Source organism: Agrobacterium pusense (assembly GCF_900102105.1).
In the GTDB taxonomy this organism is placed as follows: domain Bacteria; phylum Pseudomonadota; class Alphaproteobacteria; order Rhizobiales; family Rhizobiaceae; genus Agrobacterium; species Agrobacterium pusense.
The window spans coordinates 395,797-449,427 of record NZ_FNBB01000002.1; the positions used below are offsets into that span (position 1 = coordinate 395,797).

The following is a 53,631-nucleotide window of genomic DNA, read 5'->3' on the forward strand; positions in this document are numbered from 1 at the left end:
TTCCGTCGAACGTGGCGCAGGAAATCCAGGCAAAGTACTCCGGTCAGAAGTGATCGGGGTACGCCCCACCGAATTTTGAAGATTATTCCCGTCACGGGACAAGAATGGAGAGCCACTAATGGCAAAGAGCAAGTTTGAGCGGACGAAGCCGCACGTCAACATTGGCACGATCGGTCACGTTGACCATGGCAAGACGTCGCTGACGGCAGCAATCACGAAGTTCTTCGGCGAGTTCAAGGCGTATGACCAGATCGACGCGGCTCCTGAAGAGAAGGCTCGTGGTATCACGATCTCGACGGCACACGTTGAGTACGAGACGGCCAACCGTCACTACGCTCACGTTGACTGCCCCGGCCACGCCGACTACGTGAAGAACATGATCACCGGTGCTGCCCAGATGGACGGCGCGATCCTGGTTTGCTCCGCCGCTGACGGCCCGATGCCGCAGACGCGCGAGCACATCCTGCTTGCCCGTCAGGTTGGCGTTCCGGCCATCGTCGTGTTCCTCAACAAGGTCGACCAGGTTGACGACGCCGAGCTTCTCGAGCTCGTCGAGCTTGAAGTTCGCGAACTTCTGTCGTCCTACGACTTCCCGGGCGACGATATTCCGATCATCAAGGGTTCGGCGCTTGCTGCTCTTGAAGATTCCGACAAGAAGATCGGTGAAGACGCGATCCGCGAGCTGATGGCTGCGGTTGACGCCTACATTCCGACGCCTGAGCGTCCGATCGACCAGCCGTTCCTGATGCCGATCGAAGACGTGTTCTCGATCTCGGGCCGTGGTACGGTTGTGACGGGTCGCGTTGAGCGCGGTATCGTCAAGGTTGGTGAAGAAGTCGAAATCGTCGGCATCCGTCCGACCTCGAAGACGACTGTTACCGGCGTTGAAATGTTCCGCAAGCTGCTCGACCAGGGCCAGGCTGGCGACAACATCGGTGCACTTGTTCGCGGTGTTAACCGTGACGGCGTCGAGCGTGGTCAGATCCTGTGCAAGCCGGGTTCGGTAAAGCCGCACAAGAAGTTCAAGGCAGAAGCCTACATCCTGACGAAGGAAGAAGGCGGCCGTCATACGCCGTTCTTCACGAACTACCGTCCGCAGTTCTACTTCCGCACGACGGACGTTACGGGCATCGTTACGCTTCCGGAAGGCACGGAAATGGTTATGCCTGGCGACAACGTCACGGTTGACGTCGAGCTGATCGTTCCGATCGCGATGGAAGAAAAGCTGCGCTTCGCTATCCGCGAAGGCGGCCGGACCGTCGGCGCCGGCATCGTTGCCTCGATCGTCGAGTAATCTCGACCGTTGAAATTCAGGCTGGCGGCGGTGTGAACAGCACCGCCGCCGGACTTTTGGTAAAAAGCCTGGCGGCGTTGCATTTTTAGTGCTTGAAAAATTCGGTGAAAGCGCGTAAACGCGCACTCACATTCACCGCTGGATTCGCAAGCGATTGCGGAACGCGGTGTTTTTAGCAATACAGACTACTGAAATGATTGGGGTGCGACGCGCATTCCTCTCGATTTTTGAAAATCTGCGGCGCCACGATCAATAGAAGTTCATGTGTTTCCGCGTGCGGAAACGAATAACAAAGAACAAGGACAAGACGAATGAACGGCCAGAATATCCGTATCCGCCTCAAGGCGTTCGATCACCGGATCCTCGATGCCTCTACCCGTGAAATCGTGTCGACCGCAAAGCGCACCGGCGCCAGCGTTCGCGGCCCGGTTCCGCTCCCCACCCGCATCGAAAAGTTTACTGTCAACCGCTCTCCCCACGTTGACAAGAAGAGCCGTGAACAGTTCGAAATGCGGACGCACAAGCGTCTTCTCGATATCGTTGACCCCACCCCGCAGACTGTCGATGCTCTGATGAAGCTCGACCTCGCTGCTGGCGTTGACGTGGAAATCAAGCTCTAAGACCCGGCCCGAACCATTCAAGGTAAGGGCTGAAATAACAAGGAAGGTACGTGGAGCAATCCAACGACTTCCAAACCGGAGACCGGAAACATCGTGAGATGTCGAAGGGCACTCCTTAACAAAGGCCAGAGAGGGTTTTCCCTTCAAGGCTCGCAAGAGGATGAACCAATGCGTTCAGGTGTGATTGCACAGAAAGTGGGTATGACACGCGTCTATAACGACGCAGGTGAACATATCCCTGTAACAGTATTGCGACTGGATAACGTACAAGTCGTTGCCCAGCGCACGGAAGACAAGAATGGCTACACCGCAGTTCAGCTCGGTGCCGGCCAGTCCAAGGTCAAGAACACGACGAAGGCGCTTCGCGGTCACTTTGCCGCTGCCAATGTCGAACCGAAGGCAAAGCTCGTCGAGTTCCGGGTTTCCCCCGAGAACCTGATCGACATCGGTGCAACACTGACCGCAAATCATTTTCAGACCGGCCAGCTGGTCGATGTCACCGGAACCACGATCGGTAAGGGTTTCGCCGGTGCCATGAAGCGTCACAACTTCGGTGGTGGCCGCGCTTCGCACGGTAACTCGATCTCGCACCGTGCACACGGTTCGACTGGTTCCAACCAGGATCCGGGTCGCGTCTGGAAGGGCAAGCGCATGGCTGGTCATATGGGCCAGACCCGCGTTACGACCCAGAACCTCGAAGTCGTTTCGACTGATGAAGACCGTGGCCTCATCCTCGTGAAGGGTGCAGTTCCCGGCTCGAAGGGTTCCTGGATCATCGTCCGCGACGCCGTCAAGTCGGCTGCGAAGTAAGGGAGCCTTATCATGGAATTGAACGTCAAGACCCTCGAGGGAAAAGACGCCGGCAAGGTTTCTCTGTCGGATGAGATCTTCGGCCTCGACCCCCGCCAGGACATTCTGGCCCGCATGGTTCGCTGGCAGCTTGCAAAGAAGCAGCAGGGAACCCACAAGTCCAAGAACCGGTCGGAAGTTTCCCGCACCGGCGCGAAGATGTACAAGCAGAAGGGTACGGGCCGCGCTCGTCACCATTCGGCTCGCGCACCGCAGTTCCGCGGCGGCGGCAAGGCCCACGGCCCGGTTGTTCGCAGCCACGCCCATGACCTTCCGAAGAAGGTTCGTGCGCTCGCCCTGCGTCACGCCCTGTCTGCAAAGCTGAAGGCTGAAGAACTGATCATCGTCGATCAGCTCGTCGCGTCCGAAGCAAAGACCAAGGCTCTGCTGGGCAGCTTCGCTTCGCTTGGCCTGACCAACGCTCTCGTTATCGGCGGCGCCGAACTTGATGGCAACTTCAAGCTCGCTGCTCAGAACATCCCGAACGTGGACGTTCTGCCGGTACAGGGCATCAATGTTTACGACATCCTGCGCCGTGGCAAGCTGGTGCTTTCCAAGGCTGCTGTAGAGGCTCTGGAGGAGCGGTTCAAATGACGGATCTTCGCCACTACGATGTGATCGTATCTCCTTCGATCACGGAAAAGTCGACGCTGGTATCCGAACAGAACCAGGTCGTATTCAACGTCGCCAAGAATGCTTCCAAGCCTGAAATCAAGGCTGCCGTGGAAGCTCTCTTCGGCGTCAAAGTCACGGCTGTGAACACGCTTATCCGCAAGGGTAAGACCCGTCGTTTCCGTGGGTTCGCCGGTAAGCTGAAGGACGTCAAGAAAGCCGTCGTCACGCTCGCCGAAGGTCAATCCATCGACGTGTCCACCGGACTCTAAAGGTTAGGCCCAAGCGGGCAAAGACCCAAAAGGGAACAATAAAATGGCATTGAAAAGTTTCAATCCGACCACGCCGAGCCAGCGCCAGCTGGTTATCGTGGACCGCGCTTCGCTCTACAAGGGCAAGCCGGTAAAGGCTCTCACCCAGGGCCTCAGCTCCAAGGGTGGCCGTAACAACCAGGGCCGGATCACCGTCCGTTTCCAGGGTGGCGGTCACAAGCGGACCTACCGTCTGGTTGACTTCAAGCGTCGCAAGTTCGACGTTGAAGGCACCGTTGAACGTCTGGAATACGACCCCAACCGCACCGCGTTCATCGCGCTGGTTACGTATAGCGACGGCGAACAGGCTTACATTCTCGCGCCACAGCGTCTAGCTGCTGGTGACAAGGTGATCGCCTCCGACAAGGCAGTGGACGTGAAGCCCGGCAACACCATGCCGCTTCAGTACATTCCGGTCGGTTCGATCATCCACAACGTCGAGATGAAGCCGGGCAAGGGCGGTCAGATCGCTCGCTCCGCCGGTACGTATGTCCAGCTCGTCGGCCGCGATGCCGGCATGGCCATCCTGCGTCTCAACTCGGGCGAACAGCGTCTGGTGCACGGCTCCTGCCTCGCATCGATCGGCGCTGTTTCGAACTCTGACCACGCCAACATCAACGACGGCAAGGCCGGTCGTTCCCGTTGGCGCGGCAAGCGTCCGCACGTTCGCGGCGTCGTCATGAACCCGGTCGACCACCCGCACGGTGGTGGTGAAGGTCGCACGTCGGGTGGTCGCCACCCGGTTACTCCGTGGGGCAAGCCCACGAAGGGCAAGCGCACCCGTTCGAACAAGTCGACCGACAAGTTCATCATGCGCTCGCGCCATCAGCGTAAGAAGTAAGAGAGGTAGTCACTAATGGCTCGTTCAGTATGGAAAGGTCCGTTTGTTGACGGCTATCTTCTCACCAAGGCTGAGAAGGTGCGCGAGAGCGGACGTAACGAAGTAATCAAGATCTGGAGCCGTCGCTCCACGATCCTGCCGCAGTTCGTTGGTCTGACCTTCGGCGTCTACAACGGCAGCAAGCATGTGCCCGTCTCCGTTAACGAAGACATGGTCGGACACAAGTTCGGTGAATTCTCTCCGACCCGTACCTATTACGGTCACGGCGCGGACAAGAAGGCAAAGAGGAAGTAATCATGGCGAAGGCTAAGACCGAACGCCGGCTGAAGGACAACGAGGCTCAGGCCGTTGCCCGTACGCTCCGCGTCAGCCCCCAGAAACTGAACCTGGTTGCCGCTCTTATCCGTGGCAAGAAGGTTGATCGCGCTCTCGCCGAGCTCGAATTCTCCCGCAAGCGCATTGCAGGCACCGTCAAGAAGACGCTGGAATCTGCAATTGCCAATGCGGAAAACAACCACGACCTCGACGTCGACGCTCTCGTCGTCGCCGAGGCCTATGTTGGCAAGTCCATCACCATGAAGCGTTTCCACGCTCGTGGCCGTGGTCGTGCTTCCCGCATTGAAAAGCCGTTCGCTCACCTCACGATCGTTGTTCGTGAAGTCGAGGAAAAAGGGGAGGCCGCATAATGGGTCAGAAAATCAATCCGATCGGCTTCCGCCTCGGCATCAACCGTACCTGGGATAGCCGCTGGTACGCTGACACCGCAGAATACGGCAAGCTGCTGCATGAAGACCTGAAGATCCGGGCTTACCTGATCAAGGAACTCAAGCAGGCCGGTATCGCAAAGGTCGTCATCGAGCGTCCGCACAAGAAGTGCCGCGTCACGATCCACTCGGCTCGTCCGGGTCTGATCATCGGCAAGAAGGGTGCAGACATCGAGAAGCTTCGCAAGAAGCTTTCCGAGATGACCAACTCCGAAACGCACCTCAACATCGTTGAAGTGCGCAAGCCGGAAATCGACGCGACGCTGGTTGCCCAGTCGATCGCTCAGCAGCTCGAGCGCCGCGTGGCTTTCCGCCGTGCGATGAAGCGTGCTGTTCAGTCCGCAATGCGTCTTGGCGCCGAAGGCATCAAGATCACCTGCGGCGGCCGTCTTGGCGGTGCTGAAATCGCTCGTACCGAATGGTACCGCGAAGGTCGCGTTCCGTTGCACACGCTGCGTGCGGACATCGACTACGGCACGGCTGAAGCTGAAACCGCATTCGGCATCTGCGGCATCAAGGTCTGGATCTTCAAGGGCGAAATCCTTGAGCACGATCCGATGGCTTCTGAGCGTCGCGGTCTCGAAGGCGACGCACAGGGCCCTGCAAGCCGTGAGCGTGGCGATCGTGGCGATCGTCGTCGCGAAAACGCTTGATTGACGCTGGCGAAAGATAAGCTCGGAGAAGTAAGAAAATGTTGCAGCCAAAGCGTACTAAGTACCGTAAGCAGTTCAAGGGACGCATCAAGGGCGTCGCCAAGGGCGGCTTTGACCTGGCATTCGGTGAATTCGGCTTGAAGTCGCAGGAACCGAACCGCGTGAATGCACGCGAGATCGAAGCGGCCCGCCGCGCGATCACGCGTTACATGAAGCGCGCAGGTCGCGTGTGGATCCGCGTATTCCCCGACGTTCCGGTTACGGCCAAGCCGACCGAAGTTCGTATGGGTAAGGGCAAGGGTTCGGTCGATTACTGGGCATGCAAGGTCAAGCCCGGTCGTATGATGTTCGAGATCGACGGTGTGTCCGAGGAGATCGCCCGTGAGGCGCTTCGTCTCGGCGCTGCCAAGCTCTCGGTCAAGACGCGCTTCGTACAGCGCATCGCAGAGTAAGGAGCAAGGCACATGAAAGCCGATGAAGTTCGCGGCCTCAGCGCCGACCAGCTCAAGGACAAGCTCGCCGATCTGAAGAAGGAGCAGTTCAACCTGCGCTTCCAGAAGGCAACTGGTCAGCTGGAGAAGTCCTCGCGCATCAACGAAGTCCGCAAGGATATCGCCCGCGTTAAAACCATTGCCCGCCAGAAGGCGGCAGAAGCCAAGGCCTAAGGAAGAATAATATGCCGAAACGCATTCTGCAGGGCGTCGTTGTGTCCGACAAGAACGAGAAGACTGTCGTAGTTCGTGTTGAGCGTCGATTCGCTCACCCGCTGCTTCAGAAGACCGTTCGTCGTTCGAAGAAGTACAAGGCACACGACGAAAACAATCAGTATAAGGTCGGCGATGTCGTTTCCATCGAGGAATGCGCACCGATCTCCAAGGACAAGCGCTGGACGGTCGTTTCCGCCCAGGCTTAATTTCATCAGAATCGCGCCAGGTGTCTTGCACTTGGCGCGAATTCCTGTATGAAGCAGCGCAAGGACGCTCGTGACCCGGGCGTCTTTTGCTTTGATGCGCACGGAAGGTCCTTCGGGAAACCACCCTGTCACGATTTTTCCGCGCAAAAAAAGAGATATTCATAAGCTGGAGCAGGGGGCTCGCTCGGGAGAGTTTGCCCAACCGTTCCGGTAACAACAAGAAGGCGACCTGACATGATTCAGATGCAAACAAACCTCGACGTGGCGGATAATTCCGGCGCACGTCGTGTCATGTGCATCAAGGTGCTGGGCGGCTCGAAGCGCAAATATGCTTCTGTTGGCGACATTATTGTCGTTTCCATCAAGGAAGCTATTCCGCGCGGCCGCGTCAAGAAGGGCGACGTGATGAAGGCGGTTGTCGTGCGCACCGCCAAGGACATCCGCCGCGCTGACGGCAGCGTCATCCGTTTCGATAACAACGCAGCCGTTCTTATCGACAACAAGAAAGAGCCCATCGGCACCCGTATCTTCGGACCGGTTCCGCGCGAACTTCGCGCCAAGAACCACATGAAGATCATCTCGCTGGCTCCGGAAGTACTGTAAGGAGCGTATGCGATGCAGAAAATTCGTAAAGGCGACAAGGTTGTCGTATTGACCGGTAAGGACAAGGGCCGTACCGGCGAAGTAATCCAGGTTTTGCCGAAGGAAGACCGGGCCGTTGTGCGTGGCGTAAACATGGTGAAGCGTCACCAGCGCCAGACCCAGGCCCAGGAAGCCGGCATCATCAACAAGGAAGCATCCTTGCACATCTCCAACATCGCCATCGTCGACAAGGATGGCAAGCCGACCCGCGTTGGCTTCTCGGTTGTGGATGGCAAGAAGGTCCGCGTGGCCAAGCGTTCGGGAGAAGTGATCGATGGCTGATAAGTACGAGCCGCGTCTCAAGACGGAATACGTTTCCCGTATCCGTGGCGCCATGCAGGAGAAGTTCTCCTACGCAAACGTCATGATGATCCCGAAGCTTGAAAAGATCGTGATCAACATGGGCGTTGGCGAAGCGACTGCCGACTCCAAGAAGCCCACGATCGCTGCCGGTGACCTGGCTGCGATTGCCGGCCAGAAGCCGGTCGTTACCCGCGCTCGCAACTCGATCGCTGGTTTCAAGGTTCGCGAAGGCATGCCGATCGGTGCGAAGGTTACCCTTCGTGGCGCCCGCATGTACGAATTCCTTGATCGTCTGGTCAACATCGCGCTGCCGCGCGTTCGCGACTTCCGGGGCCTGAACCCGAAGAGCTTTGACGGCCGTGGCAACTTCGCCATGGGCATCAAGGAACACATTGTGTTCCCTGAGATCAACTACGATAAGGTTGATCAGATGTGGGGCATGGACATCATCGTTTGCACGACGGCGACGTCGGACGACGAAGCTCGGGCTCTGCTTACAGAGTTCAACTTCCCGTTCCGTCACTAACCGTAACGACGAGCGTAGAAAAGGAACTCCGATATGGCGAAAACAAGCGCAGTTGAAAAGAACAAGCGCCGCCGCAAGTCGGTCGCCCAGCAGGCCAGCAAGCGCGCGGCCCTCAAGGCGATCGTGATGAACCAGTCCCTTCCGATCGAAGAGCGGTTCAAGGCCACCCTGAAGCTCGCTTCGCTGCCGCGTGACGGCTCGAAGACGCGTATCCGCAACCGCTGCGAAGTAACGGGCCGTCCGCGCGCGTTCTATCGCAAGCTCAAGATGTCGCGTATCGCGCTTCGTGAGCTGGGCAATTCCGGCAAGGTGCCGGGCATTGTCAAGTCGAGCTGGTAAGGAGACGGGCACATGACCATGACTGATCCTTTGGGTGATATGCTCACCCGCATCCGCAATGGTGCTGCTCGCCGTAAGTCTTCGGTAAGCACGCCTGCTTCCAGCCTCCGCGCACGCGTTCTCGACGTGCTGCAGTCTGAAGGCTACATTCGCGGTTATTCCAAGGTCGATTTCGAAAACGGCAAGTCCGAATTCACCATCGAGCTGAAGTACTACGAAGGCGCGTCCGTGATCCGTGAGATCGGCCGCGTTTCCAAGCCGGGCCGCCGGGTTTATGTCTCGGTAAAGTCCATTCCGCAGGTCGCGAACGGCCTCGGCATCACCATCCTTTCGACCCCGAAGGGCGTGATGGCCGATCACCAGGCTCGCGAACAGAACGTTGGTGGCGAGGTTCTTTGCTCGGTCTTCTAAGACTCGAGCAAGGATCTCCATAACGAACAGACAGGATTGAATAATGTCTCGTATCGGTAAAAAGCCCGTTCCGGTTCCCGCAGGTGTGACGGCCAATGTCGACGGCCAGAAGGTTACTGCTAAGGGCCCGAAGGGTGAACTGTTTTTCGTCGCTAACGACGACATTCAGCTGAAGCTCGAAGATAACGGCGTTTCCGTAACGCCGGCTAACGGCACCAAGGAAGCTCGTTCGAAGTGGGGCATGTCCCGCACGATGATCGAGAACATCTTCAAGGGTGTTAAGGACGGCTATGAGCGCAAGCTCGAAATCAACGGCGTTGGTTACCGTGCCGCCATGCAGGGCAAGAACCTGCAGCTGGCTCTCGGTTTCAGCCACGACGTTGTGTACGAGCCTCCGGTCGGCATCACCATTGCCGTTCCGAAGCCGACGGAAATCATCGTTTCCGGCATCAACAAGCAGCAGGTTGGCCAGGTTGCCGCGGAAATCCGCGAATACCGCGGTCCCGAGCCCTACAAGGGCAAGGGCGTAAAGTACGCTGAAGAGCGTATTGTACGCAAAGAAGGCAAGAAGAAGTAAGGATCACGCGAAATGGCTAGCAGGAAAGAAGCACTTGCACGTCGCGCGAGCCGTGTGCGCCGCCAGATCAAGGCGGTTGCCAACGGCCGCCCGCGCCTGTCGGTTCATCGCTCGTCGAAGAACATCTACGCCCAGATCATCGATGACGTTGCTGGCAAGACGCTTGCGTCTGCCTCCACGCTCGAAGCCGATCTGCGCGGCTCGCTCAAGACTGGCGCCGACGTTGCAGCAGCAGCTGTTGTCGGCAAGCTGGTTGCCGAGCGCGGCGTCAAGGCTGGCGTCAAGGATGTTGTATTCGACCGTGGCGCGTTCATCTATCACGGCCGTATCAAGGCTCTGGCAGATGCAGCCCGCGAAAGCGGCCTGAACTTCTGATTTTTTTCCGCCCGGACATCGATCCGGGCGGAATTTCACCGGACCATGCGGATCTCGTCTTCGGGGCCGCTGGTCTTTTCGTTTGCCGTTCCACCCGTAAAAGAAAAAGGACAAGGACAATGGCACAGGATAAAAGAGGTTCCCGCGAAGAGCGTCAGAACCGCGAAGAGCGCGATAGCGAATTCGTCGACAAGCTGGTCGCGATCAACCGCGTTGCAAAGGTTGTTAAGGGTGGCCGTCGTTTCGGTTTCGCCGCTCTCGTCGTCGTTGGCGACCAGAAGGGCCGCGTTGGTTTCGGTCACGGCAAGGCTCGTGAAGTTCCGGAAGCGATCCGCAAGGCAACTGAAAGCGCAAAGCGCGATCTGATCTTCGTTCCGCTGCGCGATGGCCGCACGCTGCATCACGACGTCAATGGCCGTCACGGCGCAGGCAAGGTTCTGCTGCGTTCGGCCAAGGCCGGTACCGGTATCATCGCCGGTGGTCCGATGCGCGCCGTTTTCGAAACGCTCGGCGTTCATGACGTTGTTGCAAAGTCGACCGGTTCTTCGAACCCGTACAACATGGTTCGCGCGACGTTCGACGCTCTGAAGCATCAGGTTCATCCGAAGGACATCGCTGCACAGCGCGGTCTGAAGTATGCGACCCTTCAGGCTCGTCGTGCCGCTTCCGGCAACGCTTCTGAAGAATAAGGAGCTGGATCATGGCCAAGAAAACTACTGAAGCCAAGAAGACTGTTACGGTCGAACAGATCGGCAGCCCTATTCGCCGCCCGGCAATCCAGCGTCAGACGCTGGTGGGTCTGGGTCTCAACAAGATGCATCGTCAGCGTACCCTGGAAGACACTCCGGCGGTTCGCGGCATGATCCGTGCGGTCCAGCATCTCGTTCGCGTCGTTGACGAGAAGTGAGACGGAGTAACCTATCATGAAACTCAATGAAATCAGAGACAACGAAGGCGCCTCCAAGGATCGTATCCGCGTAGGTCGCGGTATCGGTTCCGGCAAGGGCAAGACCGGTGGTCGCGGTGTGAAGGGTCAGAAGGCTCGTTCGGGCGTCGCCATCAACGGCTTCGAAGGCGGTCAGATGCCCATCTACCGTCGTCTGCCGAAGCGCGGTTTCAACAACATCTTCGCTTCCGAATATGTTGTCGTATCGCTCGGCCGCATTCAGACCGCCATCGACGCCAAGAAGCTTGACGCTTCCGCAACGATCGATGCTGCTGCTCTCAAGGCTGCCGGCGTTATCCGCCGCGCCAAGGACGGCGTTCGTATTCTCGCCGACGGCGAGCTGAAGGCTAAGGTCGCTTTCGAAGTTGCCGGTGCTTCCAAGCCCGCAATCGAAAAGATCGAAAAGGCTGGCGGCTCGATCAAGCTTCTCGCAGTTGCAGCAGAAGCCGCCGAGTAATATATAGACTTCAGGCGCCCGGGGCTTGTCGCTCCGGGCGTTTGCGCTCCCTGGCCACTGTTGCTTTCGATCTAAATCGATTTATAGAGCATCAGGGAAATCTCTTCGCGGTGTGCTTCCTCGGCCCCGCTTGCGGCAGAAAGTGCTGCAGGGAGAGCCTCACAGTTCTTGAACTTCCATAGGGGAGGGGATAGGACATAAAAAACAGGGTGAGGCATGATGGCGGCGCAGAGCCGCGTTTGTCCGAAGCCCGGTTTTGACCAGTATCTTTTAGACCTTTCCGCATCGGCCGGTTGCGCTGGCTGGCAAGGGTCATTCGGAGAAATTTATGGCTTCAGCAGCGGAACAACTGGCTTCGAACCTGAATTTTTCGACCTTCGCTAAGGCGGAGGATCTGAAAAAGCGTCTCTGGTTTACTCTTGCCGCACTTCTCGTCTATCGTCTCGGCACCCATATTCCGCTTCCGGGCCTGAACCCTGAAGCCTATGCGCAGGCCTTCCGTGGCCAGGCCAACGGTATTCTCGGTCTTTTCAACATGTTTGCGGGTGGGGCTGTCGAGCGCATGGCGATTTTCGCCCTCGGCATCATGCCTTACATCTCCGCTTCGATCATCGTGCAGCTTATGACCTCGGTCGTGCCTTCGCTCGAAGCGTTGAAGAAGGAAGGCGAAGCCGGCCGCAAGATCATCAACCAGTACACCCGTTACGGCACGGTGCTGCTCGGCACGCTGCAGGCCTATGGCATTGCGGTCGGCCTCGAAAGCGGTAACGGCCTTGTCGTTGATCCGGGCTGGTTCTTCCGCATTTCCACCGTCATCACGCTGCTTGGCGGCACGATGTTCCTGATGTGGCTCGGCGAACAGATCACCTCGCGCGGTATCGGCAACGGTATTTCGCTGATCATCTTCGCGGGCATTGCCGCCGGTCTGCCCAAGGCCCTGGCCGGCACGCTGGAACTCGGCCGCACCGGTGCGCTTTCGACCCCGCTCATCCTGACGGTCGTCGTCGTTGCAATCGGCGTCATTGCCCTCATCGTCTTCGTGGAGCGTGCGCAGCGCCGTCTGTTGATCCAATATCCGAAGCGACAGGTCGGGAACCGCATGTTCCAAGGCGATACCTCGCACCTGCCGCTGAAGCTTAACACGGCCGGCGTCATTCCTGCGATCTTCGCATCGTCGCTGCTGCTTCTGCCGGCAACGGCTGCAGGCTTTGCGGGTAACACCAACCTGCCGACCTGGGCGACCTCGATCATCGCCTCGCTGCAGCATGGCCAGCCGCTGTTCATGGCGCTTTATGGCCTGCTGATTGCTTTCTTCGCCTTCTTCTACACGGCGATCGTATTCAATCCGAAGGATACGGCTGACAATCTCAAGAAGCATGGCGGCTTCATTCCGGGCATCCGTCCGGGCGAGCGCACTGCGGAGTACATTGATTACGTTCTGACCCGCATCACTGTGGTCGGCGCGATTTATCTGGTCTTCGTCTGTATCCTTCCTGAGACACTTATCGCACGTACGGGCATTCCATTAGCCCTTGGTGGTACTTCGCTTTTGATCGTTGTCAGTGTAACTCTGGATACGGTTGCGCAGATTCAGGGTCACCTGATCGCCCAGCAGTATGAAGGTCTGATCAAGAAGTCGAAGTTGCGTGGAGGAAAGAGGGGACGATGAGACTGATATTTTTGGGTCCGCCGGGTGCGGGCAAGGGAACCCAGGCCAAGCGGCTTACTGACAAGTACGGGATCCCCCAGCTTTCAACCGGTGACATGCTGCGCGCTGCGGTCAGCGCGGGCACCGAAATCGGCAAGCGCGCCAAGGCCGTCATGGACGCCGGCGGGCTGGTATCCGACGATATCGTCAATCAGATCGTTTCCGAACGTATCGAAGCTCCTGACTGTGCCAAGGGCTTCATTCTCGACGGTTATCCGCGCACCGTTCCGCAGGCGAAGGCGCTTGCCGACAACATGCGCAAGAAGAACCTGGTGCTCGACGCCGTCATCGAACTCAAGGTGGACGAAGAGGCTCTGATTCGCCGAATCGAAAATCGCGTGGCTGAAACCATTGCCGCCGGCGGTACTGTTCGCTCTGACGATAATCCGGAAGCTTTCCGCAAGCGCCTGACGGAATATCGCGAAAAGACTGCGCCGCTGTCCGCTTATTACAGCGAACAGGGCGAACTGGTGACGCTGGATGGCATGGCAGATGTCGATGCCGTCACCGAGGCCATCGAGCGCGTTCTCGAGAAAGCCTCTGCCTGATCGAAGGAATGAATGGGCGAGGACTGCGTTCTTGCCCATCTTCCTTTTCGAAAGGCGGCTGATCCCTTGGATCGCAAAAGAATCTTGGCGGAGCCGGTTGCTTTTTTGCGCTGATTCCGTTAAACACCGCGCCAACTCGCGACATCCCAAGCGACTGGCGCGGATTTCCCTTAGGGAAGGGAGATCCGGGTTCGGTCGTTTTGACTTGTCACGGACATCAATTTGAACTGGCGGTCTTGTCGGCCGCTCGAATGGAATCACCACTTGCCGGATGGCAACTGGAACCAAGGAGAAAAGACGTGGCACGTATCGCTGGCGTCAACATCCCGACTGCGAAGCGCGTTGTTATTGCGCTGACCTACATTCACGGGATTGGTCCGAAATTCGCGCAGGAAATCATGGACAAGGTCGGTCTTCCGGCTGACAAGCGCGTTCATCAGCTGACGGATGCTGAAGTTCTTCAGATCCGCGAAGCCATCGACCGCGACTACCAGGTCGAAGGCGACCTGCGTCGCGAAACGTCGATGAACATCAAGCGTCTGATGGACCTCGGTTGCTATCGCGGCCTGCGTCACCGTCGTGGCCTTCCGGTCCGCGGTCAGCGCACGCACACCAACGCCCGCACCCGCAAGGGTCCGGCGAAGGCTATCGCTGGTAAGAAGAAGTAATTTTCCGGTTCTCCGGAAAGGGGAGGCTGGTGCAGTCCGCGCCAGCCTTTCTGAGTTTGGCGAAAAGCTCGGTTACGGGCTGATTGCCGGTGTAGCCGCTGGTGTTACGGCGGTGAAGAGATCAATGAAAGGTATAAAATGGCCAAGGAAGCCGCACGCGTCCGTCGTCGCGAACGCAAAAATATCACGTCTGGCGTCGCGCACGTCAATTCGACCTTCAACAACACGATGATCACCATCACCGACGCGCAGGGCAATGCTATTGCCTGGTCGTCCGCTGGTGCCAAGGGCTTCAAGGGTTCGCGTAAGTCGACCCCGTTCGCTGCCCAGATCGCTGCTGAAGATTGCGCGAAGAAGGCTCAGGAACACGGCATGAAGTCGCTTGAAGTTGAAGTTTGCGGTCCGGGTTCCGGCCGTGAATCGGCACTTCGCGCCCTGCAGGCTGCCGGTTTCATGATCACTTCCATTCGCGACGTGACGCCGATCCCGCACAACGGTTGCCGTCCGCGCAAGAAGCGCCGCGTCTGACGCGACCGTGGTTCGGAAATTCCGCCTTACCTCAGGTCTGGCGGAATTTTCGTGTATCTGGCGTGTGCGCGTCGATTTCGATCGGCGGACTTGCGCTCAAGAACCCACCGATGAACCGCTGAATTTGGTTCCTCTCGGTGTTTTCATGCTCGGTCCGTCACGATTGGATGGTGGCGGCGAACGGAAGGTTTAAAGATGATTCAGAAGAACTGGCAGGAACTTATCAAGCCGAACAAGGTCGAGTTCACCTCGTCCAGCCGCACCAAGGCAACGCTCGTTGCCGAGCCGCTGGAGCGTGGTTTCGGTCTTACCCTCGGCAACGCGCTGCGTCGCGTTCTGTTGTCTTCTCTGCGCGGTGCCGCTGTTACGGCCGTGCAGATCGACGGTGTCCTGCACGAATTCTCCTCCATCCCCGGCGTTCGGGAAGATGTGACGGATATCGTGCTCAACATCAAGGAAATCGCCATCAAGATGGATGGCGACGATTCCAAGCGCATGGTCGTGCGCAAGCAGGGCCCGGGTGCCGTGACCGCTGGTGACATCCAGACGGTTGGTGACATCGAGATCCTGAACCCCGACCACGTGATCTGCACGCTCGACGATGGCGCTGAAATCCGCATGGAATTCACCGTCAACAACGGCAAGGGTTACGTACCGGCTGAGCGCAACCGCGCGGAAGATGCCCCGATTGGCCTCATTCCGGTGGACAGCCTCTATTCTCCGGTCAAGAAAGTGTCCTACAAGGTTGAAAACACCCGTGAAGGCCAGGTTCTCGACTATGACAAGCTGATCATGACGATCGAGACCAACGGTTCGGTTTCCGGCGAAGACGCCGTTGCCTTCGCCGCTCGCATTCTTCAGGACCAGCTGGGCGTCTTCGTCAACTTCGACGAGCCGCAGAAGGAAGCAGAAGAAGAATCGGTTACGGAACTCGCGTTCAACCCGGCGCTTCTCAAGAAGGTCGACGAGCTCGAGCTGTCGGTTCGTTCGGCAAACTGCCTGAAGAACGACAACATCGTTTACATCGGCGACCTGATCCAGAAGACCGAAGCCGAAATGCTCCGCACGCCGAACTTTGGTCGCAAGTCGCTGAACGAAATCAAGGAAGTTCTCGCTTCCATGGGTCTGCACCTCGGCATGGAAGTGCCGGCATGGCCGCCTGAGAACATCGAAGATCTCGCAAAGCGTTACGAAGACCAGTACTAACAAACAAGAAGGCAGACCTCAAAGACTGCCTTTCCCCGTCAAACAGCAGGTAAGTCACCTGCATGTGCCAGGAAACGGCAGGCCTTAAAGAAGGAACCTGCGTAGAAGGAGAATAGCAATGCGCCACGGTAATTCAGGCCGCAAGCTCAATAGAACCGCCAGCCACCGCAAGGCAATGTTTGCCAACATGGCTGCTTCGCTCATCACCCATGAGCAGATCGTCACCACCCTTCCGAAGGCGAAGGAAATTCGCCCGATCGTTGAGAAGCTCGTCACTCTCGGCAAGCGCGGCGACCTGCACGCTCGTCGTCAGGCGATTTCGCAGATCAAGGATCAGGACGCCGTTCGCAAGCTGTTCGACGCGATCGCAGCACGTTACGCAAACCGCAACGGCGGCTACCTGCGTATCATGAAGGCAGGCTTCCGCCAGGGCGACAATGCCGCTCTCGCTGTCATCGAATTCGTCGAGCGCGACGTTGACGCCAAGGGCGCAGCCGACAAGGCTCGCGTTGCCGCTGAAGCTGCTGCTGCCGAAGCTGCATAAGGTTTGACGCCGTTCAGGCGTCATGAGTTAAAAAGCCGGGCGAGTGATCGCCCGGCTTTTTTGTTTGCGTTGTTTTCTGTGTTTAAGGCTCTCGACCGGGCGAATATTGGCTGATTTGACGAATAAGATCGGCGAGTGGCGCCATCAGGGCGACACGGTCCGAAGCATGATGGGCCAGCCAAAGCTTTTGCAGGTCTTCTTCATTGATCTCGCCATTCTCAATGTGTTCGAGAAGCTTTGATAGTGCGTGCCGATGAGCGCTGTTCATCGTCCGGGCAATATCAGTGGGGGCGAGAGCCATCCCAATTGCCATGATGCTGAAAATCTCTGAAACAGCCGCTTGACTGGAGCCGGCAATTTTAGGGCGTTGCGAGGTTTTCGGGTTTCGGTCCGTCGGTTTCATGTTTTTGACGGGCGTTGCTGTGCATTGCCAACGGCGCGTTTTCCCCGCTTCCGCGCCATGATCGATGGCCGCACCAGCCGATAGCCCAACAGCACCACCATCGTGCTGATATAGAACACCGGCTCCAGCGTGATCGACTTTCGTGCCAGCACGAAATGCAGGACGCCGACGATGAGCACGAGATAGACGAGTTTATGCAGCGTGTTCCAGCGGCTCCCGAGTTTGCGGATCGACCAGCGGTTGGAAGTGAGCGCCAGGGGCAGGAGCATGACGAGCCCCGCCATGCCGAACATGATATAGGGCCGTTTCAGGATATCACCGGCGATGGAACTGAAGACGAGGCCACGGTCCAGCACCAGATAGACGGTAAAGTGCGCCAATACGTAATAAAAGGCAATCAGACCCAGCGCCCGACGATAGGCGATGAGGTTGATGTTGAAGAGATCGCGTAGCGGCGTCACCAGCAGGCCTAGACAGAGGAAGCGAAGCGCCCAGATGCCGAGGAAGTGTTCGAAATCCTTGACCGGGTTGAAGCCGAGGCCTCCGGTTGCGGCGAGGTAGAAATACCAGACGCCGGGAGCAAGGCCGATGACATACAGCGACCAGATGGCCGCCGGTTGGTAACGCTTCGGCAGAGAGGGTAAGGTGAAGGCGAAAGCCATGGTCAATAATTCGCCTTCAGGTCCATGCCGGCGTAGAGGCTCGCTACTTCATCGTAGCCATTGAACATCAGGGTAGGGCGGTTCTGGGTGCCAAAGAAGCCGCCTTCGCCGATGCGCTGCTCCGTCGCCTGGCTCCAGCGGGGATGGTCCACATGTGGATTGACGTTGGAATAGAAGCCGTATTCGCGGGCGTTGGAATTTTTCCAGGTCGTTTCCGGTTGTTTCTCGACAAGCGAAATGCGGACGATGGATTTGATGCCCTTGAAGCCGTACTTCCACGGCACGACAAGCCGGATCGGTGCGCCGTTCTGGTTCGGCAACGTCTCGCCATAAAGGCCGACGGCAAGGATGGTCAGGGGATGGCGGGCTTCATCGAGGCGCAAACCTTCGACATAGGGCCATGACAGGGGCTGGAACAGGCCGCTCTGTCCGGGCATTTCCTCTGGCCGCACCACGGTCTCGAAGGAAACATATTTCGCGCTGCCCAGCGGTTCGACCTTGCCGAGCAGGCTTGCAAGTGGGAAGCCGATCCATGGAATGACCATCGACCAGCCTTCGACGCAGCGCATGCGGTAGGTGCGTTCCTCAAGCTGATATTTCATCAGCTCTTCGATGCCGAATTCCTGTGGCTTGGAAACGAGGCCATCCATTTTCACGGTCCAGGGGGTGGGTTTGAATTTGCCGGAATTTTCCTTGGGGTCGGATTTGCCGACGCCGAATTCGTAGAAGTTGTTGTAGCTGGTGACGGCATCAAGCGGCGTGAGTTTTTCATCCAGCTTGTAAGCGCCGGGTTTCGCCGCGAGCGGAGCGGCAACCGCCTCACGGCCCGCAAGCCCTATTGCCGCAAGGCCCGCCGCTGTGCCGAGGAAGCCGCGTCTGGAAAGGTAGATGTTTTTCGGCGTGATTTCGCTTGCCGAAATATGGGGCGGACGATAGGCGGGCATTGGAACCTCCACAAAAGCCGGGTGCATCGGCGATAAATCGATTATGATAGCCAATACGGCCGCTGCACAGATATGTTTCAGTCTGCTGCGGAAAAACAGCGCCGGGCAGACGGAAATCGCGCATTTGTGATAGGCCGTCGTCCGCTCGCCCGCGTTAAGGGAAAGGCGTACCGTACCGAACCGTACTGTTTTGCCCTAAGGTGACAGTGACAGCGCTTGCGGTTTGCGTTAGAAACACCGCAAAATAGGGCAGAGGCAGCTTCCACCGCGTTGCGGGCAGGCGCGCTTCGCCCCGAGATTGAGGAAAACACCATGCCAGCCTATCGCTCAAGAACGACAACCCACGGCCGCAACATGGCGGGCGCGCGCGGCCTTTGGCGCGCCACCGGCATGAAGGACAGCGATTTCGGCAAGCCGATCATCGCTGTCGTCAATTCCTTCACGCAGTTTGTGCCCGGCCACGTCCACCTCAAGGATCTCGGCCAGCTGGTTGCCCGTGAAATCGAGGCGGCCGGCGGTGTTGCCAAGGAATTCAACACCATCGCGGTCGATGACGGCATCGCCATGGGCCATGACGGCATGCTTTATTCGCTGCCCTCGCGCGAGATCATTGCTGACTCGGTCGAATATATGGTCAATGCCCATTGCGCCGATGCCATGGTGTGCATTTCCAACTGCGACAAGATCACCCCCGGAATGTTGAATGCTGCCATGCGCCTCAACATCCCCGCCGTCTTCGTGTCCGGTGGTCCGATGGAAGCGGGCAAGGTTGTCCTGCATGGCAAAACCGTCGCGCTCGATCTGGTCGACGCCATGGTGGCTGCCGCCGATGACAAGATTTCTGACGAGGACGTCAAGGTTATCGAGCGATCTGCCTGCCCGACCTGCGGTTCCTGTTCCGGCATGTTCACCGCCAATTCGATGAACTGTCTGACCGAGGCGCTCGGCTTGTCTCTGCCCGGTAACGGCTCGACGCTTGCCACCCATTCGGATCGCAAGCGACTGTTCGTCGAGGCCGGTCATCTGATCGTCGATCTGGCCCGCCGTTATTACGAGCAGGAAGACGAAACCGTTCTGCCGCGGACCATCGCCAACAAGGCGGCGTTTGAAAACGCCATGTCGCTGGATATCGCCATGGGCGGCTCCACCAACACGGTGCTGCATATCCTCGCTGCCGCGCACGAGGGCGGGGTGGATTTCACCATGGAAGACATCGACCGTCTTTCCCGCAAGGTTCCGTGCCTTTCGAAAGTCGCGCCCGCCAAGCAGGACGTTCACATGGAAGACGTTCACCGCGCGGGTGGCATCATGCGCATTCTTGGCGAGTTGGAGCGCGGCGGTCTGATCAACCGCGATACCTATACGGTGCATGAAGCGACGCTGGGTGACGCCATCGACCGTTGGGACATCACCCGCACCAACAGCGAGACGGTGCGTGAATTCTTCAAGGCGGCCCCCGGCGGCGTGCCGACGCAGGTTGCCTTCAGCCAGTCCTCGCGCTGGGACGATCTGGATACCGACAGCGACAATGGCGTCATTCGCTCGGTCGAGAAACCATTCTCCAAGGATGGTGGTCTTGCCGTGCTTTACGGCAACATCGCGCTCGACGGCTGTATCGTGAAGACGGCAGGTGTTGATGAGTCCATTCTGAAATTCAACGGCCCGGCGGTCGTTTACGAAAGCCAGGACGCGGCGGTTAAGGGCATTCTCGGCAACGAGGTCAAGGCGGGCGACGTCGTCGTCATCCGTTATGAAGGTCCTAAGGGCGGCCCGGGCATGCAGGAAATGCTCTATCCGACCAGCTACCTGAAATCCAAGGGCCTCGGCAAAGCCTGCGCGCTGATCACCGACGGTCGCTTCTCTGGTGGCACGTCAGGCCTTTCCATCGGCCACGCCTCGCCGGAAGCGGCACAGGGCGGCGCCATCGGCCTCGTGCGTCAGGGTGACCTGATCGAGATCGACATTCCGAACCGCACGATCAACCTGAAGGTTTCCGACGCGGAACTGGCCTCGCGCCGGGCCGAGCAGGAAGAGAAGGGTTGGAAGCCGGAAGCACCGCGCAAGCGCAATGTCACGACGGCGCTGAAGGCCTATGCGGCCTTTGCGTCGAGCGCAGACAAGGGCGCTGTGCGGATATTGCCGGAGTAATCCTGTCGCAGAGTGGGTTGGAAGGTTAAGCCTGATGCGTCGCTTTCTTCCCGGAGTGCTCGAAGAGCAATACAAGCACGCTTCGTCACCCCGGAACCGATCCGGGGTCCGGCGCGATCAAGTCCTCGATCGCAAGAGACTCTTCGCGCGGCGCAGACGCGCCGTGCCGGCTACCGGATAAAGTCCGGCATGATGGAGGAGAAAGCTATCCACCTCCATTTTAAATTGAGCCGCTCTCTGAGCGGCTTTTTGCTGTCTGAATTTGGAGTGAATTCGGCTCACAAACAGATTCAATTACTTCTCGGGATGATTCCTGTTATCCCTTCAACGTTTTGTTTTTCCACCGTAAATGCGGAGCTGACTGCAGATTTTTTCTGGCGTGGCAGTCACATTGGAGTGATGTTCGTCCAGCGACCCTTTTCCAGAAAGCAGCGATGCCTAACTTCATCACTATGAAAAGACGAACCGCACTCGCCCTCATTGCGTCGCTACCCTTCGCCTCACTTGCCCGTGCCCAGAGCGCCGGGAACAACGTCCGTTTCGATCCGTTCCTGCGGGAGGCGGATGCGTTTTCCAGTCTCAAGACCGTCATCGTCAGCATCGATGGCGAGGAGATCGCTAGCCGCGCCTATCATGGTGCCGGTTTGAACGGCTCCACCAATATCAAATCGGCCTCAAAATCGATCATCTCCGCGTTGGTCGGCATGGCGATCGACCGCAAGATTCTCCAAGGTGCGGACCAGCCGATCGCGACCATTCTGCGCGGTGAATTTCCGCAAAATCCTGATCCCCGGCTGGAGCGGATCACCGTTGGTAACCTCCTGTCAATGCAATCCGGTCTGGAGCGCATGTCCGGGCCGAATTACGGCCGTTGGGTCGCCAGCCGCAACTGGGTGCGGATGGCCTTGGAGTCGGGTTTCGCAGGAGAGCCCGGCGGCGGCATGCTTTATTCCACGGCGTCGACACATCTGCTGTCGGCGATATTGACGAAGGCATCCGGCCGTTCGACGCTTTCTCTCGCCCGAGACTGGTTTCGGCCCCTGGAAGGGTTTTCCATCGGCGGCTGGGAGCGCGATCCGCAGGGCATCTATCTCGGCGGCAACCAGATGGCGATGACCGCGCGGTCGCTGCTGGCCTTCGGTGAGCTTTACCGCAGGGGCGGCGTGACACCCGGTGGTGAGCGGTTGATTTCACAGGGATGGATCGAGCAATCATGGCGACAGCGCACCAATTCCGTCTTCAACGGCGACGGTTACGGTTATTGCTGGTTCATCAGGGAGATGGCGGGCGAGACGGTCTATTATGCCTGGGGTTATGGCGGGCAGATGCTGTACATCGCGCCGGCAAAACGACTGTCTGTCGTGATGACCTCCCGTGAAGACGCGCCATCGGCCCGAACCGGTTATCGCGACCAGTTGCATGGCCTCATGGAGAACGTCATCCGCGCGGTGTGATCGGGTCAGAGCGGCCGGTTGATGCTCTGAAACGCCTCTCCGAGACGTTTCATGCGCTCCTCATAGGCGCCGGTAAGGCAGGCAACGTCGGCTGCACATTCCTGGCGCTTCTTCAGCCACTGGCTCTGCTCGTCGCGCAACGTGTCGCGGGCACCCATGGCCATCAGCTGGGTTAGGATATCGAAGGTGGTGGCCATCTTCACGTCCTGATCGTTCAGGGCGCGGTTGTCGCAGATGGCCTTTTCATCCGCTGCGAGATCGGATTTCGTGCAGTCGAAACTTGCAGCACCGGCCGTTGAGAGGAGCGAGGAAGCAAAAAGGATGCCGCAGGCGAGGAGGGGCTTTTTCAAATGCATGGCTTGTCTCTGTTGAGGACTGCTGGTGCGGATGAAACCAAAATACGCCTTTGCTGGTTCCATCAGCGGAAGCCGCCGTGCCTGAAACCCACGGTCATCATCTTGCCGCTCTTTGCTTTACAGGCTTTGACGTTATAACTCCATCATACTGATGACGATGAGGAATCACATGCGAAGCGTGTTGAAGTATCTGTCCACCGGCTTTCTCGCCGCGCTCATTCTCCTGCCAGCGGGTGCCCGGGCGCAGGACAACAGGACCGTGCCGTCCAGCCACACGGAAATGCAGCTTTCCTTCGCGCCGCTGGTCAAGCGCACCGCCGGCGCGGTGGTGTATGTCTATGCCGAACGCATCGTGCAGCGGCGGTTGTCGCCCTTCGCCGGTGATCCCTTCTTCGAACAGTTTTTCGGGCAGCAAATGCCGAACCGCACGGAAAAGCAGTCGTCGCTCGGTTCAGGCGTCATCGTCACAGCCGGCGGTCTCGTGGTGACCAACAATCATGTCATTGACGGTGCTGACGACATCAAGGTGGCGCTTGCGGATGGGCGCGAATTTTCCTCCAAGGTTCTCATGAAAGATGACCGGGTCGATCTTGCCGTGCTGCAGATCGACGCCAAGGAGCAGTTCCCGGTGCTGCCGCTCGGCAATTCGGACAAGATCGAAGTCGGCGATCTGGTGCTGGCGATCGGTAACCCCTTCGGCGTCGGTCAGACGGTGACGAGCGGCATCGTCTCGGGCCTTGCCCGCAACCAGGTGACGCAGGGCGATTTCGGCTTCTTCATCCAGACCGACGCCTCCATCAACCCGGGCAACTCCGGCGGCGCGCTGATGAATATGGCTGGCGAGCTGATCGGCATCAACACTGCCATCTTCTCCAAGGGCGGCGGCTCGAACGGCATCGGTTTCGCTATTCCGGCCAATCTGGTCCGGGTTTTTGTGGCTGCTGCTGAACGGGGCGATGCGAACTTCCAGCGGCCCTATATTGGCGCGACCTTCGATCCCGTCACTTCGGATGTCGCGGAGGCGCTTGGCCTGCATCGCGCCCGGGGAGCGCTGGTCGTCAGCGTTGTCAAAGGCAGCCCCGCGGAAAAGGCCGGCATAGAGCCGGGCCAGGTGGTGACTGCGGTCAACGGATTGGAGGTGGAGCATCCCGATGCGCTCGGTTACCGCCTGACCACGGCCGGCATAGGCAAATCTGCTGAACTGACCGTCATGGACAAGGGCAAGGAAAAGAAGCTGACGATTGCACTTGACATTGCGCCCGAAACCGCTCCCCGCGACGAACGGCTGATCGAAGGCCGCAATCCGTTCGCCGGCGCGACCGTTGCCAATCTTTCGCCGAAGCTTGCTGACGAATTGCGCATGCCCTCGCAGGTCACGGGTGTCGTCATCACCGATGTGAAGCGTGGCTCGCCGGCTTATCGTGTCGGTTTTCTGCCGAAAGATGTGATCCTTTCATTGAACGGCGCAGATATCGGCTCCACGGCCGCTGTCGAAAAGGCGCTGGATGACAATCCTGGTTTCTGGCGGGTGGAAATCCTGCGTGACGGGCAGCGTATCCGGCAGTTCCTCCGATGAGCGACGATCTCTTCGCCCCGCAAGTGCCGGTGGAGGTCGCCAACCGGCGGCCTCTCGCCGATCGCCTGCGCCCGAAGACGCTGGCGGAAGTAAGCGGGCAGCCGCATCTGACGGGCGAGGAGGGCGTTCTGCGCCGCATGATCGATAGCGGCTCGCTGGGCTCGATGATCTTCTGGGGGCCGCCCGGCACTGGCAAGACGACGGTCGCCCGCCTGCTTTCCGGCGAGGCGGGGCTGGCTTTCGAACAGATATCAGCGATCTTTTCCGGCGTCGCCGATCTCAAGAAGGTTTTCGAAGCGGCACGTGCAAGGCGCATGAACGGTCGCCAGACCCTGCTTTTCGTCGACGAAATTCACCGTTTCAACCGTGCGCAACAGGACAGTTTTCTGCCTGTCATGGAGGACGGCACCATTATTTTGGTGGGTGCGACTACCGAAAATCCCTCGTTCGAACTGAATGCCGCTCTGTTGTCGCGGGCCCGTGTCCTGACATTTCGATCGCATGACGAGGACAGTCTCAGCGAGCTTCTGAAGCGCGCGGAGGAGGCGGAGCAGAAGCCCCTGCCACTGACGGAGGATGCACGCGCAAGCCTGATCCGCATGGCCGATGGCGACGGTCGCGCGGTGTTGACGCTTGCCGAAGAAGTCTGGCGCGCGGCGCGGAAAGATGAAACCTTCGACACGGAAGGGCTCACGCGCATCGTGCAACGCCGTGCGCCCGTCTACGACAAGAGCCAGGACGGCCACTACAATCTCATTTCCGCGCTGCATAAGTCGGTGCGTGGATCGGACCCGGATGCCGCACTTTATTATCTCGCCCGCATGTTCGATGCCGGCGAGGATCCGCTCTATATCGGCCGGCGGCTGGTGCGCATGGCGGTGGAAGATATCGGCCTTGCAGATCCGCAGGCGCTCGCCGTCTGCAATGCTGCCAAGGATGCCTATGATTATCTTGGTTCACCGGAGGGTGAACTTGCGCTGGCGCAGGCCTGCGTCTACCTCGCCACTGCTCCGAAATCGAATGCCGTCTATACGGCCTTCAAGGCCGCGATGCGCGCCGCGAAGGAAAATGGCTCGCTTGTTCCGCCCAAACACATCCTGAATGCACCGACCAAGCTGATGAAGGGCGAGGGATATGGTGACGGCTATCGTTACGATCATGACGAGCCGGACGCTTTTTCGGGGCAGGATTACTTCCCGGAAAAAATGGGGCGGACCACCTTTTACGATCCACCGGACAGAGGTTTCGAACGCGAAATCCGCAAACGTCTCGACTGGTGGGCGAAACTGCGTCGCGAGCGGGAATCGCGTTAGCCCTCATCTTCACAAAATGATTCAGGCACTTGCCAAAAAGAGTCGCGAAACTGCGCTATCGCATTGTTTTTTCGAATAAGTCAGGATGCCTTGCGCTGAGGCGCGGCCTGCGGCTGCGCCGGCAGCATCTTGACCGATGATTCCGCCAGGCCGTTATGCCCGTCGGCATCGATCACCAGATGCCAGTGCATCGTTTCGGGGATGGCGATCCGGATTGGCGACTTTTTCGCGACGCCGCCAAGATATTTGAAATCGAGCAATTCGGTGAAGCGCTGGAAATTCGCGCCCGTCATCAACCGGACATTGTTGATGGCCGAGAGAGATACTTCAATGATCGTGCCCGCCCGCAATTCCTTCAGGTCATAATGCGTGTAGCGGAAATTCGGCCGTGCCATCGCGCGCCTCCAAGTACCGGTATTGTGGCAAAAGAGGATAGGGAGGCAGGGTTAACGCTGCCTTTAAATTCGTACGGTTTTCATCGAATTACTGGCTGTCCCGCCGGCGGCCAATGGCGATGGTGAGTATTTCAGGCCGTGTTCGACGCCCGTGAAGATAATACCAACGTATAATGGGCGTATTTAATCATAATAAATTTTTTCCCCTTAGCATCGGCTGGTCGAAGTGCACTCATCGGCGTTGGGGGGAATATGAAAAACGTCACTATATCTATGCGCCTATATGCGCTCGTCGCATTGTTTCTGGCAATCCTGACCGCAGCGCTGACATTCAGCCTGTTCGAAACCTTTGGCGAGATGGAACGCGAGCGCAAAGCCGGGCTTGCGGCGATGAACGAAACGGCCGTCGCTATTCTCGATCAATATTATCGCCTGGAACAAAGCGGCAGCTTGACGCGGGAGGCGGCACAGCAGCAGGCCAAGGTCACAATCGCGGCCATGCGGTATGGCAACGGCAGCGGTTATTTCTGGATCAACGATATGCACCCCAAAATGGTGATGCATCCGATCAAGCCGGAAATGAACGGAACCGATCTTACCGCCAACAAGGACCCGAACGGCAAGGCGCTGTTCGTTGAGTTCGTGAATACGGTCAAGGCGGGCGGTCAGGGTTTTGTCGATTATTACTGGCCGAAACCGGGTGCCCCGGAGCCGGTGGAGAAATTCTCCCATGTCGCCGGTTTCGCACCCTGGGGCTGGATCGTGGGTACGGGCGTTTACGTCGACGACCTCGAAGCGGTGTTCTGGAGCGACGCGTATTTCAACATCGGCCTGTGCATCTTGTCCGGCCTTGTCGTCATTGCCGTGGCCGCCGCCGTCGTGCGTGGCGTCACTCGGCCGATCGATCTCATCCGGCAGAGCATGAAGCAGATCGCCGATGGCGACGGCACGGCCGAAATCCGCTTCGCCGATCGCCGGAACGAAATCGGCGCGATTGCCAAGACATTGCTGGTGCTGCGTGACAGCGTCAATGAGCGCAGCGCCCTGCAGGCGCGTGAGGCCGACCAGCAGCGGGCGCTGGAGGAAGCGCGTCGGGGCAACGAGATGGTCCTTCGTTCCGCATCCGAGCGGCAGGCCCATGCCATGGAGCGTCTGGGGGAGGCGCTCGAGGCGCTTGCCAATGGGGATCTGACTGTGTCGCTGACAGATATCGGCGACGACTACGAAAAGCTACGCACGGACTTCAATCGGGCCGTGGGTGCGCTCCATAGCGCCATCGAAGCGATTTCCCGGACCGGTCATGTCGTCAATGACAGCGCTGCCGATATCAGCGGCGCGACCGGCAATCTCTCGCGCCGGACCGAACAGCAGGCGGCGGCGCTGGAGGAAACGGCCGCAGCGCTTGACGAGATCACCGCCACGGTGCGCACCGCATCCGAACGGGCCAATGAGGCGCGGCAGATGGTGCAGGACACGAAAAGCAGCGCCGGCCGCTCAGGCGAGATCGTGCGCAACGCGGTCGATGCCATGGGCCGCATCGAGGAATCGTCAAAGCGGATCGGACAGATCATTTCCGTCATCGACGAGATCGCTTTCCAGACCAACCTGCTGGCGCTGAATGCCGGCGTGGAAGCGGCGCGGGCCGGCGAGGCCGGACGTGGTTTCGCCGTGGTGGCGCAGGAGGTGCGCGAACTGGCGCAACGCTCCGCCAATGCCGCCAAGGAGATCAAGACCCTCATCAATCGCTCGGCGGAGGAGGTCGGCGGCGGCGTCGCACTCGTCCGCTCCACGGGCGATGCACTGGAAGAAATCGTGGCGCTCGTAAACCGGGTCGAAGGTCACGTGAATTCCATCGCCACTGCGGCGCGGGAGCAGGCCACCGGCCTCCAGGAGATCAACACCTCCGTTAATCACATGGACCAGATGACACAGCAAAACGCGGCCATGGTGGAAGAAACGACCGCCGCCAGCCAGACGCTCGCCGAGGAAAGCCGCCAGTTGCGCTCGCTTCTGTCGCGCTTCGAACTTGGACATGATGCCGAGCGCGAGGTTTCGCGGGCAGCCTGACTTCAGGCGTCTCGATCTGATGAAGGGCGCGGTTCCGGCTGCGCCCTTTGTCTTGGGCTATCAGAACCAGCCATTCGTTATTTCCCGCAACCAATAAGGTTTCGTTTACCTCATTTCTTTAAAATTTGACCTGTATTGCCGCGGATTGCGGCCGCTGAAGGTACAGGTTCTCGTATGGCGTATGTTTCCCTTCCGCGTCGTCTTGTGACGTTGCTGATGATTTCCACGGTCATGGTGTCGTGTTCGGCGGAGGGCCTCGTGCCACCGGCGGAGGTGGACGGCACCACACGCGTGAGTGCAATCCGTTCCTCGCGGAAACAGGGCTACAGCGCGCCGGCAGGTGCCTTCCATCAGGTTGAGCGGGCCGGACAGAGCAACGATTATCCCACGGCCATATCGCAGCCGATGCCGGAGCCTTATGCTTCGCAGGATCCGCTGCTGCAAACGCGCCAGGCAGGGCAGGGTTATTCCACCCTCGACGCACAGCATCAGGCACGCATGGCGGCTGGCGGTCATGGCAATCTGCCGGTGCAGGCGACGCAAAGCCAGAAGATGCCCCCGCAGCAAATGGCCAGCAGCCAGATTGCCGAGGGCGAAGGCGGCGTGAACATGGATTCCATGCTCGGCGTGGAGCCGGTGCGGGGACTGGCGGAGGAGCAGGATGCCGAAATCGCCGAGGGGGCTTCGGCCCAGCCGGTGGTGGACGGCATCGGCACCGACAATCCGGTTGCGGTTTCTCCGGCGCGGCGCCAGTCCGGGCTCATTCCGCCGCCGCCACCCGGATCGTCCTCCCGCCGCCAGCCGGTGGAAGAGGTGGCCATGCTCATGCCGAATGATCCGACCGTTCGCGGCGGACTTCAGAGCGACCGGTCCATGCCGCCCGGCATCATGCCGTCTTCGGAGGTTGCGTGCCGCGCCGAGCTTCGCCGTCTGGGTGTCGCTTTTCGCGACGTCGCCCGTATTGCCGACGGGCCGACCTGCGGCATCGATTACCCGATCGAACTCAGCGGTCTCGCCAGCGGCGTCGCAGTTCGTCCGGCGGTGAAGCTGAATTGCCAGGTTACGCTTGCCTTTGCGAAATGGGTGAAGTTCGAACTCGTACCGTCCTCGCGTTTCCGCTATCTCTCCGGCGTCGGCCGCATAACGCCGATGGGGGGTTACTCCTGCCGCAAGATGAATTCCCGTTCCAGCAATCCGTGGTCGGAACATGCGCGGGGCAACGCCATCGATATCGGCACCATCACGCTGAAGAACGGCAAGGAAATCGATGTCCGCAAGAAGAGTTTCTTCGCTTTCCGCGAAAAGGCACTGCTGAAGGCCGTCAGATCGGATAGCTGCAAATATTTCTCCACCGTTCTCGGGCCGGGCAGTGATCCCAACCACTGGAACCATTTTCACTTCGACCTGCGTACCCGCAAGTCAGGTTACAGGCATTGCGATTAAGTCGCGCCGTTGGAGGTTGGCGGCTGAGTTTGAAAGCGTCTCCTCCGTCATGCTCGGGCCTGTCCCGAGCATCTGCAACGCCGCTATTGGCGATACGTCGGCAGATCCTTGGCACAAGGCCGAGGATGACGTCGAACACTGAGTGTGGCTTGTCATAGGGCTGCCGCCGATGACATAGGCCAGGATTTTTGGATATGGTCGGAATGACGAAGCTTGAGGATGTTTCGCTGCCGCTAGCTCGATAATCGCCCGCCACATTCCCACAAAAAAAGACCGGCCCGAAGGCCGGTTGAAGAAGACAGCCTTATCGGGGGGATATCGGCGTCTTTGCAAGGGCATGAAATGGGAAGCGATCCCACAGAACGGTCCATCCGGCGCGGATTTGCGGCAAAAGACGTCACGCCGTACTGACCTGCGGCCAACATGGCTTGCCGCCCTTTTCTGATACGCTATGAGCGTCACATGTTTGTGACAACGGCCTTCGGGAGCCTGCCTTCATGCCCCCAGTTTCAGAGATAATGATCTTCGCTGCGGCACTTGCTGCTGCGGGTGTGGTTGCAGGCCTTCTGGCCGGCCTGTTCGGTATCGGCGGCGGCGCGGTGCTGGTGCCGGTTTTTTACCAGGTCTTCGGACTACTGGATGTGCCTGAGGCGGTGCGCATGCATCTTTCGCTCGGAACATCTCTCGCCATTATCGTGCCGACGTCCATCCGCTCGTTCCTGACGCATCGCCAGAAGGGCGCCGTCGATATCGAGCTTCTGAAAGGCTGGGTCGTCGCCGTGCCGCTTGGCACCGTTCTCGCCTCTATCGTTGCAGCCTATGCCTCGAGTGTGGCGCTGCGCCTGATCTTTGCCTTCATCGCGCTCGCGCTTGCCTTCCGGATGATCTTCAACCGGGCGAGCTGGCATCTCGGTTCCGATCTGCCGCCAAACCCGGCCCGTTTTCTGGTGGGCACCGGCATCGGGCTGTTTTCCGGGCTGATGGGCGTGGGCGGCGGGGTGATGAATAACACCTTCATGACGCTTTACGGGCGCAGCATTCATCAGGCGGTTGCCACCTCTTCCGGTGTCGGCGTGTTGATTTCGCTGCCGGGCCTTGCGGGTTACATCTGGGCCGGCTGGGGCGATGCGGGGCTGCCACCATTTTCCACCGGCTTCATCAACTGGATCGCCGTGGTGCTCCTGATCCCCATTACTCTTGTCGTCGCACCCTATGGTGCACGGCTGGCGCATGCGCTCAGCAAGAAGCAGCTGGAGCGGGCCTTCGGCGCGTTTCTGGTTTTCGTCGCAGCGCAGTTTTTCTATAGCGTCTACGGCTGATTTTCCGCTCCCGCCGAACGCAGTGTTCAGTCCGCCGGGCTGGCATTTGCAACCTCTGCGGTCTATATGGCGTTCATCTTACTCGGTTTTTCGAAAGAATTCGCCATGAATGCCATTGTTTCGATACGGAATCTGACCAAATCCTACGCAAATGGCTTCCAGGCGCTCAAAGGTGTCAGCCTCGATATCCGGGAGGGGGAGATACTCGCTCTTCTCGGTCCCAATGGCGCCGGCAAGACGACACTGATCTCGATCATCTGCGGTCTCGTCAATCCGGGTGACGGTTCGGTGCTGGTTGGCGGGCACGATGTGGTGAAGGATTTTCGCCAGACCCGCGCCCTCATCGGCCTCGTGCCGCAGGAACTGACGACTGACCAGTTCGAGACGGTTTGGAACACCGTCAGCTTTTCGCGCGGACTGCACGGACAGAAGAAGAATCCGGAGCTGATCGAACGCATCCTCAAATCCCTGTCGCTCTGGAACAAGAAGGACAACATGCTGCGGGAGCTTTCCGGCGGCATGAAGCGGCGTGTGCTGATTGCCAAGGCGCTGGCGCACGAGCCGAAGGTCCTGTTTCTCGATGAGCCGACGGCGGGCGTGGATGTGACCCTGCGCCGCGACATGTGGAATGTGGTCTCCGAGCTGCGCGCCAAGGGCGTCACCATCATTCTCACCACGCATTACATCGAGGAGGCGGAAGAAATCGCCGACCGGGTGGGTGTCATCAATGGTGGCGAATTGCTGCTGGTGGAAGAAAAGACGGCATTGATGAAGAAACTCGGCCGCAAGCAGCTTTTTCTTGAGCTTTCCCAGCCGGTGGAGACTTTGCCGGAAAGTCTCGCGCCCTTCGGCCTCACGCTTTCCGAAGATGGCTGCACCATCACCTATGAAATCGAGGATAATGGCGAGCAGGGACGCATTGCCGATGTTCTGAGCGCGCTTTTCGCCGCCAACATCCATTTCAAGGATATTTCCACGCGGCAGAGTTCGCTCGAAGATATCTTCGTTTCGCTGGTGGGAGGCCAGAAATGAATTTCGAAGCCATCAAGTCCATCTACCTGTTCGAAATGGCGCGCACCCGCCGCACCCTGCTGCAAAGCGTGGTCTCTCCGGTCATTTCCACCTCGCTCTATTTTATCGTGTTCGGCACAGCGATCGGTTCGCGGATTCAGGAGGTTGGTGGGGTTTCCTATGGCGCTTTCATAACGCCCGGCCTCATCATGCTGACGCTTCTGACGCAGTGCATCGGCAACGGCTCCTTCGGCATCTACTTCCCGAAATTCACCGGCACCATCTATGAAATCCTCTCCGCACCGGTGGCGATGACGGAAATCCTTGTCGGCTATGTCGGAGCGGCGGCGACAAAGGGGCTGATGATCGGTACGATCATCCTGATAACCGCGTCGTTCTTCGTGGATATCAGCATCGCCCATCCGTTCATGATGATCCTGTTTTTTGTGCTGACGGCTGTGAGTTTCAGCCTGTTCGGCTTCATCATCGGCATCTGGGCAACGAATTTCGAGCAGTTGAACCTCATTCCCATGCTGGTGGTGCCGCCGCTGACCTTCCTCGGCGGCAGCTTCTATTCCATCGACATGCTGCCGCCCTTCTGGCAGACGGTCAGCCACTTCAATCCGGTGCTTTATCTCATCAGCGGCTTCCGCTGGAGTTTCTACGAGATCGCTGACGTCAATCCCGTCATCAGCCTGGCGATGATCACGCTGTTTCTGGCGCTATGCCTCGGCGTTGTCGGCTGGATGTTCAAGACAGGGTATCGGCTGCGCAACTGATCAGAAACGCTTTCCTGAAAATTGGACGCCCGGTCTGCGCCGGGCGTTCTCGTATTCAAAGCACAACGCGAGCGCAGGTCAGGCGACCTGCTTCTGCGCCACTTCCTCGACAACCTCACCCTTGAGATAGGAAACGAGGTCCTTGATCGTCACGACCAGCAGGCCGTGGCGCTCGGCGAAGACTTCGAGCTGGGGCAGGCGGGCCATGGTGCCGTCGTCATTGGCGATTTCGCATATCGTGCCGGAGGGAAATTTCCCGGCGAGACGGCAGAGATCAACGGCGGCTTCGGTATGGCCCGTGCGTCCGAGAACGCCCTGCGGGTGGGCGCGCAGCGGGAAGATATGGCCCGGGCGAGCGAAATCTTCGGGGCGCGAGCCTTCCGATACCAGCGCGCGCACGGTCTTTGCGCGGTCGGCGGCGGAAATGCCCGTCGTGGTGCCGGGAATGTAATCCACCGATACGGTGAAGGCCGTCTTGAGGGATTCGGTATTGCGCGACACCATCAGCGGGATGTCGAGCGCGTCGAGGCGCTCTCCGGGCATGGCCACGCAGATCAGCCCGCGTGCATGGTTCATCATGAAGGCGATCTGCTGGGGAGTGATGCTGTCGGAGGCGGCGATGATATCGCCTTCGTTTTCGCGGTCTTCGTCGTCAACCACAATCACCATCTCGCCGCGGGAAATGGCGTTAATGGCGTCTTCAATTCTGGCAACTGTCATTCTATTTCAAGCCTTTCAAGGGTTATGCCGTTTTGCGGCATTTTCGCGCTTCGAGAAGCGCCAAATATCCCTTGGGCGAACAATGCAATACGAAGCCCGCTAACGCGCAGGCGTCCCATGCCTTGTCCTCTTTCATCCGGACTATACCGTCGGCTCCGGCCTCTCACCGGATCTGCTGACCTTCCGGCTTTGGAAACCGGAAGCGCTCGCGGGCTCCGGGAAAGTCCCGATACCGCCGGTGGGGAATTGCGCCCCGCCCTGAGAACAGCAACAACTTAAATTATCAAATGCGAGGGAATCAAGGGGCAATGGCCCGCCGCAGCCCTTGTGCGTGAAAAGAATATCCCGATTGCAGACGCTACGAGGAATTTCCTTTCCGGTACCAAGACGTGAGAAAACTCCCCGAAATGAATCTCGAGGGGGCAGTGCTCACCGATCCCGCAACCGCAATTCGTCGGTCTGCATCTGCAGCGAACCAAGCGTCGACAAAAAGCTCATGCCAAGCAGGCTCTGGCCCAATTGGCCATCCTGGGCGACGAGGGCGGGGATGTTGCGCCGCACGATCGGGCCAATGCTGATTTCCGACAGCGTGACGGGTGCTGCTGCCGTGCGGCCATTGGCGGTCATTACCGGTACGGTATAGCGAAGATTTGTGGTGTCGATGCCGATTGCGGTCGCATCCGCATTTGCGAGCACCACGGAGCTGGCGCCTGTATCGACCAGCATGTGGATCGTCCTGCCCTCAATCCCGACATTCGCTTCAAAGTGGCCGCTCATGGATTTGTGCAGCACGATTTCCTGCTCGCCTGCCGATGTCGTCACCACGACGGCGCGGCCGGGCATCAGACCGCCGAGCAGCCGGTCGCCGAAGGATTGCAGGTCATAGCGATAGAGATAGAGCGAGACGAGGCCGAGGATGATGACGAGCCAGACGGCGAGCTGCCGGATGACGGTGCCGAAGTTGCCGCGTCTTCCCGCCAGAATGCCGGCCGACAGCAGCCCTGCGATGGGCAGAAGATAAAGGACCTGGGCAAACTGATCATTATCGATGCCGAGCGTTCGGCCACCATTGTGATTAACGACGAGCAGGCCAAGGCCGACGGCCAGCAGAAGGAGAACGATGGTCAGTCTGTTCATGCGGTATGTGTCTCCTTGGCGGACTCGGACAGATTTGCCAATCTTTGCGGCAGCGCGCGCATGATCGAGCGGCGCGTCTCGTCGCTATAACCCGTCCAGCCGCCGATTTCATCCAGCGTGCGGCCGCAGCCTATGCAGAGAGTGTGGGTCGTTTCGAGGCGACAGATCTGGACGCAGGGTGTTTCCATGGTGATCTATATCAGGCCCTCATGCCGCAAGGGCAAGTGCGACGAGAATCACGATCTCCGTGATCTGCTGGCAAGCCCCAATGGTATCCCCGGTATGGCCGCCAATCTTCCTCTCGCACAGCCTGCCGAACAGCATGGCCGCGATGACCGCCACCGCCAGCACAAGCGCGATCTCAAACAGTGGCAGCGCGTGCAGCGTGAACAATATGAAGAGAAGAAGCCCGGCGGCCAGCGCGATGTTGCGCTCGCTTTCTCCGGGCTGGCCGGCATTGACCGCGATGCCGGAGGTCTTGGCGGCGGGCAGGGACTGCCAGTGCCACACCATCAGCGCGCGGCTCGTGACAAGCGCTGCAATCAGGCAGGCGGCAGCGGTTTTGCCCGGCAGGGTTTCGATCAGCGAGGCGAGTGCAGTGGCGCGGAGCGCGAAGGAAAGAACCATGGCAATGGTGCCATAACTGCCGATACGGCTGTCCTTCATAATTTCAAGCATACGCGCCTTGTCCCTGCCGCTGCCGAAACCGTCGGCCATGTCGGCAAGCCCGTCCTCATGCAGCGCGCCTGTCATGAGCGCCGTCAGGCCGATGGCGAGCCACCCGGTGAGCTGCGGAGAGGCATCGAAGCGAGCAAACACGACAACCAGGAAAGCGGCGGGCAGGGCGATCAGCAGTCCCGCGGCGGGGAAGGCACGGGCGGCCCGGCCCATCGACACGCCCGAGTCGCCTTCGAAGAATCGCGAAGGGACGGGCAGGCGGCTCAGAAAGGCGAGGGAATGCATGACATCTGTTATAAAATCCCGGGCCTTCATGCTCTCTCCGTTGCAGTCGCTGCATTTCCGGTTGTTCCGCGGCGCATCCGCTATTATGAGAGGCGCAACAAAGACCGATTTGCCGGAAAACACAAGTTTCCGGACGCATGAGCCGATGCGAAAGCCAGACCGGCTATGAGAGAGACTGATATCATGAGCATGAGCGGATTGCCCTTCGATGATTTCCGCGCGCTGCTGCGCGAGCTTCCCGGCCCGGACACGCACGCGCTTGTTGCGGCGAAGGAGCGCAATGCGCAGCTGACGAAACCTGCCGGTTCGCTCGGCCGTCTCGAAGAAATCGCCATGTGGCTTGCCGCCTGGTCCGGCCGTTCGCCTGCCGTCAACCGTCCGCTGGTGGCAATCTTCGCCGGCAATCACGGCGTGACCCGCCACGGCATCACGCCCTATCCGACGTCTGTGACCCAGCAGATGGTGGAAAATTTTGCCGCCGGTGGCGCGGCGATCAACCAGATCTGCGTGGCCAATGATCTCGGCCTGAAGATTTTCGATCTGGCGCTGGATTACCCGACCGGGGATATCACCTGTGAACCGGCGCTTTCGGAGCGTGACTGCGCCGCCACCATGGCCTTCGGCATGGAGGCGATTGCCGGCGGCACCGATCTTCTCTGCGTCGGTGAAATGGGCATCGGCAACACCACGATAGCGGCTGCGATCAATCTTGCGCTATATGGCGGTACGGCGGAAGAATGGACCGGTCCGGGCACCGGTTCGGAAGGTGACGTCATGGCCCGCAAGATTGCGGCGGTGAAGGCGGCGGTAGAGTTCCACAAGGACCACCTGTCCGATCCGCTGGAAATCATGCGTCGTCTCGGCGGACGCGAAATCGCGGCGATTGCAGGTGCCATTCTTGCTGCGCGCGTGCAGCGCATTCCCGTGTTGATAGATGGTTATGTGGCAACGGCCGCCGCGGCGCTGCTGAAGGCTGCGAATTCCTCTGCGCTCGATCATTGCCTTATCGGCCATGTCTCGGGCGAGCCCGGCCATCTGGCAGCCATCGAAAAGCTTGGCAAGACGCCGCTTCTGGCGCTTGGAATGCGTCTTGGCGAAGGCACCGGTGCGGCCCTTGCCGCCGCCATCGTCAAGGCCGCCGCCGCCTGCCATTCCGGCATGGCGACGTTTGAGGCAGCGGGTGTCGACACACGCATCACCGCGCCCACCAATCATTGAGGCTGAAGATGGACGCGACGCCGCACATGCCACCGCCAGAACCGGTCTTTCGTAAAGAAAAGGGCTGGCGGCATCTGTTCGCTGCCGCGCGCTATTCCCTGCAGGGGCTCGGCCGGCTCTGGCAGGAAGCTGCCTTTCGTCACGAAGTTCTTGCCTTCTGCGTCGGGCTTGGCCTGCTTCTGGTCGTGGGCGCGCCGTTTGCGCATCTTCTCGTTTTCACGGTGTTGATGCTGCTTTTATTCTCGGTGGAAGCGCTCAATACCGCCATTGAGGAACTGGTGGACCGCATTTCGCCGGAAATTTCCTCCGTGGGCCGGCACGCCAAGGATCTCGGCTCCTTTGCCGTCTTCTGCCTGTTGATGGCGAACGGATTTTTCGTGCTGTATTCGCTGGTGACGACGCTGTTCTTCTGAGGTTGCCAGCTTCAAGGCATTTCCAGGTGGAAAGCCGGGCGACGCCTTCCTGTGGGCGCCTTAAGCGAAGGACCGTCGGCGTGGCTGGATGGCATGGGTTTCTTCGACCGCGGGCAGGCTCTGGAGCACGCGTTTCGCGGGCAGGATGGCGATGCCTTCTGTGCCCTCACGCAGTTTGGATTTCAGAATGAACTGGCCGTCATGCTTGGCGAGGATGGCCTGAACGATGGGCAGGCCAAGGCCGGTTCCCTGCTCGGCGCTCTTGATCGCGATTGATCCCTGACCGAAGGCTGACAGCACCACCGGAATTTCCTCCTCGGGAATGCCTGGGCCATTGTCCCTGATCGACACATATTGGCCGCCGCCGGCCGTCCAGCCCGCCTTTACGAGAATTTCTCCACCCTGCGGGGTGAACTTGACGGCGTTGGACAGCAGGTTGAGGACGACCTGGCGGATCGATTTTTCGTCCGCCCAGACCTGCGGCAGGCTGTTTTCAAACTGCTGGGAGATCCTGATGTTCTTGGCGCGGGCGCGAAGCTGGATCATGCCGATGCAATCTTCGGCGATTTCCAGCATCGAGATCGCTTCTTCGTTCAGGTCATAACGGCCCGCCTCGATGCGCGACAGGTCGAGGATTTCGTTGATGAGATCGAGCAGATGCTGGCCGGAGCGGTGGATATCGCCGGAATATTCCTTGTAGAGCGGATTGTTGAGCGGCCCCAGCACCTCCGAGGACATGACCTCGGAGAAGCCGAGAATGGCGTTGAGGGGCGTGCGCAGCTCGTGCGACATGGAGGCGAGAAAGCGCGACTTGGCCAGATTGGCTTCTTCCGCGCGTCGCCGCGCCTCGTCGGAAACCGAATTGGCGACTTCGAGCTCGGCGATCAGGTCGTCCTTTTCCGTCTGCGAGGAGAGGAGCTTGATGCTGGTCTGGTAAAGCCGGCTGGTGATGCGGTGGCAGAACAGGATCGCCATGCCGAACATCAGCGCAAGACCGACATCGAATGGATCGCGCGAGAAGACAGAGGTGACGCAGAGAGCCGCCAGCACCGGCAGGAAAGTCATGAAGGTTGCCCGCCGCAGCATGAAATTGGCCGTGGCGGTGAGCGAGAGCGCGATCAGCAGCGTCGAGCCCTTGAAGAAAAGCACGAGCGTCGGGTCATTACGCGTTGGCTCCGCCAGCGCGAACATCGCCCAGATGCACCCGATGACGATCTGCATTCCGAGAAAAAGATTTTTCCAGTGCAGGAGGTTTTCGGCGGTGATTTCCTGTTTTGCAGCCCGTTTGGCGAGCATCAGCGAAATGGCGTGGAAACTCAATGCAGCCAGCGACCAGATGATGAGGCTGATATCGCGGGTTATGTAAACGCCGATGATGGAGGCAAGCACGATGAAAAGCGGCATGATCATCGCGCCCTGCAGGGTCTCGGCGATGTGCATGGTCAGCATCTCGCGTTCATAGGCGTCGCTTGCGCCTGCACCTTGCTGCAAGCGTTCACGCGTCGTCTTCACCGCGTCGAAAACCGCCTTGTTGCGATGTTTTTTCGAGCGGTCGACGATGATCTTGTCGGTGGACGTGCTGACGCTTTTACTCATTGTTACAACGCAGGGTGACATGAACCCTTGCAGACTACGCCCAAAATCTTAAGAAGATGCTGCCGTGAAAGGATTTGTTTGCCATTTCTGACAAGGGTTTGTTGTTACATGAGACGAAATGGAGGCAGGCGCGGGGGTTTTTCCGCAGTCCGCGACGGCGGCCTGTTCCTTGCTACGGTTTTTCTAGGGGTTCTGATTGCCGCCAAGCTTGATCATATCAACAGCGAAACCTATAGCGGCCGCTTCTTCGTGATTGATGGCGACACGCTCTCCAAGGGCAAGGAACGTTTCCGGCTGCTCGGCATCGATGCGCCGGAGCTTGCGCAGACATGTCTGCGCGGGGGCGAAAGCTGGCCATGTGGCGAGGAGGCGCGCCGTGTTCTGCAACGGCTGGCCGCGCCAGCGGATTTCTCCTGCTCCGGCAGTTCCAGAGATCGATACGGGCGACTGCTCGTCTATTGTTCCGCCGGCGGCAGGGATGTTTCGTCGGACATGGTGTCGGCCGGTTTTGCCGTCGCGTCGGGATATTTCCAGTTTTCAGGCGAGCAGGAAGCCGCGCGCAGGCAGGCGCTCGGCATCTGGGCGGGAGAATTCGAAAAGCCCTCGCAGTGGCGGAGGGATCACCGTGCCGCGGATATGGAAACGCCGGCGGCGGGTTTCCTCACCATCGTCCGCCATCTTCTGGGGTGGGATCATGGCTGAAGGAGAGAGGGTTGGGCCAGTGCATGATGATGGGCTGGACGGGCTGCGCGGTGAGATTGCCCGCTGTCGTCTCTGTCGCGACAGGCCGCTCAAGGGAATGGCTGACCGCCTGCCGCATGAACCCCGGCCGGTGGTCGTCATGTCGGCAAGACCACGCATTCTGATTGCCGGGCAGGCGCCAGGGCTGCGCGTGCATGAAACGGGCCTGCCATTCAACGATGCTTCCGGCGACAGGCTGCGCCAGTGGCTGAATGTCGACCGGGAGACATTTTACGATCCGGATCGTTTCGCCATCGTTCCCATGGGGTTCTGTTTTCCCGGTTATGATGACAAGGGAAGCGACCTGCCGCCACGGCGGGAATGCGCCCCGCACTGGCGCACGCGGGTCATGGCGGCGATGCCGCAGGTGGAGCTGATCCTCGCGATCGGCCAATATGCCCAGGCTTTTCACCTGGGTGAAAGACGATGCAAAACCATGACCGAAACGGTGCAAAACTGGCGCAGCTATCTTCACGCCAATTCCGGCCCCGGCATTCTTCCTTTGCCGCATCCGAGCTGGCGCAACACGGGGTGGCTGAAAAAGAACCCATGGTTTACGGAGGAGCTGTTGCCGGTTCTGCGAGAATATGTGGAAATGCAGCTTTGGTGAAACAATTTTCTGTTTTTCCGCAAAAATTAGTGTATTGAAAGGAAATTAATTCAGGAGGGTAGACGCATTGGATCGCCTAGACCGTAAGATTTTGCGCATTCTGCAAGAGGATTCCACGCTGGCTGTTGCCGATCTGGCGAAGAAGGTCGGCCTTTCCACGACGCCCTGTTGGCGGCGTATCCAGAAGATGGAAGAAGACGGCGTCATCCGCCGGCGTGTGGCCCTGCTCGATCCGGTCAAGGTCAATACCAAGGTCACGGTTTTCGTCTCCATCCGCACCGCCTCCCATTCCATCGAATGGCTGAAGCGCTTCTCCGAAGTGGTTTCCGAATTCCCGGAGGTTGTCGAATTCTACCGTATGAGCGGTGATGTCGACTATCTGCTGCGCGTGGTCGTGCCCGATATCGCCGCCTATGACGCTTTCTACAAGCGGATGATCGCCAAGATCGAAATCCGCGACGTCTCCTCCGCCTTTGCGATGGAGCAGATCAAATATACGACGGAACTGCCGCTCGATTACATGCTGCTGGATAATCCCAAATCCGGCGAAGAGTGATCCGTCGCTGGTCAGTTTTTGATCAACGCCCTTTCCGGCCGCCGGGGAGGGCGTTTTAATTCGTGGGTGGTTTTTTGGGCGTCGGTCGGGCCTGCCAGGGCTGATACTGTCGGAAGGTCCGTCCGGTAGCTGCCGCAGAGGCACGACAATTCTATTTCGCCGGTAACGGCAAATTCGCACATTCAATTCTCTCAGCGCCGTCTGCGCGCAAACCAAGATTTTGATAAAATCGCTCGAATATCTACGCTTTTACTGTCGAAGGATGGAATAGCGAGGGATATCCATATGCTGACACGACGCGGAACATTGGGACTGATTGCAGGTGCGACCGGGGCGGTGTTTCTGCCGCATATCCGGCGCGCGAGCGCCGCAACCACGACGTTGCGGATTGGCTGGCAGAAGAATGGCGTGATAGCGCTCGCGAAGAGCCAGGGCGCGCTCGAAGCGCTGCTGAAGGATCGCGGCATCGAGGTCAAGTGGTCTGAATTTTCCTCCGGGCCGCCGCTTCTTGAAGCGCTGGGTGCCGGTGCGCTGGATATCGGCCCGACCGGCGATGTGCCGCCGCTTTTCGCGCAAGCCGCCGGCGGCAATCTGCGTTATGTCGGCACCTACAAGGCGGCGGCAGGCGGATCGGCGATCCTCGTGCAGAACGATTCGCCGCTGAAGACGCTCCAAGACCTGAAGGGCAAAAAGGTCGCCTTCAAGCGCGGCTCCAGCGCCCATAACGTCACTGTGAAGGCGTTGCGAAAGGCGGGGCTGACCTTGGCAGACATCACGCCCGTCGATCTTGCCCCGCCGGATGCGGCGGCCGCCTTTCGAAGCGGCAGCATCGATGCCTGGTCGATCTGGGATCCCTATTTCGCCGTGGCGGAGAAAGAGCCGACGACGAGGGTTCTCTCGACAGCCGAAGGCATCGTCGATCCGTGGAGCTACTTCCTCGCCAATGGCGATTTTGTTGAAAGTAATTCCGATCTCGTGCCGCTGATCCTGAAGGAACTGGCGAATGTGGGTGCGAAAGCGCAGACCAACATCGACGCGACAGCCAAATCCTTGTCGGCCATCACCGGTGTCCCCGAGGATGTCACGAAGGTCTCGCTGACGCGCCCCGGTGCCGATCTCGGACGGGTCTCGCTGGTTCCGGATGAAGCCATCGCCTATCAACAGGCGCTTGCGGACGAGTTCTACGATCTGAAGATCGTGCCGAAGACGCTCAAGGTGGCGGATATCGTCTGGCGTCCCAAGGCGAGTTGATGGGCGGAAAGTGGAGTCTCTTCAACCGGCTGGCGGATGTTGCTCAGAGGTTGATTCAGGCCGTTGGTGTTAAATGTGAGGCGATTGGATGCCGCTTGTTTCTTCTCCCCGTGGGGGAGAAGTCCGCGGCAGCGGGATGAGGGGGCGAGGGTAGAGATAGACTGAGAGCCAGCCCCCTCATCCGACCCTTCGGGCCATCTTCTCCCCGGCGGGGAGAAGAAAATTGCCTCAAGGTCACCGCATCAGCCCTTGAACTTCGCAATCACCAGATGACCGGGCGTCGGATTGCCGTCCTGCATGCGCACATTGATGTCGGTCACTTCAATCACCTCGAAACCGGTCGCCGCCAGTCGTTCGCGGACATAGGTTTCGGCATGGGCGAAACGCTGGTGCGGGCCGACCATGTAGGGGCGCCCGGCCATGATTTTTTCGGGCAGGGTCTCCGACGAGAAGATCAGCAGGCCGCCGGCATTGAGGTTTTCGGCGGCGCCGAAAAACAGCGGTTCCAGCGCGCCGAGATAGGGCAGCACATCGGTGGCGGTGATGATGTCAAAGGGCTCGTCGTCATTGTCCTCAAGGAAATCCTCAACTTCGGCGACATAGAGCGTCTCGTAGAGGTCCTTCTCATGAGCGATCTCGACCATGTTTTCGGAAATATCGATGCCGGTGATGTCGTCAGCCATATCGCGCAGCGCTTCACCGGTGAGGCCGGTGCCACAGCCGAGATCGAGCAGGCGTTTGAAAGGGCCGAGATTGAGCGTCTGCAGCCGCTGGCGAACCATCATCGGCACGGCGTAACCCAGCTGCTCGACAAGAATGTCCTCGAAGGCTTCGGCATGCTGGTCGAACAGGGTTTCGACATAGGCGTCGGGCGCTTTGGAAGGCTGTTCGCCCCGGCCCATGGCGGCAATGCGTACGGCTGCGCCACCGTGGTCTTCCGGATCGATGGCGAGGACCTCCTCATAGGCCTTCACCGCCGCGTCCACATCACCGGCCTTTTCAAGCGCGAGTGCGCGGTTATAGGCCTCGGCGAGCGCCTCTTCGTCGATCTTCTGGTTCTTGGTCATCGTGCCTTATCCGTCAGCGTCTTCAATTGACGTTTGCTGTAAGCCGCATCGGGGACCGGCGCAATGTTTATGTGGCGTGAGGGCTTAGTGGAGGATGAACTCCCCTTTGAGCGCGCGCCATTCCTGCGCCGAAATAACCTGCCGGTGCACATAGCGGACGGAGTGCAGGGGGCCGTCGAGCTTTTCCTGCCAGAACTTGAGGAAGCCGTGCATTTCAGGAAAATCGGGGGCCAGATCGTAATTCTGCCAGACATAGGTCTGGAGAACCAGAGGATGGTCTGGCAGGCGGTAGAATATCTGGGCGGTGGTGAGGCCATAGCCTCGCAGCATCATTTCCATGTCCTTGTTCATGGTGGCGGTTCCCATATCGATGATGACCGATCACAGCGTTGCCGCTGTATCTTAGATGGGAACACGGCAGGGTTAACCCAACCTTGCCAAAAGAATGGATGCGTCACAAATTTGTTATATTTTTCAAAGTGTTGGCAGTACTCATTGATGAGTGCTGCCAACGTTGGGCTCAGCGCTTGAGGTGACGGGTCAAGCGGGCCTCCAGCCAGGCCCAGACATGGCGCAGCGTCTCGACGATCGCAAGGTAAAAGATCGCAGCCCAGAGATAGGCCTGATAATCGAAGGTGCGGGAAAAGGCGTAACGGGTCTGGCCCATCAGGTCGAAGACGGTGACGATGGAGACCACCGCCGAACCCTTGATCATCAGGATGATCTCGTTGCCATAGGGGCGCAAAGCGACGATCAGCGCCTGCGGCAGTATGATCTTTCGGAAGGTGATGAACTTGGAAATACCGAGCGACGCCGCCCCTTCGTGCTGGCCGCGCGGCACGCTCTGGATCGCCCCGCGCAGGATCTCCGCCTGATAGGCGGCGGTGTTGAGCGTCAGCGACAGGAGGCCGCAATACCAGGCTTCGCGGAAGAACCACCAGAGATCAACGGCTTCCAGCGCCGGGCGGAAGCTGCCGAGACCGTAATAGATCAGGAAAAGCTGCGCCAGCAGCGGCGTGCTGCGGAAGACATAGACGTAGGCATAAGCGAGCGCGCCGATGACGCGATTTTCAGACATGCGGGCGAAGGCGATCGGCACGGACAGGATGGCGCCGAGAATGATCGAGCTGCCGACCAGCGTGATTGTGGTGATGAGGCCATCGATATAACGGGGACCATACCGTTCAAATTTGTCCCAATCCCAACCCTCGATCATCGCAAATAACAGCCCGGCGGCGAGAAGCAGCCAGAGCGTAATGACAGCGATGCCGACGACACGGGAGATGTTCAGCGGTTTGTCCGCAACGATGGGCGCTGGGCGTGGCGGAATGAGTTCCTTGATATGGCTCATCGTCTGGCCTCCGACTTGCGCGACCAGCGATCTATGAAACCGATGCCGATGGATGAGAGGAGCGCGAGAATGAGGTAAAGCAGGCAGGCGATGCCGTAGAAAAAGAAGGCTTCCTTGCTGACGCGGGCGGCAATGCCGGTCTGGCGGATGATATCGGCAAGGCCGATGATCGATACGTAGGACGTGTCTTTCAGCAGGATGACCCACAGGTTGGTCATGCCGGGAAGGGCGATCCGCACCAGCTGCGGAATGATGATGAGCACCATGGTGCGGCTGCGGGAAAGTCCGAGTGCGTCACCCGCCTCATATTGCCCCTTCGGTATGGCCTTGAAGGCCGAGAGAAGCACCTCAGACGCATAGGATGAAAACACCACCGAAAGCGCCACCATGCCGGCAACGAAGGCGTTGATTTCGATGGGGCCGGTAATGCCGATGTAACCTGCCACGGATTGCAACAGCATCTGGATGCCGTAATAGACGATGAAGAGCGTCAGCAGTTCGGGCAGGCCGCGGAAGATGGTGGTATAAATTCCGGCGGCCAGCCGAAGCGATTTTTCTTCCGATTGCGCGGCGAGCGCGATCAGGAAGCCGATCAATAGCCCGACTGGCAGGGTGGCAAGCGCCAGCGAGATCGTGACCTTGACGCCGAAAGCGATTTCATCGCCCCAGCCCGCATCGCCGCAGGCGACGAGAGTGCCGTTTCCGAAAAGCGAGAAGAGACCGACCGGACCGCAGAAGGGATCGAGAAGTGTCGAGACATAGGTCCAGAACGCACCTATGGCGGAAAATGCTCCGCTCATGCCAATTTTCCCCTGCGGTCTTAAGCCGCCGTGATTGTTATGGTGACGTTTTCAAACAAAAATGGCGGAAGGGCAAGCCTTCCGCCACGAGATTTCAACAGATCGAACCGGCTTACTCGCCGTAAACGTCGAAATCGAAGTATTTTTTGTTGATCTCCTGGTACTTGCCGCTGGCGCGGATGCCGGCAATGGCAGCCGTGAACTTGTCGGCCAGCGCCGTGTCGCCCTTGCGAACGGCAATGCCTGCGCCGTTGCCGTTGATGTCGACGTCTACCTTGAGCGGTGTCAGGATCTTGCAGCACTTGCCGGCATCGGTCTTCAGCCATTCCGACAGCACGACGATATCGTCGATGACAGCGTCAATACGGCCATTGGCGATGTCGAGCTTATATTCGTCTGCGGTCGGATACATCTTCACGTCGGAATCCGGGAAGTGTTTTTCAGCGTAGTTGGAGTGGGTGGTGGAGCCCTGTGCGCCGAGCGACTTGCCCTTGAGATCGTCGAGGGACTTGATCGGCGAATCCTTCGGCACGGCGATCGCCGGCGGCGTGTTGTAATATTTCTTGGAGAAGTCGACCTTCTGGAGACGTTCCGGGGTGATCGACATGGACGCGATGATGGCGTCGAACTTCTTGGCCTGAAGGGCGGGGATGATGCCGTCCCAGTCATTGGTGACGAAGGTGCACTCGGCCTTCATTTGTTCGCACAGCGCCTTGGCGATGTCGATATCGAAGCCGGTCAGCGTGCCGTCGGCTTCGAGATTGTTGAAGGGCGGGTAGGCGCCTTCGGTGCCGATGACAATCTTGTCCTGCGCGAGAGCCGCGCCGGAAAAGAGCGAGATGGCGGCAATCGATACGGCTGCGAGCAGACGGGTGGAAATAGGCATTTCGATCCTCTCTTTTGGTCGTTCATCCGCGGTCTGTTGTTGTTTTCAGTGCGGACGCCATGGGCGCCAAGGCGCGGCAGGACGGAGGATACCGCCTGTGGCCTTCAGCGCGGATGTGATTATTCGTCCGCTTGGTCAAAAAATGCAACTGCAATATTAGCGACCTTCTTTGTGCCGCAGAGCCTCCACGAAAAGGCCTTGATCTGTTCATTTCCGGTACAGAAGGCTTTGGTCATCATGGGAACCGGAGCGTGTGTAAGGCGTTGAACAGCGCCTGCGTGCCAAGCCGGGCCCACGACGTCGCGTCATTCGCGACCCATAAAATGACGGCAGATGAGGAAGCACTGATGCTGAAAAAGAAAAACACATTGCTGACCGGGGTGGTTTTTCCACTCATGTCTCTCGCGATCGCGGTTGAGCCAGCAGCGGCAGGCTTTGCCGGCGCGGCCCGCGCCCAGGCGCCTGTTTCTCAAACCGCGCCCGGCCAGATAATCCTGGCGCAGGCGGAGCCGGCGCAGGAAAACCCCGAAGAAGAACTCAAGAAGAAGCGTCAGCGCGCCGAAGAGGCGCAACCTGCCGAACCGAAGCGTGAAGAGCGCGCACCGGAGCCCCAGCGCGAGCCGGAGCCCAAGCGCGAAGCGCCGCCGGAACCGCAGCAGCGTGAGGCCCGCCCGGAGCCTGCGCCGGCCGAGCAGCCGCAGGAGCGTCCCCGCAAGCCTGAACGGGCGCAGGAGCCGCAGGGCGAGGGTGAACAGCGCCCGGCTCGTCAGCGTGAGGCCGCGCCTGAAGCTGCGCCTGCCGAACAGCAGCCGAAGGAACGTCCGCGCAACCCGGAACGGGCTGAGCAGCCTGCAGGCGACGGCGAACAGCGTCCCGAGCGTCCCCGTAAGGAGCGTGCGAAAGAGCCTGCGGCCGAACAGGAGCCAGCAGCTCGCCCTGAAAATGCCGAGCAGCCGGCCAAGCCCCGTGAGCCGGCACCCGCCAAAAAACCGGCAGTAGAGGAAAAGGCCCCGGAACAGAAAGCCGAACCGGCCGAAAAAGCCGTTCCCGAGAAAAAGCCTGCCGCTCCCGAGCCCGCCGCGAAGGAAGCACCTGTTCCGACAGAAGCGCCGACGCCCGCGCGCCCACCGGCACCCGAGGCCCAGCCAAACCCTGCACCTGGCCGCCAGCCTTCCGAACAGCCTCCGGTAGAAGGTCAGGGTAGAACGGAACCCGCAGCCCCGCTGCCAGGCGCGCCGACCCCGCCGCCGAGTGGTGCGACGACCGGGCAGGCGCCCGCCGGCGAACCGGTGCCGAACCAGGTTGCCGTTCCGCAGACGGAAGCCCCGCCGATGACGAAGGAGGAGCTGGACAAGGCCAAGGCGATCGCCAAGGACCCGTCCAAGACGGCCGACACCGTCATCCTGCCGGTCGACAAGGGTGCTGCCGTTCTCGACAGCGACAAGGAAGTGGAGCGTTCCGGCAACCGCCAGACCCGCGAGGAACGCCGTCGTGAACGCGAACAGGCCGGCGACTTCAAGGTCCCGACCTCCGACGCCGAGGCGCAACGCGCCGGTGCTGCTGAAGGCAAGGCTCCGCCGCCACCCGTAAAGCTGGAAGCCATCACTTCCCAGCAGGGCGAGCGCATCGACCGCCGCCCGCAATATGAGCGGCCGGACGGTGTACGCGAATGGCAGCCGCGCGAGGGTCGTCCGCGTGATCGCGATGGCGATGCGCCGATCATCCTGCAGTTCGGTGACCGCGTCGTCGTTCGTGGCGATGACAACCAGCGCTTCATCCGCGATGGCGGCGAGCCCTATTACGAGCGCCTGCAGGGCGGCCGTGTCCGCGAAACCGTGGAGCGCCGTGATGGCACGCAGGTCGTGACGATCCGCAACCGTTATGGCGACGTGATCCAGCGTTCGCGCATTGACGATCGCGGCCGCGAATATGTGCTGTTCTACGCACCGGAGCTGATGGACGATCCGGATCGCGATTACGTTTATCGCGACCCCGGTCTCGATCTGCCGCCCATGCGTCTGCGCATTCCCGTGACGGACTACATCATCGACACGTCGAGCGATCCGGATCGCGATTATTACCGCTTCCTGGAACAGCCGCCTGTCGAGCCGGTGGAACGTGTCTATTCGCTGGATGAAGTGCGCTATTCGGCTCGCATCCGTGACAAGGTGCGCCGTATCGACCTCGATACGATCACCTTCGCGACCGGCAGCGCTGAAATCCCGATGGCGCAGGCTCGCTCCTTGCGCAAGGTGGCCGACGCAATCAACAAGGCGCTGGAAAAGAACCCGGCGGAAACCTTCCTCATCGAAGGCCATACCGATGCCGTCGGTTCGGATGAAAGCAACCTCGTACTGTCTGACGAGCGCGCTGCCTCCGTCGCCAACGTGCTGACCGACGTCTACGGCATCCCGCCGGAAAACCTCGCGACGCAGGGTTATGGCGAGCGTTACCTGAAAGTCCAGACACTCGGCCCGGAACAGCAGAACCGCCGCGTCACCATCCGCCGCGTGACGCCGCTGGTGAAGCCGGTCGCTCAGAACTGACCGGGTTCAAATAGAAAAACAAGGCCCGGAAGCGAAAGCTCTCCGGGCCTTTTATTGCTTACGATGTCCCCAGCGCCGAGGCGTTTGGCAGAACTTGATCATCCGCAATCCGTCACCCCGGACCAGATCCGGGGTCCAGCGTGATCAAGTCCTTGATCACAAAAGACTCTTTCACGGCGCAGACGCGCCGTGGCTGGATGCCGGATCTAGTCCGGCATGACGGAGGTGAGGTTTTCGAACCCTGGCGTCACCCGCAAGCTTGAGGATGATCCCAACCCCGACGGTTAGCTCAGCGCCACCGCAATCTCAGCCGCTAATTGCGCGTTGTTGCGAACCAGCGCGATATTGGTTTCGAGGCTGCGACCATCCGTCAGGCGGAAAATGTCACCCAGCAGATACGGCGTGACAGCCTTGCCGGTCACTTCATCCCGCTCGGCGTGCGAGATGGCGCGGTTGATGTAGATTTCCATTTCCTCGCGCGGAATCTCGTCAGCTTCCGGCACAGGATTGGCCACCAGCATGCCGCCATCGATGCCGAGCTGTTCGCGGGTTACCTGGAAGTTGGCGATTGCGGCCGGGCTGTTGAGCGAAAGCGGGCTTGGCAGGCCGGAGGAGCGAGACCAGAAGGCCGGGAATTCTTCCGAACCGAAAGTGACGACGGGTACGCCGTTGGTTTCGAGGACTTCGAGCGTCTTCGGAATATCAAGGATCGCCTTGGCGCCGGCGCAGACGACGATCACTCCGGTCTTTGCAAGCTCCGTCAAATCCGCGGAGATGTCGAAGGTTTCTTCCGCACCCTTGTGCACGCCGCCAATGCCGCCGGTCGCGAAAACGCGGATGCCGGCGCGGGCAGCGGCGATCATGGTCGCCGCAACCGTGGTGGCGCCGGTGCGGCGCTCGGCGATCGCAAAGGCGATATCGGCGCGCGAGACCTTCATGGCATCCGTGGTCTGGGCCAGGGCCTCGAGCTGATCCTTCTCGAGGCCGATATGCAATGTGCCGTGAATGACGGCGATGGTGGCCGGAACCGCGCCCTGATCACGGATGATCTGCTCGACGCTTTCCGCCATCTCGATATTGCCGGGGTAGGGCATGCCATGGGTGATGATGGTCGATTCAAGCGCGACGATCGGCGCACCGCGCTGCTTGGCGGCGGCGACTTCCTGAGAATAGACGATAGGCAGGAGAGGGGAGATGGGGCGGGTCATTTACATTGTTCCAGTTCTTAAAAGCGGTTCATGCCAGTATTTCAGCCTGGGGAACAAGCCCCAACATGGCTTCGACACTGTGTTTTGATAGGTTGTGCGCGGTGGCAAAGGGCGATTGCACGGTGATTGCAGCTGCCGCAGCGCCCCGTCTCAGGGCTTCGGCAATCGTCTTTCCTTCGGCAATGGCGGCGAGGTAGCCAGACGCCATGGCGTCGCCCGCACCGGTTACATCCTTCACTTCGCGGATGAGGGGCGGGTGGAGGATTGCTTTTTCATTTCCGTCGAAGGCCACGACTTCGCTTGCGCCGCGGGTGACGACGCCTCCGGAAAGCCCGGCCTTGCGCAGGATATCCGGCCAGTCACGAACGTCAGCGGCCGTCTCGCCGGTGAGCGCGCGCGCTTCCGCCTCGTTCATGAAGAGGATGTCGATGTCGGCCAGCGCCGCTTTCAGCTTCACGGCCTTGGCCGGCGAAATGGCTATGGCCGCCAGCGGCTTTTCGCAGGCGCGGGCAACGAGGCCAAGTGCAGCCAGCGTGTCCTCGGGCAGGTTGGCGTCGCAGAGCAGGATATCGCTTGCGGTGATGGCCTCCCGGACGGCGCGGACCTTGAGCCGGCGCGGCGTGAAGAGCTTGTAGAGGTCCATGTCGGCGAGCGCGATGACGAGGTTGCCGTCACGCTCCAGAATGGCGGTATAGCTCGGTGTGCGCCGGTCGAGGAAGGTGAACGGCGTGTCCTCCACGCCAGCCTGTCGTGCAGCCTCCGCAACGGCTTCTCCCGTCACGTCGCCGCCCCGCGGGGCGATGATCCTGACTTGAAAGCCGAGCCGGGAGAGATTGCGTGCAGCATTGAAACCGCCGCCGCCCGCCTCTTCCATCCAGGAGCCGGGGTTGCTGGCGCCCGGCGCCGTTTCAGTCTCGATCATGCCGCGCCTGTCGATATGCGCGCCGCCCAGAACGAGTATTTTCTTCACGCTTGCATTTCCCTCTCTGGCGGATGGTAAGGCCGGACGATTCGGCCTAAACTGACGTTTTCCTGACCTCGCCTCCGGTTTGCGGCAAGGGGCCGCGCACAGAAAAACGAAAGCAGAACAAACGACTTATCACTATTTGTTTTCAATATGCTGGCTCAGCCTTGTTAAATGAGAACAAATAGAGTACATACCGTTCCCATACTGCTACATTGCCTGTGCGGCTTCAATAACCTAAAGGTGGTTCGGATGGCACAAAATTCTTTGCGTCTCGTAGAGGATAAATCGGTGGATAAAAGCAAGGCACTGGAAGCGGCGCTCTCCCAGATCGAACGGTCGTTCGGCAAGGGATCGATCATGAAGCTCGGTTCCAATGAAAATGTGGTTGAGGTGGAGACCGTTTCGACGGGTTCGCTCAGCCTGGATATCGCGCTCGGCATCGGCGGACTGCCGAAGGGGCGCATCATTGAAATTTACGGTCCGGAAAGCTCGGGTAAAACGACGCTGGCGCTGCAGACCATTGCGGAAGCCCAGAAGAAGGGCGGCATCTGCGCCTTCGTTGACGCCGAACATGCGCTTGATCCGGTCTATGCGCGCAAGCTTGGCGTGGATCTGCAGAGCCTGCTGATCTCGCAGCCGGATACGGGCGAGCAGGCGCTTGAGATCACCGATACGCTGGTGCGCTCCGGCGCGGTCGACGTTCTCGTGGTCGACTCCGTTGCGGCGCTGACGCCGCGGGCGGAAATTGAAGGTGAGATGGGCGACAGCCTGCCGGGTCTTCAGGCGCGTTTGATGAGCCAGGCGCTGCGCAAGCTGACCGCTTCGATCTCCAAGTCGAAGTGCATGGTCATCTTCATCAACCAGATCCGCATGAAGATCGGCGTCATGTTCGGTTCGCCGGAAACGACGACCGGCGGTAATGCGCTGAAGTTCTACGCTTCCGTTCGCCTCGACATCCGCCGTATCGGCGCTGTCAAGGAACGCGAAGAGGTTGTCGGAAACCAGACCCGCGTCAAGGTCGTCAAGAACAAGATGGCGCCGCCTTTCAAGCAGGTGGAATTCGACATCATGTATGGCGAAGGCGTTTCCAAGACCGGTGAGCTTGTCGACCTCGGCGTAAAAGCCGGTATCGTTGAAAAGTCGGGTGCCTGGTTCTCCTATAACAGCCAGCGTCTGGGGCAGGGGCGTGAAAACGCCAAGACCTTCCTGCGCGATAACCCCGATACGGCAAACGAGATCGAGCTGGCGCTGCGCCAGAACGCCGGCCTGATTGCGGATCGTTTCCTGCAGAATGGCGGTCCTGATTCCGGCGATGACGGCGACGGTGACGAAGGCTGATCCTGCCGTCGAGCTTCAGGCATCCGTTGCCGGATCGCCTGTCTCGATGTGAATCGAATTGAACGAAACGGGCCGTGCGATTTCTGTCGTGTGGCCCTTTTTCTTTGTCGGTACGCCTTCGCTGACTTGGATGGCTGGACAGGGCAGGATGCGGACGATAAAAGCCATTGATTTTGCAATATAGCCATCATTTCCGATGGCGGTGATGGACTCCAGCTGTGAGCGGTGTGTGGGCATGAGCGGTGTAAATGAAATTCGGTCGACCTTCCTCGACTACTTCAAGAAGAACGGACACGAGATTGTGCCCTCCAGCCCGCTGGTGCCGCGCAACGATCCGACGCTGATGTTCACCAATGCCGGCATGGTGCAGTTCAAGAACGTCTTCACCGGTCTGGAAACCCGTCCTTATTCTACTGCGGCATCTGCGCAGAAATGCGTGCGCGCTGGTGGCAAGCATAACGACCTCGACAATGTCGGTTATACCGCCCGTCACCACACCTTCTTCGAAATGCTCGGCAACTTCTCCTTCGGCGATTATTTCAAGGAAGAGGCGATCACCCACGCCTGGAACCTGATCACCAGGGAATTCGGTATCGACCGCAATCGCCTGCTGGTCACGGTTTATCACACCGACGACGAGGCCTTTAACCTCTGGAAGAAGATCGCCGGTTTCTCCGACGACCGCATCATCCGCATCCCGACCAGCGACAATTTTTGGGCGATGGGCGATACCGGACCCTGCGGCCCCTGTTCCGAAATCTTCTACGACCATGGCGATCATATCTGGGGCGGCCCGCCCGGCTCGCCGGAAGAGGATGGCGACCGCTTTATCGAAATCTGGAACCTCGTCTTCATGCAATATGAGCAGGTGACGAAGGAAGAGCGCATCGACCTGCCGCGCCCGTCGATCGATACCGGTATGGGTCTGGAGCGTATCTCCGCGCTGCTGCAGGGCAAGCATGACAATTACGATACGGACCTGTTCCGCGCGCTGATCGCCGCTTCCGTCGAAGCGACGGGTGTTCCGGCTGAAGGCGAAAAGCGCGCCAGCCACCGCGTCATCGCCGACCACCTGCGGTCGTCTGCGTTCCTGATCGCAGATGGCGTGCTGCCGTCCAATGAAGGCCGCGGTTATGTTCTGCGCCGCATCATGCGTCGCGCCATGCGCCATGCCGAACTGCTCGGCGCGCGCGAGCCGCTGATCTACAAGCTGCTGCCGTCGCTGGTGCAGCAGATGGGCCGTGCCTATCCGGAACTCGTGCGTGCCGAAGCGCTGATCTCCGAAACCCTGAAGCTTGAGGAAACCCGTTTCCGCAAGACGCTGGAACGCGGCCTGTCGCTGCTGTCGGATGCCACCTCGACCCTGCACAAGGGCGACATGCTGGATGGTGAGACCGCTTTCAAGCTTTACGACACCTATGGTTTCCCGCTCGACCTGACGCAGGACGCACTGCGCGCCCGCGAAATCGGCGTCGATATTTCCGGCTTCACGGATGCCATGGAGCGCCAGAAGGCGGAAGCCCGCTCGCATTGGGCCGGTTCCGGCGACAAGGCCACCGAAACGATCTGGTTCGAACTCAAGGAAAAGCTCGGCGCCACCGAGTTTCTCGGTTACGACACGGAAACTGCCGAGGGCGTGGTGCAGGCCATCGTCAAGGATGGTAAGGCTGTCGAGAGCGCTGCGGATGGTGAGACCGTACAGGTCGTCGTCAATCAGACGCCGTTTTATGGCGAGTCTGGTGGCCAGATGGGCGATAC

Annotated in this window: 65 protein-coding genes and 1 riboswitch (2 of these 66 cut by a window edge); of the genes, 47 read left to right on the top strand and 18 right to left on the bottom strand. The window is 59.4% G+C overall.

What is annotated here, in order from left to right:
- The 29 genes from fusA to rplQ all read left to right on the top strand — a co-directional run.
- Positions 1-53: the 3' end of an elongation factor G gene (fusA, locus tag BLU28_RS06495; RefSeq protein ID WP_004442619.1), read on the top strand. It extends 2,047 nt beyond the left edge of the window; only the last 53 of its 2,100 coding nucleotides appear in the window; its start codon lies off the left edge, out of view; its stop codon occupies positions 51-53.
- A gap of 65 nt (positions 54-118) precedes the next feature.
- A complete protein-coding gene (gene tuf / locus BLU28_RS06500) occupies positions 119-1,294 on the top strand; it encodes an elongation factor Tu (protein ID WP_004442617.1) in 1,176 nt (391 codons plus the stop codon).
- 311 nt (positions 1,295-1,605) lie between these two features.
- The gene (gene rpsJ, locus BLU28_RS06505) at positions 1,606-1,914 is read left to right on the top strand and encodes a 30S ribosomal protein S10 (protein WP_003507767.1); all 309 of its coding nucleotides are present in this window, start codon (positions 1,606-1,608) and stop codon (positions 1,912-1,914) included.
- A gap of 168 nt (positions 1,915-2,082) precedes the next feature.
- Positions 2,083-2,724 carry a 50S ribosomal protein L3 gene (gene rplC, locus BLU28_RS06510; RefSeq protein WP_004442604.1) on the top strand — a complete coding sequence of 214 codons (642 nt, stop codon included), beginning with the start codon at positions 2,083-2,085 and terminating at the stop codon, positions 2,722-2,724.
- A gap of 12 nt (positions 2,725-2,736) precedes the next feature.
- Positions 2,737-3,357: a 50S ribosomal protein L4 gene (gene rplD, locus BLU28_RS06515; RefSeq protein WP_003495173.1), complete on the top strand. Its 621-nt coding sequence runs from the start codon at positions 2,737-2,739 to the stop codon at positions 3,355-3,357.
- Complete coding sequence (locus BLU28_RS06520; RefSeq protein WP_003521003.1) at positions 3,354-3,647, top strand: 50S ribosomal protein L23; 294 nt, start codon at positions 3,354-3,356, stop codon at positions 3,645-3,647. Before rplD ends, BLU28_RS06520 begins: the two co-directional genes overlap by 4 nt.
- A 43-nt stretch (positions 3,648-3,690) precedes the next feature.
- Positions 3,691-4,527, top strand: a complete 837-nt coding sequence (gene rplB, locus BLU28_RS06525; protein ID WP_022556535.1) for a 50S ribosomal protein L2 — start codon at positions 3,691-3,693, stop codon at positions 4,525-4,527.
- A gap of 15 nt (positions 4,528-4,542) precedes the next feature.
- Positions 4,543-4,821: a 30S ribosomal protein S19 gene (gene rpsS, locus BLU28_RS06530; RefSeq protein WP_003507772.1), complete on the top strand. Its 279-nt coding sequence runs from the start codon at positions 4,543-4,545 to the stop codon at positions 4,819-4,821.
- A gap of 2 nt (positions 4,822-4,823) precedes the next feature.
- Complete coding sequence (rplV, locus tag BLU28_RS06535) at positions 4,824-5,213, top strand: 50S ribosomal protein L22 (RefSeq protein WP_003521005.1); 390 nt, start codon at positions 4,824-4,826, stop codon at positions 5,211-5,213.
- Positions 5,213-5,944, top strand: coding sequence for a 30S ribosomal protein S3 (rpsC, locus tag BLU28_RS06540; protein WP_004442600.1), 732 nt, complete (start codon positions 5,213-5,215; stop codon positions 5,942-5,944). Before rplV ends, rpsC begins: the two co-directional genes overlap by 1 nt.
- Positions 5,945-5,982: 38 nt before the next feature.
- Positions 5,983-6,396, top strand: coding sequence for a 50S ribosomal protein L16 (rplP, locus tag BLU28_RS06545; RefSeq protein WP_003495190.1), 414 nt, complete (start codon positions 5,983-5,985; stop codon positions 6,394-6,396).
- A 12-nt stretch (positions 6,397-6,408) separates the two neighbouring features.
- Positions 6,409-6,609 (top strand): 50S ribosomal protein L29, encoded by a 201-nt coding sequence (gene rpmC, locus BLU28_RS06550; protein WP_003495193.1) that lies wholly within the window; start codon positions 6,409-6,411, stop codon positions 6,607-6,609.
- Positions 6,610-6,620: 11 nt separating this feature from the next.
- Complete coding sequence (rpsQ, locus tag BLU28_RS06555) at positions 6,621-6,857, top strand: 30S ribosomal protein S17 (RefSeq protein ID WP_003495195.1); 237 nt, start codon at positions 6,621-6,623, stop codon at positions 6,855-6,857.
- Between the two features lie 234 nt (positions 6,858-7,091).
- Positions 7,092-7,460, top strand: a complete 369-nt coding sequence (rplN, locus tag BLU28_RS06560; RefSeq protein ID WP_003495199.1) for a 50S ribosomal protein L14 — start codon at positions 7,092-7,094, stop codon at positions 7,458-7,460.
- Between the two features lie 12 nt (positions 7,461-7,472).
- On the top strand, positions 7,473-7,781 hold the full coding sequence (gene rplX, locus BLU28_RS06565) for a 50S ribosomal protein L24 (RefSeq protein WP_003521006.1): 309 nt from the start codon (positions 7,473-7,475) through the stop codon (positions 7,779-7,781).
- Complete coding sequence (gene rplE, locus BLU28_RS06570) at positions 7,774-8,328, top strand: 50S ribosomal protein L5 (RefSeq protein WP_003495201.1); 555 nt, start codon at positions 7,774-7,776, stop codon at positions 8,326-8,328. The genes rplX and rplE overlap by 8 nt, the downstream gene beginning before the upstream one ends.
- Positions 8,329-8,361: 33 nt before the next feature.
- Positions 8,362-8,667, top strand: a complete 306-nt coding sequence (gene rpsN / locus BLU28_RS06575) for a 30S ribosomal protein S14 (protein ID WP_004442591.1) — start codon at positions 8,362-8,364, stop codon at positions 8,665-8,667.
- A 12-nt stretch (positions 8,668-8,679) separates the two neighbouring features.
- Entirely contained in the window at positions 8,680-9,078 is a 399-nt protein-coding gene (rpsH, locus tag BLU28_RS06580) for a 30S ribosomal protein S8 (RefSeq protein ID WP_004442588.1), read from the top strand.
- A 43-nt stretch (positions 9,079-9,121) separates the two neighbouring features.
- On the top strand, positions 9,122-9,655 hold the full coding sequence (gene rplF / locus BLU28_RS06585; RefSeq protein ID WP_003495204.1) for a 50S ribosomal protein L6: 534 nt from the start codon (positions 9,122-9,124) through the stop codon (positions 9,653-9,655).
- Between the two features lie 12 nt (positions 9,656-9,667).
- Positions 9,668-10,030 carry a 50S ribosomal protein L18 gene (gene rplR, locus BLU28_RS06590; RefSeq protein ID WP_003507787.1) on the top strand — a complete coding sequence of 121 codons (363 nt, stop codon included), beginning with the start codon at positions 9,668-9,670 and terminating at the stop codon, positions 10,028-10,030.
- Positions 10,031-10,149: 119 nt separating this feature from the next.
- A complete protein-coding gene (gene rpsE, locus BLU28_RS06595) occupies positions 10,150-10,719 on the top strand; it encodes a 30S ribosomal protein S5 (RefSeq protein ID WP_004442585.1) in 570 nt (189 codons plus the stop codon).
- 11 nt (positions 10,720-10,730) lie between these two features.
- Complete coding sequence (rpmD, locus tag BLU28_RS06600) at positions 10,731-10,937, top strand: 50S ribosomal protein L30 (protein WP_003495212.1); 207 nt, start codon at positions 10,731-10,733, stop codon at positions 10,935-10,937.
- Positions 10,938-10,953: 16 nt separating this feature from the next.
- Complete coding sequence (gene rplO / locus BLU28_RS06605) at positions 10,954-11,433, top strand: 50S ribosomal protein L15 (RefSeq protein WP_003521009.1); 480 nt, start codon at positions 10,954-10,956, stop codon at positions 11,431-11,433.
- Between the two features lie 328 nt (positions 11,434-11,761).
- Positions 11,762-13,102 carry a preprotein translocase subunit SecY gene (gene secY / locus BLU28_RS06610; protein WP_004442582.1) on the top strand — a complete coding sequence of 447 codons (1,341 nt, stop codon included), beginning with the start codon at positions 11,762-11,764 and terminating at the stop codon, positions 13,100-13,102.
- Positions 13,099-13,689 (top strand): adenylate kinase, encoded by a 591-nt coding sequence (locus BLU28_RS06615; protein ID WP_003507790.1) that lies wholly within the window; start codon positions 13,099-13,101, stop codon positions 13,687-13,689. The genes secY and BLU28_RS06615 overlap by 4 nt, the downstream gene beginning before the upstream one ends.
- A 299-nt stretch (positions 13,690-13,988) precedes the next feature.
- The gene (gene rpsM, locus BLU28_RS06620) at positions 13,989-14,357 is read left to right on the top strand and encodes a 30S ribosomal protein S13 (RefSeq protein ID WP_003516122.1); all 369 of its coding nucleotides are present in this window, start codon (positions 13,989-13,991) and stop codon (positions 14,355-14,357) included.
- 138 nt (positions 14,358-14,495) lie between these two features.
- On the top strand, positions 14,496-14,885 hold the full coding sequence (rpsK, locus tag BLU28_RS06625; RefSeq protein WP_003495225.1) for a 30S ribosomal protein S11: 390 nt from the start codon (positions 14,496-14,498) through the stop codon (positions 14,883-14,885).
- A gap of 195 nt (positions 14,886-15,080) precedes the next feature.
- The gene (locus BLU28_RS06630) at positions 15,081-16,091 is read left to right on the top strand and encodes a DNA-directed RNA polymerase subunit alpha (protein ID WP_003495228.1); all 1,011 of its coding nucleotides are present in this window, start codon (positions 15,081-15,083) and stop codon (positions 16,089-16,091) included.
- A gap of 118 nt (positions 16,092-16,209) precedes the next feature.
- Positions 16,210-16,635 (top strand): 50S ribosomal protein L17, encoded by a 426-nt coding sequence (rplQ, locus tag BLU28_RS06635; RefSeq protein ID WP_003521014.1) that lies wholly within the window; start codon positions 16,210-16,212, stop codon positions 16,633-16,635.
- An 82-nt stretch (positions 16,636-16,717) separates the two neighbouring features.
- Here rplQ and BLU28_RS25900 read toward each other — a convergent pair whose 3' ends face one another.
- Genes BLU28_RS25900 through msrP form a run of 3 tightly spaced genes read right to left on the bottom strand, consistent with a single transcriptional unit; the run spans position 16,718 to position 18,644 of the window.
- Positions 16,718-17,038 (bottom strand): hypothetical protein, encoded by a 321-nt coding sequence (locus BLU28_RS25900; protein WP_135855888.1) that lies wholly within the window; start codon positions 17,036-17,038, stop codon positions 16,718-16,720.
- Positions 17,035-17,700 carry a protein-methionine-sulfoxide reductase heme-binding subunit MsrQ gene (gene msrQ, locus BLU28_RS06640; protein WP_077986233.1) on the bottom strand — a complete coding sequence of 222 codons (666 nt, stop codon included), beginning with the start codon at positions 17,698-17,700 and terminating at the stop codon, positions 17,035-17,037. The genes BLU28_RS25900 and msrQ overlap by 4 nt, the downstream gene beginning before the upstream one ends.
- A gap of 2 nt (positions 17,701-17,702) precedes the next feature.
- Entirely contained in the window at positions 17,703-18,644 is a 942-nt protein-coding gene (gene msrP / locus BLU28_RS06645) for a protein-methionine-sulfoxide reductase catalytic subunit MsrP (protein ID WP_060942383.1), read from the bottom strand.
- A 312-nt stretch (positions 18,645-18,956) separates the two neighbouring features.
- On the opposite strand from msrP, the gene ilvD reads away from it, so the two are divergent.
- A complete protein-coding gene (gene ilvD, locus BLU28_RS06650; protein WP_006697627.1) occupies positions 18,957-20,792 on the top strand; it encodes a dihydroxy-acid dehydratase in 1,836 nt (611 codons plus the stop codon).
- A 452-nt stretch (positions 20,793-21,244) separates the two neighbouring features.
- Positions 21,245-22,246 (top strand): serine hydrolase domain-containing protein, encoded by a 1,002-nt coding sequence (locus tag BLU28_RS06655; RefSeq protein WP_077986232.1) that lies wholly within the window; start codon positions 21,245-21,247, stop codon positions 22,244-22,246.
- A 5-nt stretch (positions 22,247-22,251) separates the two neighbouring features.
- Here BLU28_RS06655 and BLU28_RS06660 read toward each other — a convergent pair whose 3' ends face one another.
- The gene (locus BLU28_RS06660) at positions 22,252-22,602 is read right to left on the bottom strand and encodes a lysozyme inhibitor LprI family protein (protein WP_004442563.1); all 351 of its coding nucleotides are present in this window, start codon (positions 22,600-22,602) and stop codon (positions 22,252-22,254) included.
- Between the two features lie 169 nt (positions 22,603-22,771).
- Here BLU28_RS06660 and BLU28_RS06665 point away from each other — a divergent pair, with 169 nt between their 5' ends.
- Positions 22,772-24,178: a DegQ family serine endoprotease gene (locus BLU28_RS06665; RefSeq protein WP_077986231.1), complete on the top strand. Its 1,407-nt coding sequence runs from the start codon at positions 22,772-22,774 to the stop codon at positions 24,176-24,178.
- Positions 24,175-25,491, top strand: coding sequence for a replication-associated recombination protein A (locus BLU28_RS06670; protein ID WP_035211375.1), 1,317 nt, complete (start codon positions 24,175-24,177; stop codon positions 25,489-25,491). The genes BLU28_RS06665 and BLU28_RS06670 overlap by 4 nt, the downstream gene beginning before the upstream one ends.
- Before the next feature lie 80 nt (positions 25,492-25,571).
- Here the strand turns inward: BLU28_RS06670 and BLU28_RS06675 are convergent, their stop codons facing one another.
- The gene (locus BLU28_RS06675) at positions 25,572-25,886 is read right to left on the bottom strand and encodes a DUF1883 domain-containing protein (protein ID WP_004442557.1); all 315 of its coding nucleotides are present in this window, start codon (positions 25,884-25,886) and stop codon (positions 25,572-25,574) included.
- Between the two features lie 252 nt (positions 25,887-26,138).
- Between BLU28_RS06675 and BLU28_RS06680 the strand changes: the two genes are divergently transcribed.
- The 5 genes from BLU28_RS06680 (at position 26,139) to BLU28_RS06705 (ending at position 32,505) form a co-directional block, all read left to right on the top strand.
- On the top strand, positions 26,139-27,953 hold the full coding sequence (locus tag BLU28_RS06680) for a methyl-accepting chemotaxis protein (protein WP_045533818.1): 1,815 nt from the start codon (positions 26,139-26,141) through the stop codon (positions 27,951-27,953).
- A gap of 174 nt (positions 27,954-28,127) precedes the next feature.
- Positions 28,128-29,396: an extensin-like domain-containing protein gene (locus BLU28_RS06685; RefSeq protein ID WP_092651253.1), complete on the top strand. Its 1,269-nt coding sequence runs from the start codon at positions 28,128-28,130 to the stop codon at positions 29,394-29,396.
- 497 nt (positions 29,397-29,893) lie between these two features.
- Positions 29,894-30,715 (top strand): sulfite exporter TauE/SafE family protein, encoded by an 822-nt coding sequence (locus BLU28_RS06695; protein WP_077986230.1) that lies wholly within the window; start codon positions 29,894-29,896, stop codon positions 30,713-30,715.
- 105 nt (positions 30,716-30,820) lie between these two features.
- Positions 30,821-31,747 carry an ABC transporter ATP-binding protein gene (locus BLU28_RS06700; RefSeq protein ID WP_077986243.1) on the top strand — a complete coding sequence of 309 codons (927 nt, stop codon included), beginning with the start codon at positions 30,821-30,823 and terminating at the stop codon, positions 31,745-31,747.
- Positions 31,744-32,505 (top strand): ABC transporter permease, encoded by a 762-nt coding sequence (locus BLU28_RS06705; protein WP_004442548.1) that lies wholly within the window; start codon positions 31,744-31,746, stop codon positions 32,503-32,505. Before BLU28_RS06700 ends, BLU28_RS06705 begins: the two co-directional genes overlap by 4 nt.
- 78 nt (positions 32,506-32,583) lie before the next feature.
- Here BLU28_RS06705 and ribB read toward each other — a convergent pair whose 3' ends face one another.
- The 4 genes from ribB to BLU28_RS06725 form a co-directional block, all read right to left on the bottom strand.
- Complete coding sequence (gene ribB, locus BLU28_RS06710) at positions 32,584-33,225, bottom strand: 3,4-dihydroxy-2-butanone-4-phosphate synthase (RefSeq protein WP_077986229.1); 642 nt, start codon at positions 33,223-33,225, stop codon at positions 32,584-32,586.
- A gap of 120 nt (positions 33,226-33,345) precedes the next feature.
- Positions 33,346-33,495: riboswitch (FMN riboswitch) on the bottom strand.
- A gap of 159 nt (positions 33,496-33,654) precedes the next feature.
- A complete protein-coding gene (locus BLU28_RS06715) occupies positions 33,655-34,362 on the bottom strand; it encodes a TIGR02281 family clan AA aspartic protease (protein WP_004442546.1) in 708 nt (235 codons plus the stop codon).
- Positions 34,359-34,550, bottom strand: a complete 192-nt coding sequence (locus tag BLU28_RS06720) for a DUF1289 domain-containing protein (protein WP_077986228.1) — start codon at positions 34,548-34,550, stop codon at positions 34,359-34,361. Before BLU28_RS06720 ends, BLU28_RS06715 begins: the two co-directional genes overlap by 4 nt.
- 19 nt (positions 34,551-34,569) lie before the next feature.
- Positions 34,570-35,355: an adenosylcobinamide-GDP ribazoletransferase gene (locus tag BLU28_RS06725; RefSeq protein WP_006697636.1), complete on the bottom strand. Its 786-nt coding sequence runs from the start codon at positions 35,353-35,355 to the stop codon at positions 34,570-34,572.
- A gap of 153 nt (positions 35,356-35,508) precedes the next feature.
- Between BLU28_RS06725 and cobT the strand changes: the two genes are divergently transcribed.
- Both cobT and BLU28_RS06735 read left to right on the top strand, forming a co-directional pair.
- Positions 35,509-36,543 (top strand): nicotinate-nucleotide--dimethylbenzimidazole phosphoribosyltransferase, encoded by a 1,035-nt coding sequence (gene cobT, locus BLU28_RS06730; protein ID WP_022556516.1) that lies wholly within the window; start codon positions 35,509-35,511, stop codon positions 36,541-36,543.
- Positions 36,544-36,551: 8 nt separating this feature from the next.
- Positions 36,552-36,956, top strand: a complete 405-nt coding sequence (locus BLU28_RS06735) for a diacylglycerol kinase (RefSeq protein WP_004442540.1) — start codon at positions 36,552-36,554, stop codon at positions 36,954-36,956.
- 60 nt (positions 36,957-37,016) lie between these two features.
- On the opposite strand, the gene pdhS2 is transcribed toward BLU28_RS06735, so the two are convergent.
- On the bottom strand, positions 37,017-38,552 hold the full coding sequence (pdhS2, locus tag BLU28_RS06740; protein WP_035211364.1) for a two-component system sensor histidine kinase PdhS2: 1,536 nt from the start codon (positions 38,550-38,552) through the stop codon (positions 37,017-37,019).
- Between the two features lie 108 nt (positions 38,553-38,660).
- Between pdhS2 and BLU28_RS06745 the strand changes: the two genes are divergently transcribed.
- From BLU28_RS06745 to BLU28_RS06760, 4 genes are all read left to right on the top strand, one after another.
- Entirely contained in the window at positions 38,661-39,254 is a 594-nt protein-coding gene (locus BLU28_RS06745) for a thermonuclease family protein (protein WP_035211363.1), read from the top strand.
- Positions 39,247-39,903, top strand: a complete 657-nt coding sequence (locus BLU28_RS06750; RefSeq protein ID WP_168247044.1) for a uracil-DNA glycosylase family protein — start codon at positions 39,247-39,249, stop codon at positions 39,901-39,903. The genes BLU28_RS06745 and BLU28_RS06750 overlap by 8 nt, the downstream gene beginning before the upstream one ends.
- Positions 39,904-39,970: 67 nt before the next feature.
- On the top strand, positions 39,971-40,459 hold the full coding sequence (locus BLU28_RS06755; protein ID WP_003507846.1) for an Lrp/AsnC family transcriptional regulator: 489 nt from the start codon (positions 39,971-39,973) through the stop codon (positions 40,457-40,459).
- A gap of 285 nt (positions 40,460-40,744) precedes the next feature.
- Positions 40,745-41,710 carry an aliphatic sulfonate ABC transporter substrate-binding protein gene (locus BLU28_RS06760; RefSeq protein WP_077986227.1) on the top strand — a complete coding sequence of 322 codons (966 nt, stop codon included), beginning with the start codon at positions 40,745-40,747 and terminating at the stop codon, positions 41,708-41,710.
- Between the two features lie 242 nt (positions 41,711-41,952).
- On the opposite strand, the gene BLU28_RS06765 is transcribed toward BLU28_RS06760, so the two are convergent.
- The 5 genes from BLU28_RS06765 to BLU28_RS06785 form a co-directional block, all read right to left on the bottom strand.
- Positions 41,953-42,777, bottom strand: coding sequence for a class I SAM-dependent methyltransferase (locus BLU28_RS06765; protein ID WP_072494590.1), 825 nt, complete (start codon positions 42,775-42,777; stop codon positions 41,953-41,955).
- 84 nt (positions 42,778-42,861) lie between these two features.
- Complete coding sequence (locus BLU28_RS06770; protein ID WP_004442513.1) at positions 42,862-43,128, bottom strand: usg protein; 267 nt, start codon at positions 43,126-43,128, stop codon at positions 42,862-42,864.
- A gap of 169 nt (positions 43,129-43,297) precedes the next feature.
- Positions 43,298-44,128 (bottom strand): ABC transporter permease, encoded by an 831-nt coding sequence (locus BLU28_RS06775; RefSeq protein WP_004442510.1) that lies wholly within the window; start codon positions 44,126-44,128, stop codon positions 43,298-43,300.
- Positions 44,125-44,928 (bottom strand): ABC transporter permease, encoded by an 804-nt coding sequence (locus tag BLU28_RS06780; protein WP_022556506.1) that lies wholly within the window; start codon positions 44,926-44,928, stop codon positions 44,125-44,127. The genes BLU28_RS06775 and BLU28_RS06780 overlap by 4 nt, the downstream gene beginning before the upstream one ends.
- A 112-nt stretch (positions 44,929-45,040) precedes the next feature.
- Positions 45,041-45,814 carry an ABC transporter substrate-binding protein gene (locus BLU28_RS06785; protein WP_004442506.1) on the bottom strand — a complete coding sequence of 258 codons (774 nt, stop codon included), beginning with the start codon at positions 45,812-45,814 and terminating at the stop codon, positions 45,041-45,043.
- Between the two features lie 347 nt (positions 45,815-46,161).
- On the opposite strand from BLU28_RS06785, the gene BLU28_RS06795 reads away from it, so the two are divergent.
- Positions 46,162-48,360: an OmpA family protein gene (locus BLU28_RS06795; RefSeq protein ID WP_006697641.1), complete on the top strand. Its 2,199-nt coding sequence runs from the start codon at positions 46,162-46,164 to the stop codon at positions 48,358-48,360.
- 284 nt (positions 48,361-48,644) lie between these two features.
- Here BLU28_RS06795 and BLU28_RS06800 read toward each other — a convergent pair whose 3' ends face one another.
- Both BLU28_RS06800 and BLU28_RS06805 read right to left on the bottom strand, forming a co-directional pair.
- Positions 48,645-49,568, bottom strand: coding sequence for a pseudouridine-5'-phosphate glycosidase (locus BLU28_RS06800; RefSeq protein ID WP_004442502.1), 924 nt, complete (start codon positions 49,566-49,568; stop codon positions 48,645-48,647).
- Between the two features lie 28 nt (positions 49,569-49,596).
- Entirely contained in the window at positions 49,597-50,538 is a 942-nt protein-coding gene (locus tag BLU28_RS06805; protein ID WP_077986226.1) for a carbohydrate kinase family protein, read from the bottom strand.
- Positions 50,539-50,784: 246 nt separating this feature from the next.
- Here BLU28_RS06805 and recA point away from each other — a divergent pair, with 246 nt between their 5' ends.
- Positions 50,785-51,873, top strand: coding sequence for a recombinase RecA (recA, locus tag BLU28_RS06810; protein ID WP_004442498.1), 1,089 nt, complete (start codon positions 50,785-50,787; stop codon positions 51,871-51,873).
- A 15-nt stretch (positions 51,874-51,888) separates the two neighbouring features.
- Here recA and BLU28_RS06815 read toward each other — a convergent pair whose 3' ends face one another.
- Positions 51,889-52,110, bottom strand: coding sequence for a hypothetical protein (locus tag BLU28_RS06815; protein ID WP_077986225.1), 222 nt, complete (start codon positions 52,108-52,110; stop codon positions 51,889-51,891).
- Here BLU28_RS06815 and alaS point away from each other — a divergent pair.
- Positions 52,109-53,631: the 5' portion of an alanine--tRNA ligase gene (gene alaS, locus BLU28_RS06820; RefSeq protein WP_077986224.1), read on the top strand. The gene runs 1,141 nt beyond the window's last position; only the first 1,523 of its 2,664 coding nucleotides appear in the window; its start codon is at positions 52,109-52,111; its stop codon lies off the right edge, out of view. The two genes, BLU28_RS06815 and alaS, sit on opposite strands and share 2 nt — an antisense overlap.

Coding starts and splice junctions, on each gene's coding strand:
- rpsS (WP_003507772.1), top strand. CDS start 4,543: ATGGCTCGTTCAGTATGGAAAGGTCCGTTTGTTGACGGCTATCTTCTC.
- BLU28_RS06660 (WP_004442563.1), bottom strand. CDS start 22,602: ATGCATTTGAAAAAGCCCCTCCTCGCCTGCGGCATCCTTTTTGCTTCC.
- rplF (WP_003495204.1), top strand. CDS start 9,122: ATGTCTCGTATCGGTAAAAAGCCCGTTCCGGTTCCCGCAGGTGTGACG.
- BLU28_RS06680 (WP_045533818.1), top strand. CDS start 26,139: ATGAAAAACGTCACTATATCTATGCGCCTATATGCGCTCGTCGCATTG.
- msrQ (WP_077986233.1), bottom strand. CDS start 17,700: ATGGCTTTCGCCTTCACCTTACCCTCTCTGCCGAAGCGTTACCAACCG.
- rplR (WP_003507787.1), top strand. CDS start 9,668: ATGGCTAGCAGGAAAGAAGCACTTGCACGTCGCGCGAGCCGTGTGCGC.
- rplD (WP_003495173.1), top strand. CDS start 2,737: ATGGAATTGAACGTCAAGACCCTCGAGGGAAAAGACGCCGGCAAGGTT.
- rpmD (WP_003495212.1), top strand. CDS start 10,731: ATGGCCAAGAAAACTACTGAAGCCAAGAAGACTGTTACGGTCGAACAG.
- BLU28_RS06670 (WP_035211375.1), top strand. CDS start 24,175: ATGAGCGACGATCTCTTCGCCCCGCAAGTGCCGGTGGAGGTCGCCAAC.
- BLU28_RS25900 (WP_135855888.1), bottom strand. CDS start 17,038: ATGAAACCGACGGACCGAAACCCGAAAACCTCGCAACGCCCTAAAATT.
- BLU28_RS06665 (WP_077986231.1), top strand. CDS start 22,772: ATGCGAAGCGTGTTGAAGTATCTGTCCACCGGCTTTCTCGCCGCGCTC.
- BLU28_RS06700 (WP_077986243.1), top strand. CDS start 30,821: ATGAATGCCATTGTTTCGATACGGAATCTGACCAAATCCTACGCAAAT.
- BLU28_RS06750 (WP_168247044.1), top strand. CDS start 39,247: ATGGCTGAAGGAGAGAGGGTTGGGCCAGTGCATGATGATGGGCTGGAC.
- BLU28_RS06765 (WP_072494590.1), bottom strand. CDS start 42,777: ATGACCAAGAACCAGAAGATCGACGAAGAGGCGCTCGCCGAGGCCTAT.
- rpsC (WP_004442600.1), top strand. CDS start 5,213: ATGGGTCAGAAAATCAATCCGATCGGCTTCCGCCTCGGCATCAACCGT.
- ilvD (WP_006697627.1), top strand. CDS start 18,957: ATGCCAGCCTATCGCTCAAGAACGACAACCCACGGCCGCAACATGGCG.
- BLU28_RS06780 (WP_022556506.1), bottom strand. CDS start 44,928: ATGAGCGGAGCATTTTCCGCCATAGGTGCGTTCTGGACCTATGTCTCG.
- rplB (WP_022556535.1), top strand. CDS start 3,691: ATGGCATTGAAAAGTTTCAATCCGACCACGCCGAGCCAGCGCCAGCTG.
- rplV (WP_003521005.1), top strand. CDS start 4,824: ATGGCGAAGGCTAAGACCGAACGCCGGCTGAAGGACAACGAGGCTCAG.
- ribB (WP_077986229.1), bottom strand. CDS start 33,225: ATGACAGTTGCCAGAATTGAAGACGCCATTAACGCCATTTCCCGCGGC.
- BLU28_RS06705 (WP_004442548.1), top strand. CDS start 31,744: ATGAATTTCGAAGCCATCAAGTCCATCTACCTGTTCGAAATGGCGCGC.
- recA (WP_004442498.1), top strand. CDS start 50,785: ATGGCACAAAATTCTTTGCGTCTCGTAGAGGATAAATCGGTGGATAAA.
- BLU28_RS06800 (WP_004442502.1), bottom strand. CDS start 49,568: ATGACCCGCCCCATCTCCCCTCTCCTGCCTATCGTCTATTCTCAGGAA.
- rplC (WP_004442604.1), top strand. CDS start 2,083: ATGCGTTCAGGTGTGATTGCACAGAAAGTGGGTATGACACGCGTCTAT.
- rpsQ (WP_003495195.1), top strand. CDS start 6,621: ATGCCGAAACGCATTCTGCAGGGCGTCGTTGTGTCCGACAAGAACGAG.
- rplO (WP_003521009.1), top strand. CDS start 10,954: ATGAAACTCAATGAAATCAGAGACAACGAAGGCGCCTCCAAGGATCGT.
- cobT (WP_022556516.1), top strand. CDS start 35,509: ATGAGCATGAGCGGATTGCCCTTCGATGATTTCCGCGCGCTGCTGCGC.
- BLU28_RS06685 (WP_092651253.1), top strand. CDS start 28,128: ATGGCGTATGTTTCCCTTCCGCGTCGTCTTGTGACGTTGCTGATGATT.
- BLU28_RS06785 (WP_004442506.1), bottom strand. CDS start 45,814: ATGCCTATTTCCACCCGTCTGCTCGCAGCCGTATCGATTGCCGCCATC.
- rplQ (WP_003521014.1), top strand. CDS start 16,210: ATGCGCCACGGTAATTCAGGCCGCAAGCTCAATAGAACCGCCAGCCAC.
- BLU28_RS06745 (WP_035211363.1), top strand. CDS start 38,661: ATGAGACGAAATGGAGGCAGGCGCGGGGGTTTTTCCGCAGTCCGCGAC.
- pdhS2 (WP_035211364.1), bottom strand. CDS start 38,552: ATGAGTAAAAGCGTCAGCACGTCCACCGACAAGATCATCGTCGACCGC.
- tuf (WP_004442617.1), top strand. CDS start 119: ATGGCAAAGAGCAAGTTTGAGCGGACGAAGCCGCACGTCAACATTGGC.
- rpsK (WP_003495225.1), top strand. CDS start 14,496: ATGGCCAAGGAAGCCGCACGCGTCCGTCGTCGCGAACGCAAAAATATC.
- msrP (WP_060942383.1), bottom strand. CDS start 18,644: ATGCCCGCCTATCGTCCGCCCCATATTTCGGCAAGCGAAATCACGCCG.
- BLU28_RS06815 (WP_077986225.1), bottom strand. CDS start 52,110: ATGCCCACACACCGCTCACAGCTGGAGTCCATCACCGCCATCGGAAAT.
- rplP (WP_003495190.1), top strand. CDS start 5,983: ATGTTGCAGCCAAAGCGTACTAAGTACCGTAAGCAGTTCAAGGGACGC.
- BLU28_RS06725 (WP_006697636.1), bottom strand. CDS start 35,355: ATGAAGGCCCGGGATTTTATAACAGATGTCATGCATTCCCTCGCCTTT.
- BLU28_RS06715 (WP_004442546.1), bottom strand. CDS start 34,362: ATGAACAGACTGACCATCGTTCTCCTTCTGCTGGCCGTCGGCCTTGGC.
- rplX (WP_003521006.1), top strand. CDS start 7,473: ATGCAGAAAATTCGTAAAGGCGACAAGGTTGTCGTATTGACCGGTAAG.
- BLU28_RS06630 (WP_003495228.1), top strand. CDS start 15,081: ATGATTCAGAAGAACTGGCAGGAACTTATCAAGCCGAACAAGGTCGAG.
- rplE (WP_003495201.1), top strand. CDS start 7,774: ATGGCTGATAAGTACGAGCCGCGTCTCAAGACGGAATACGTTTCCCGT.
- rplN (WP_003495199.1), top strand. CDS start 7,092: ATGATTCAGATGCAAACAAACCTCGACGTGGCGGATAATTCCGGCGCA.
- BLU28_RS06795 (WP_006697641.1), top strand. CDS start 46,162: ATGCTGAAAAAGAAAAACACATTGCTGACCGGGGTGGTTTTTCCACTC.
- rpsH (WP_004442588.1), top strand. CDS start 8,680: ATGACCATGACTGATCCTTTGGGTGATATGCTCACCCGCATCCGCAAT.
- BLU28_RS06770 (WP_004442513.1), bottom strand. CDS start 43,128: ATGAACAAGGACATGGAAATGATGCTGCGAGGCTATGGCCTCACCACC.
- BLU28_RS06615 (WP_003507790.1), top strand. CDS start 13,099: ATGAGACTGATATTTTTGGGTCCGCCGGGTGCGGGCAAGGGAACCCAG.
- BLU28_RS06775 (WP_004442510.1), bottom strand. CDS start 44,128: ATGAGCCATATCAAGGAACTCATTCCGCCACGCCCAGCGCCCATCGTT.
- BLU28_RS06520 (WP_003521003.1), top strand. CDS start 3,354: ATGACGGATCTTCGCCACTACGATGTGATCGTATCTCCTTCGATCACG.
- BLU28_RS06695 (WP_077986230.1), top strand. CDS start 29,894: ATGCCCCCAGTTTCAGAGATAATGATCTTCGCTGCGGCACTTGCTGCT.
- BLU28_RS06655 (WP_077986232.1), top strand. CDS start 21,245: ATGAAAAGACGAACCGCACTCGCCCTCATTGCGTCGCTACCCTTCGCC.
- BLU28_RS06760 (WP_077986227.1), top strand. CDS start 40,745: ATGCTGACACGACGCGGAACATTGGGACTGATTGCAGGTGCGACCGGG.
- rpsN (WP_004442591.1), top strand. CDS start 8,362: ATGGCGAAAACAAGCGCAGTTGAAAAGAACAAGCGCCGCCGCAAGTCG.
- rpsE (WP_004442585.1), top strand. CDS start 10,150: ATGGCACAGGATAAAAGAGGTTCCCGCGAAGAGCGTCAGAACCGCGAA.
- rpsJ (WP_003507767.1), top strand. CDS start 1,606: ATGAACGGCCAGAATATCCGTATCCGCCTCAAGGCGTTCGATCACCGG.
- BLU28_RS06675 (WP_004442557.1), bottom strand. CDS start 25,886: ATGGCACGGCCGAATTTCCGCTACACGCATTATGACCTGAAGGAATTG.
- secY (WP_004442582.1), top strand. CDS start 11,762: ATGGCTTCAGCAGCGGAACAACTGGCTTCGAACCTGAATTTTTCGACC.
- rpmC (WP_003495193.1), top strand. CDS start 6,409: ATGAAAGCCGATGAAGTTCGCGGCCTCAGCGCCGACCAGCTCAAGGAC.
- BLU28_RS06720 (WP_077986228.1), bottom strand. CDS start 34,550: ATGGAAACACCCTGCGTCCAGATCTGTCGCCTCGAAACGACCCACACT.
- BLU28_RS06735 (WP_004442540.1), top strand. CDS start 36,552: ATGGACGCGACGCCGCACATGCCACCGCCAGAACCGGTCTTTCGTAAA.